This is a genomic window from Hymenobacter norwichensis DSM 15439, from assembly GCF_000420705.1.
Classification (GTDB): Bacteria; Bacteroidota; Bacteroidia; order Cytophagales; family Hymenobacteraceae; genus Hymenobacter; species Hymenobacter norwichensis.
This window is the reverse complement of record NZ_ATVL01000007.1, coordinates 1-57,671: the sequence shown is the minus strand read 5'-3', so window position 1 is coordinate 57,671 and position 57,671 is coordinate 1. Positions and strand designations below refer to the sequence as shown.

Here is a 57,671-nt window from a genome sequence, read left to right as displayed (position 1 = left end):
AACCAGGTGCTGTCGAAGGCCACCACCGTGCAGAACTACTACCGCGACATTGCAGTGTACGCCTACCCTACCCCTGTGGGCGCTACGACTACCGCCGCTAAACCACAGGTTACGAGCAGCATAGCAGGCACTAAGCCGGAATTATTGGCTGTACTAGGCAACAAGGAGGGCTTCAAAACTAGTGAGCCGGGCTGGATCCAGTATGCCTACGCGCAGCCATTTACCTGCCGCTCCATCCGCATCCGGTCAACGGGCTATAACTACCAGGTCAACCGCCTGCGGGTGGAAGCCAGCACCGACGGCCGCACCTTCCGGCCAGTTGTGCAACTGACGCCGCCCCGCAGCGGCTGGCAGGACAGCAGCGCCGTAACGCACGCCATTCAGGCCACTACGGCGCGGTTTTTCCGGTTTGTGTACGACCCGGCCGGCTCGGAACCAGGTGCCGAGGACCTCGACGCGGCCAAGTGGAAACAGTCGTTGAAGGTGACGGAAATTCGATTGTCGGGTGAGGCGCGCATCAATCAGTATGAAGGCAAAAACGGCGAAGTATGGCGCGTGAGTCCGCGCACCACCGCCCAGCAACTCCCCGATTCGCTGTGCGTGCCGCTTAACAAAGTCGTTAACCTGACCGGCAAGATGGATGCCAACGGCCGCCTGATCTGGACCGCACCACCCGGCAACTGGACGGTACTGCGCGTAGGACACGGCTCGACGGGCCAAATCAACACCACCGGCGGCGGGGCCCGCGGCCTGGAGTGCGACAAGTTCAACCCCGAGGCCGTGAAGCTGCAATTCGACAGCTGGTTTGGCGAAGCCATCCGCCAGGGCGGGCCGGAACTGGCTGGTCGGGTGCTGAAAATGTTCCATGTGGACAGCTGGGAGTGCGGCTCGCAGAACTGGTCGACCAACTTTGCCACCGAATTCCAGCAGCGCCGCGGCTATGATGTGCTGCCCTACCTTCCGGTGCTGGCCGGGGTGCCGCTGGAAAGCGCCGACGTATCGGAGCGGGTGCTGTTTGACGTACGCCAGACCATTGCCGAGTTGGTAAACGACAAGTTTTACGTGACGCTGAAAGAGCAGGCGCACGCCAAAGGCTGCACGTTTTCGGCCGAAGCCATTGCGCCCACGATGGTGAGCGACGGCCTGCTGCACTACCAGCACGCCGACGTGCCGATGGGCGAGTTCTGGCTGCGCAGCCCCACCCACGACAAACCCAACGACATGCTCGACGCCATTTCGGGCGCGCACATCTACGGCAAGAACATCGTGCAGGCCGAGGCGTTTACCGAGCTAAAACTGGCCTGGGACGAGCACCCCGGCATGCTGAAAGCCCTACAAGACCGCAACTACGCCCTGGGCGTCAACCGGATGGTGTACCACGTATTCGTGCACAACCCGTGGCTGAACCGCAAGCCGGGTATGACGCTGAGCGGCATCGGCCTGTTCTTCCAGCGCGACCAAACCTGGTGGAAACCCGGCCGCGCCTGGGTGGACTACGCCCGCCGCTGCCAGGCCCTCCTGCAACTCGGCCACCCCGTAACCGATGTGGCGGTTTTCACCGGCGAGGAAACTCCGCGCCGCGCCATTCTGCCCAACAAGCTAGTTCCCGACCTACCGGGCATTTTCGGGCCGCAAGCTGTGGCCGCTGAACAAAAGCGCCTCGCCAACAAGGGCCTGCCCATGCGTGAACAGCCGGAAAAAGTATCGGCTTCGGCCAACATGGAAACCGCCGCCATGCTCGTGGACCCACTGCATGGCTACACCTACGACTCGTTCAACAAGGATGCGCTGCTGCGCTTAGCGAAGGTGGAAAACGGCCGTATTGTACTGCCGGGCGGGGCTAGCTACGGCTTGCTGGTGGTGCCAGGGGCCCAAAAGATGAGCCCCGACAGCACAGCCATGTCCCCGGCCGTGGCCCAGCGCCTGCGGGAATTGGTAGAGGCCGGGGCCACCGTGCTGCTCAACCGCCGCCCAACTCACTCACCAGAGCTGCGCAACTACCCGGCTGCCGACCAGGCCACCCAGCAGCTTACGGCGCAATTGCCCGCCACGAATGGTCCTACGGCTTCCGCTGCCGTAGCGCCTCTGTCGTTTGGGCAAGGCCGGGTGGTGCAGGGGCCGTACACGGCGGAGTCGTTTGAGGCGCTGGGTTTGGCGCGCGACGTGGTGGCCAACACCGCCGGTGGCCAGCGTGCCAGCGGTATTGCCTGGACCCACCGCGCCGGCACCGGTTTCGATATCTACTTCATTTCCAATCAGCTCGACTCTGCCCGCACCATCGACTTATCGTTGCGATTGGCGGGGCGCAAGCCGGAGCTGTGGGATGCCGTGACTGGCGAAATACAACCGGCTCGCAAGTGGCTTACTGAAAACGGCCGGACGCGGCTACCACTGCATCTAGACCGCAATGGGTCGGTGTTCGTGGTGTTCCGGGAATTAGCCACGCAAACCACCGCTTCAGCCGGTTCCAACTGGACGACGGTGAAGCCGGTGCAAACTATAGCGGGGCCGTGGCAAGTCAGCTTCGACAGCAAGCAGCGCGGCCCGGCGCAACCCGTCACGTTCAACCAGCTCACCGACTGGAGTCAGCATTCCGACGAGACCATTCGCCACTATTCCGGCACCGCCGAATACACCCACGCCTTCCGCTGGAAGGGGAAGAAACGCCCCCAGCAGCGCGTGTGGCTGGAACTGGGCCAGGTGGCCAACCTAGCCGAAGTACAACTCAACGGCAAGCCCGTCGGTACCGCCTGGACTGCCCCATACCGTCTCGACATCACCGACGCCGTGCGCAAAGGCGACAACCAGCTCCGCATCCTCATGACTAATACCTGGGCCAACCGCCTTACCGGCGACCAAACCCTCCCCCCCGATCAGCGCCCCACTTGGACGCCCGCTCCCTCCCCCGCCGCCACTAAGCCCCTCCTGCCCGCTGGCTTGCTGGGCCCAGTGACCATCGGTGTTTCCACTGAATCAACACGCTCAAAATAGCCTTAATTAAGAACAGAACGTCATGCAGAGCGCAGCGAAGCATCTCGCGTGCTGACTCTTGATTACCACTCCAGCATCAGCACGCGAGATGCTTCGCTGCGCTCTGCATGACGTTCATATTCACTTACTACCATGACCTTTCCCACCTATAAGTTTCTTGCTGCGGGGCTGCTGTTTGGCGCCGCGGTTGGCCAGCCGGCCGCGGCTCAGCAGAAGGCCCTGACCAACACTTCCGCCAGCACCCACGCCAAGCTCAGCAGCGTGGACATGGGCGGCGCGACCTGGACCACCGGCTTCTGGGCCGAGCGGTTCGATGTGTGTCAGAAGTCCATGATTCCGACCATGTGGGAGCTTTACCACAGCGACCGAAACCACGCCTACAAGAACTTCGAAATTGCGGCTGGTCTGGCCAAAGGCGGGCACAAAGGTCCGCCCTTCCACGACGGCGACTTTTTCAAGTTGCTGGAAGCCTTGGCCGCTTCCTACGCCGTCACTCACGACCCCAAGCTCGATAAGCAGCTCGACGAAGCCATTGCCTTGATTGCCAAGGTGCAGCGAGCCGATGGCTACATCAGCACGCACAGCACCATTGCCGAGCTGAATAATCCGGGGCAGAAGGCGGCTTTTAAGGACCGGCTGAACTTCGAGACCTACAACCTGGGCCACCTGATGACGGCGGCCTGCGTACATTACCGCGCTACCGGCAAGACTTCTATGCTGGACCTGGCGAAGAAGTCCACAGATTACCTCTACAACTTCTACAAAAGGGCCTCACCGGAGCTGGCACGCAACGCCATTTGCCCCTCGCACTATATGGGCGTGGTGGAAATGTACCGCACCACCCGCGACCCGCGCTACCTGGAATTAGCCCAGAGCCTGATTAATATTCGGGGTTTGGCGGCCGACATCGGCACCGACGACAACCAAGACCGGGTTCCATTTCGGCAGATGCAGAAAGCCGGCGGCCACGCTGTGCGGGCCAATTACCTCTTCGCCGGGGCCGCTGACGTGTACGCCGAAACCGGCGACAAAACCCTGCTCACCACCCTCGACCGGATGTGGGACGACGTGACCCAGCACAAGATGTACGTGACGGGTGCCTGCGGAGCCCTCTACGACGGCGTATCACCGGACGGCACGGCCTACAAGCCCGATACGGTGCAGAAAATCCACCAGGCCTACGGCCGCGACTACCAACTACCCAACCACACGGCTCACGGCGAAACCTGCGCCAACATCGGCAACGTGCTCTGGAACTGGCGGATGCTGCAAGTAACCGCCGACGCCAAGTACGCCGACGTGCTGGAAACGTCCCTCTACAACAGCGTGTTGTCGGGCATCAGCCTGGACGGGCAACTCTTTCTGTACACCAACCCGCTGGCGTATTCGGCGGCGCTGCCGTTTTCGCAGCGGTGGTCGAAGGAGCGGGTGGACTATATCAGCCTCTCCAACTGCTGCCCGCCCAACGTGGTGCGCACCATTTCGGAGGTGAACAACTACCTCTACAGCGTTTCGGATAAGGGCTTGTGGCTGAACCTATACGGCGGCAACAACCTAAACACCAAGCTAAAAGACGGCTCCCCCGTCAAGCTCACCGAGGAAACCAACTACCCTTGGGACGGCGCCGTGAAACTGACACTGAGTGAAGCCCCGAAGAAGCCGTTTTCGTTGTTTCTGCGGGTGCCGGGCTGGTGCGAAGGCGCTACGCTGCTCGTGAACGGCAAGCCCGAATCGGTGACACTGAAGCCGGGCACATACGCCGAGGTGAACCGCCGCTGGAAAGCCGGCGACAAAGTGGAACTGAACCTGCCGATGCCCGCGCAACTCGTTGAAACCAACCCGCTGGTAGAGGAAAACCGCAACCAAGTGGCTGTGAAGCGCGGCCCTGTGGTGTATTGCCTCGAAGCCGCCGACCTGCCCGCCGGCAAACCCCTGAGCGGCCTGCTGATACCCGCCAGCACCACGTTCACCCCGCGCCACAACACCGTAGCCGGCTCCGATATCGTCTGGCTGGAAGGCCAGGGCGAATTCGTGGACAATTCGGCCTGGAAAGGCCAGCTCTACCACCCCATCAGCAAGCCCCAGCCCACGCCCGTCCCCTTCAAGCTCATCCCCTACTACGCCTGGGGCAACCGCGGCTTAGGTGACATGCAGGTGTGGCTGCCGGTGAGCCGGTAACTACCATTCTAAAAGATTAGAGCTAGCTAAAATACTAGTTCCCCTCAGATGAGGAGGGGCTGGGGGTGGTTGAAGAACTAGAAACCAGTGCTAGTAAATCGTTCAATGGGTTTTCAACCACCCCTAGCCCCTCCTCATCTGAGGAGGGGAACTAGTACTAGCCTTAGATATTAACTAGCGTTTTCATGAAAATAAAGGCTCTTTCTCTTCTCTCTCTGTTCATCTTCGCCCCACTCCTGCTGCGGGCCGAGGTCAAGTTGCCTTCCCTTTTCACCGATAACATGGTGTTCCAGCAGCAAGCCGAATGCGCCGTGTGGGGTTGGGCCAAGGCGGGCAGCACCGTAACAGTAGCACCAAGCTGGGGCAAGCAGAAATACACCGCCAAGGTGGACGCGGCGGGCAAGTGGCGGCTGAAGGTAAAAACCCCAACGGCCGGCGGGCCTTATGAGTTGACCATCAACGACGGTACGCCCGTGAAGCTAAAGAACGTGCTGGTAGGAGAAGTATGGCTGTGTGGCGGTCAATCGAACATGGAAATGCCCATGAAGGGATTCAAGGGCCAACCCATATTGGGTTCCAACGAGGCTATTCTGCGCTCGAAAAACGACCAACTCCGCCTTTACACCGTACCCCGCTCTTCAGTGACGGAGCCCCAGGAAAACAGCAAACCGTCGCCGTGGCGCCTGGCGGAACCGGAAGCCGTATCCAATTTCAGCGCCACTGGCTACTATTTCGGGCGGCTGCTTCAGGAGCAACTGCAAGTGCCGGTGGGGCTGATTCATTGCAGCTACAGCGGCTCCTACATCGAAGCGTGGATGGACGCCGAGAACCTGCGGCAGTTTGCCGGGGTGAAGATTCCGGTGAAAGGCGACACCATTAAGTTGGTCAGCCGCACCCCTACCACGCTGTACAATGGCATGCTGCATCCTATTGAGGGCTACGGTATTAAAGGCGCTATCTGGTACCAGGGCGAATCCAACTACGACCGGCCCGATGAGTATGCCAAGCTGTTTACCGCCATGGTGAAGCAGTGGCGCACGAAGTGGGGTATGGGCGACTTCCCGTTCTACTACGCCCAGATTGCGCCCTTCGATTACACCCGCACCTCCACCAACAAGGGCGGCAAGTACAACTCGGCTTTCATCCGCGATACGCAGCGCAAGTTGCAAGACCAGGTGCCCAACACCGCCATGGCCGTTATGCTGGACATCGGCGAGGAAACGTCCATTCACCCCATGCGCAAAGAGCCCGGCGGCACCCGCCTGGCGTTGCTGGCTTTGTCGCAAACCTACGGGCGGAAAGGCTTCGGCGCCCTAAGTCCGAACTATGAATCGATGACGGTGAAGGACAACTCGGCGGTGGTGCGCTTTAAAAACGCGCCGAACGGCATGACCAGCTTCGGGCAGGAGCTGACCGGCTTCGAAGTAGCCGGCGCCGACCAAAAGTTCTACCCCGCCAAAGCCACCATCAACGGCAGCAGCATCACCGTGTCGGCTGAGGTAGTTAAGGCACCCATAGCGGTGCGCTACGCCTTCCAGGACTTCACGCGGGCCACTCTGTTCAGCAACGAAGGCCTGCCGGTTTCGTCGTTCCGCACCGACGACTGGGCGCAATGAGTTTGTTCTATCGGGCGCCTCACCCCCCGGCCCCCTCTCCCGTGGAGAGGGGGAGCCTGACGATTCAAAACCTCGCCCCTTGGCCCCCTCTCCCGTGGAGAGGGGGCCAAGGGGCGAGGCCCTTCGTCTGCACGATCCTGGCACTCCTGCCCTTCCTCGCCACCGCCCAAAAGCCTACGGCAGAAAATCCCGAACTCACCACCAACAACATTACCTGGACTAGCCCGAGCAAAAACAGCGGCGAATCCATGCCGTGCGGGGGCGGTGATATTGGGCTGAACGTATGGAGCGAGGGCGGCGACGTGCTGTTCTACGTTGCCCGTAGCGGCACTTTCGATGAGAACAACAGCCTGTTGAAACTGGGCCGGGTGCGCTTGCGCCTGAGCCCGAACCCGTTTGAAGGCGGCACCTTCAGGCAGCAACTCAATCTGCAAACTGGCGACGTGACGCTAACCGGCACGGCTGGCAACCGTTCCACGCAGGTGCACATCTGGGTGGATGTGTTTCGGCCGGTGGTACACGTGGAAGTGAGCAGCCCCGAGAAGCTGACGGCTACGGCCAGCTACGAAAGCTGGCGATTTCAGGACCGGGTGCTGAAAGGCAAGGAAAACAACCAGAATTCCTACAAGTGGGCACCCCAGGGCGAAGTAAAAACCCGCCACGACAGCATCAGCTTCAGGGGCCAAACCGTCGAGTTTTTCCACCAGAACCGTCCGCAAACCGTCTTCGATGTGACCGTGCAGCAGCAGGGCTTGACAGCGGTAAAAGCGCAGCTATTCAACCCGTTGCAGAACCTGATTTTCGGTGGGGCACTGCAAGGACCGAACATGGTGCCGGCTGGTACCACCGACGGTCAATACCTGCGCACGCCCTACCGCGGCTGGGCGCTGAAAAGCCGCCAACCGGCCCGCTCCCACTCGTTCACGCTGGCGTTGCACACAACCGTCGCCCCGACGGTGGCGCAGTGGCAGCAGGAGCTACAACAGCCCCTGAAAGCTGCCCGGCAGAACCCGAAAGAGGACCGCACGCGCACCGTGGCGTGGTGGAGCGACTACTGGCAGCGCAGCTTCATTCACATTCAGCCGGGTAAAGCGGCGGCCAACGCACCCGAGTGGCAGGCGGGCCGCAACTACCAGTTGATGCGCTACATGCTGGGCTGCAACGCTTTCGGGCAGTATCCCACCAAGTTCAATGGCGGCCTGTTCACCTACGACCCGGCCCTCACCGACTCCACGCTGAAGTTTACGCCGGACTTCCGCAACTGGGGCGGCGGCACCCACACCGCCCAAAACCAGCGCCTCGTGTACTGGCCCCTGCTCAAAAGCGGCGACGCGGCCCTGCTCAAGCCCCAATTCGATTTCTACCTCCGCCTCCTGCGCAACGCCGAGCTACGCAGCCAGACCTACTGGAACCACCGCGGCGCCTGCTTCACCGAGCAGCTCGAAAACTTCGGCCTCCCCAATCCCGCTGAATACAACTGGAAACGCCCCGCCGACTACGACAAAGGCCTGGAGCACAACGCTTGGCTGGAATACGAGTGGGACACCGTGCTGGAATTCTGCCTGATGATGCTCGACGCCGAGCAGTACGCCAGCCAGGATGCCACGCCGTATTTACCCTTCATCGAGAGCTGCCTCACCTTCTTCGACCAGCACTACCAGTACCTCGCTCGCCAGCGCGGCGCCAAAGCCCTCGACGGCGAAGGCCACCTCGTCCTGTACCCTGGCTCGGGGGCCGAGACCTACAAGATGGCCTACAACTCCACCGCCACCATTGCCGGCCTGCGCACCGTGCTAACGCGCCTGCTGGCATTGCCCACCACCTACGGCACGCCCGAGCAGCGCCAGCAATGGACCGCCATGCTGGGCCGGATTCCGGAAATCAGCCTACGGGAAGTGGAAGGCCACCAGCTGCTGGCCCCGGCCAAACTGTGGGAACGGGTCAACAACACGGAGAGCCCGCAGCTCTACCCGGTGTTTCCGTGGGGAATCTACGGCATCGGGAAGCCCGACCTGGCTACGGCCGTCAACACCTACCGCTACGACCCTGACGTACAGAAATTCCGCAGCCACGTGGGCTGGAAGCAGCACAACATCTTCGCCGCCCGCCTCGGCCTGACGGAGGAAGCCGCCGAGCTAACAGTGAAGAAACTGCAAGACTCGGGCCGCCGCTTCCCTGCCTTCTGGGGCCCCGGCTACGACTGGACGCCCGACCACAACTGGGGCGGCTCCGGCATGATTGGCCTGCAAGAAATGCTGCTCCAAACCGACGGCCGCCGCATCTTCCTGCTCCCCGCCTGGCCCCGCGACTGGGACGTGCATTTCAAGCTCCACGCCCCCTACCAAACCACCATCGAAGCTGAAGTAAAAGACGGCAAAGCCCGGATTATCAGCGTCACGCCGGAGTCGAGGCGCAAGGATATTATGATGGATTGATACGGAACGAGTACGCTCTGAGTGCTGGCAGCAAGTCGCGGCTTTGCAGGCAATACTCTGGGTTTGGCAAATCAAATGGGTAGGCTTATTGGTTGTAGCGGTTCTTGTTTCAACAAACCGAGTATATGTCAACCAACGCCTTGTTCGCGCCATTCGCGCTGAAGTCCTTGCAATTGAAAAACCGCATCGTCATGGCTCCCATGACGCGCTCCTTCTCTCCCAACGGCGTGCCCGGCCCCGACGTAGCCGCCTATTACCGCCGCCGCGCCGAGGGCCAAGTGGGCCTGATTCTGTCGGAAGGCACGGTGGTAGAGCGCCCGGCCTCGTCCAACGACCCCAACATTCCGCATTTCTACGGCGAGCAGGCCCTGGCCGGCTGGCAGCACGTTATCAAGGAAGTACACGCCGGCGGCGGCAAAATGGGCCCGCAGCTCTGGCATATGGGCGTGATGAGCGAGCATGGTTCCGGCTGGAAACCGTCGGAAGCTTTCGAGGGGCCGTCGGGCCTGCTCAAGCCGGGCCAAGCTACCGGCAAGGCCATGACTGAAAACGACATCACCGACACCATTGCTGCTTTCGGGCAGGCGGCTGCCGATACCAAGCGCCTGGGCTTCGACTGCCTGGAACTGCACGGCGCCCACGGCTACCTGATCGACCAGTTTTTCTGGGCCGGCCTCAACCAGCGCACCGACAGCTACGGCGGCGACGAGCTAACCGCCCGCAGCCGCATTGCCGTGGAACTGGTACAGGAAGTGCGCCGCCAAGTGGGCGAAGACTTCGTCATCAGCCTACGCCTCTCGCAGTGGAAACAGCAGGATTACGACGCAAAACTGGCCCACTCGCCGCAGGAAATGGAGGCGTGGCTCCGGCCCCTGGCCGATGCCGGCGTGGATATTTTCCACTGCTCGCAGCGCCGTTTCTGGGAGCCCGAATTCGAGAACGAAGGCTCGGATTTGAACTTCGCGGGCTGGGTGAAAAAGCTTACCGGCAAAACCACCATTACCGTGGGCTCGGTGGGATTGTCGGGCGAATTCCTGGCTGGCTTCGCGGGTGAAGCCTCCGAGCCACGCTCCCTTGATGAACTGCTGCGCCGCCTCGACCGCAACGAGTTTGACCTCGTAGCCGTGGGCCGCCAGTTGATTGTGGACCCGAACTGGGTGGAGAAAATCCAGCAGGGCCGCTCCGACGAAATGAAGGGCTACAGCCGCGAGGCCCTGAGCACGTTGGTATAACCGCTTCCGGCAGTATTTTCCTGTCTGCTTTTCCAGTGACAATCCCAGCCACCTTGCACGAGGTGGCTGGGATTGTCAGTTTCCAAGGAACGTTGCGGCGCCATTGGGTCCACTTCGGCAATCTAGTGCCCGTTGAATACGATGTACAGCCCCACCATCACGACGGCCAGCGCGGCCCACAGCAGGCGCACCCGCGGCGTGGGTTTGGCCAGTACGCCGTAGTCCACGGCTTGGCGGGCGGCCTGGCCGGCGGGGTCGGTGAGGGAGACTAGCACGGCGGCCACGAACAGCGCGGCGAAGATGAGGAACGACAGCACCAGATAGTGCGGCCAGAAGCTATACTGGCTGGGCGGCAGCACCCACAAATACACCACGCCCACGCCTAAGCTAAACGCCGAACCTACCGACAGAATGCCGTTTACGGCCCGCTGGGTGGTACGCCGCCAGAACACCGTCAGCAGGAACACCACGGCCAGCGGCGGCGCAATGAACCCGAGCACCGCCTGAAATACGTCGAACAGGTTGAGGCCCTTCACTGAGTCGATGGCCAGGGCCACGAGCACGGCGAAGGCGCAACCCACCAGCACCGTCAGGCGGCCAACGCGCACTACGTCCTTTTCGGTGGCCTGGGGGTTGATATTGCGGGCGTACACGTCCATGGCAAACACGGTGCTCAGCGCGTTCAATGACGAGCTGATGGTGCCCACCAGCACTGCAATCAGCACCACGATAACCAAGCCCTTCATGCCGGCCGGAAACAGGGTGGTCACCATCGTCATGTAGGCTTGGTCGGGGCTGGCGAGGTTGGGGAACAGGATGTAGCACAGGATGCCAGTGAGAATGAACAGCGGCAACGACAGGATTTTCAGCCAGCCGATGAAGTTCACGCCCAGTTGCCCCTGCTCCAAACTCTTGGCCCCCAGCACCGACTGCACCATGGCTTGGTCGGTGCAGAAAAACGCCACCGCTGACACCGGATAACCCAGTAGGATGGCGTACCACGGATACTTGGGGTCGGAAGCAGGCTGCACAAGGTTCCAATAATGACTTGGTACGCTGTTCCAGAGCTTGCTCAGACCGCCTACTTTGTTCACCCCAATCACCGTCAGCGTGAGCGAAACCCCGATGAGCAGCAGCATCTGAAACACGTTCACCTTGGCAATGGCTTTCAGGCCGCCGGCAAACGTGAAGAAACCCGCAAATAGCACCAGCACAATCACCGACTGCCACATCGGAATGCCCAAAATCTGGCGCACCAGTACCCCACCCGAGAACAAGCCCAACGACAGCCACGAAATCAGAATCTTAATCAGGGCGTACCAGGCCAGGATATTCTGGGTGGAGTCGCCGAACTGCCGGCCCATGAAGCCGGGCATCGTGCTGACGTTGGCGGCCAAGTAACGCGGCGCAAACACCACCGCCAGCAGAAACAGGAATACAAAGGCGTACCACTCGAAATTCACCGCCACAATGCCCGTGCTGTACCCAATGCTGGCAAAGGCCAGCAGCATCGATGGCCCCACATTCGTGCCCCACATGTTGAACCCAATGCTGGCCCACCCCAACGACTTGTTCGCCAGAAACAACGATTCCTCGGTTTTCTCTCTCTTCGAGAAGCTGGCCCGGTAGCCGATGGCAAACAGGATAACGAGGTACGCCGCCACAATAGCGTAGTCCCAAATGGTAAGCCGGCCAAGTAGATTATTGCCCATGTGGTAGGGAAAGTGGGATTTTGGAGTAGGATTAGGGACAGGTAGCTAAACAGAAAATCAGAACGTCATACAGAGGCGCCGCCGAAGCATCTCGCCTGCTGACGCTAGAGCAGTAATCTCACCCACTCCAAGTGCACAAATCGATAGGTTTCCAATCTGGATTAAGCGTTGTAACCAAGGCTTCCTTCTTGGATCGGCTCCAGCCTTTTATTTCCTTCCCGCGGACAATAGCTTGCTGAGCATCAGGACATAGCTCAAAATACACCAGCAGATTGCACTGGTATCGACCAGTGAACTTACCTGCGTTTCCTAGCCCCTGGGAGTGCTCATACAGTCGGCGCTCCAAGTCATTTGTAACGCCGGTGTATAAGACGGTGCGCGCAGGGTTTGTCAGCAGGTAGACGCAGTAGCTCATGGAAGCGCAAGTAGTTTGCAGGAGTCAGCACGCGAGATGCTTCGCTGCGCTCTGCATGACGGCCTTTTAGGGCTTTCTTGTGTCTTTCTATATAATCTTACAGCCCGTTTTCCTTTAGAATATCCTGCACTTTCACTGGCTGGCCGGTTTGCAATGACCGGTCCATGGCTTGGAGCAGGGCGATGGTGCCGATGCCTTCGTGGATGTCGGGGTAGGCGGTGAAGTTCTGGTTGATGGAATCGGCGAAGTAGTCGAGGTAGTTTTGGTACTCGCCGGCGTGGTGGCTCTTGCCCTCGAAACGGAAGTAGTGCTTGAGCTTGTGCTCCCAGGTGATGAGGCGCTCCTCCCCTGTTTTATCCGTAATAGCGTAGCGCAGGTCCATGTAGTCGCCTTGGCTGGCGCCCTCGGTGCCGCGCAGGATGCAGCTCATTTCCGAGTCGCGCTGCACGGGCTGCACGGGGCCGGTGTAGCAGCCGCTCACGCGAGCCACGCGGCCGTCGGTGGCCTTGAAGATGAAGTGCATGGTGTCGGGGTTCTTGAGGCCGCCTTCGCGCCCGTTGGAGCTAAGCACGCCGTAGCCCATTACTTCCTCTATGTTGGGCAGGTACCACCGAACGAAATCCACGGGGTGGCTGAGGCCGCCGTAGAGCCACTTGAAGCTATCCTGCAACGACCAGCCTTTGGCCAGAAACCAGCGGTGGTCGGCGTGGTAGTAGCTCTCGATGCTGATTAGCTCCCCAATCAGGCCGGCTTCGTAGTCGGCGCGCTGGCGCTTCATCGGCTCGAAAAACCGGGAGCTTTGGCCCACAAACACCTTTTTGCCCGATTGCTCGGCCAGCGCCAACAGCTCGTTGGCTTTGGACAGGTCGTCAATAAACGGCTTGGTGCAGACCACGTGCTTACCGGCGCGCAACGCCTGCGCCACATGCTCGGCGTGCAGGTGGTCGGGCGTGTAGATGGCAATGGCATCGATTTCCGGGTCGTCGAGCATGTGCTGGTACTGCGCCGTGACCTGCCCCATAAACTGAAACTCATCGACCCGCTGGCGGCACAATTCCTCGTTTCGGTCGCAAATCGTTTTGAGCGTCCAGTTGGAGCTATTCAGCGCGGCCGACATGGTGCTACGGCCTTCGCCCAGGCCCAATATTCCTAGGTTCAACATAAGGGGTGCTTTACTTGGTTTATTGTTGATGAATCGTCATGCAGAGCGCAGCGAAGCATCTCGCGTGCTGATGTATAATTACCACTGCAACGTCAGCACGCGAGATGCTTCGCTACGCTCTGCATGACGGTCTTTTTTGTCTATTTACTTTTTGATGGGCACCAGCTGCTTCACTGGCGCAATGGGCTTCAGGAACACCCAGGCCTCGCCGGGCTTGGTGCCGGGCAGGCCGGTTTGGTACTGCTTCATCAGCGCGTTCCAGTCGTCTACGCGCGGGTTGTGCAGGGTCGTGCGCGGGTTCAGCTCGTCTAGGCTAGCGCCTTTCGGGATGCTGATAACCAGCATCAGCTGCCGGCCCTGGCGGAATACTAGGAGCTGCTGAAAGCTAGCATTGCAGAAGCCGGTGGCTACTTCCGGCCACTGCTCGAACTGGGTGGCGTGATACTGCATGTACTCCTGCTGCTTGGTTTTGTCGTCCACTAGGTTGCAGGTCAGCAGGATGTTGTCCCACTGCTTGGCCGTGGTTTTATCGGGGCATCGCTGCCGGTCGAATTGGTAGAATGGCGCGTCGTAGAGCTTGACGGTACTGCCCGCGTAAATAGCCGCGAGGTTCTTGTGCAGCGCTTGAATATTCTTTGACTTACCGTAAGCCACCAGATGGTTTTGCCAGCGGTACACCCCAGTGGCCGGCACCTGATACTTGCGGCACAGCGCCACCAAGTTTTCCGCTGCCAGCGGCGCTTTACCAGCACCGATAATCTCCACTATCGACGCTTTTTCACCCGCCTGTCCCTGAGCGCTTAGTCCGTGAAACAGCACCAGCAGCAGGGTCACCAGCAAACGAGTGGATGCACGAGGTAGCGCCTTCATTACACGGCCTGATAAGTCACCACGTACTCGCGGCCTTTTTCCAGCTGCAACTCATACTGGTTGTTGCCTTTCACCTGGATTTTCGCGCCTTTGCAGCTGGGTTTGGTCTTGCTAGCGAAACGTAGCGTGCCAGTGCCAACGGCGCCCTTTACTTTCAGCTGCTTAGGCGTGGCGCGCACCGAAATATCGCCCTGCGGCGTTGGTACGGCGCCTTCCATCCATTGCAGGCCGCCGAGGTTGGGCACCACTTCGTAGGTGGCATAGCCGGCCGACAGGGGCTTCACGCCGAGGTAATACTTGCCCAGCAAGTAAATCGGGCTGGCGCCCCAGGCGTGGCAGAGGCTCTTGCCGAAAGGCCGGCCGTACATGCTCAGGTGTTCGGTGCCCTTCTTAGCCGGGTCGTATTCTTCCCAGAACGACGTGGCGCCTTCGTTGAGCATGCCGCCCCAGTAGCTCTTCATTTCCTTGAGCACGTACGGCTGCTCACCTAGCGCGCAGAGAGCTTCCAACTCATAGAAACGCATGTAGGGCGTGGTAATTTTGGCCACCTGGGGGTTCAGCAGCACCGATTTCTTCACCTGCTGCTCCTGCTCGTTGTTGAGGTAGTCGAAGAAGATGGCGAACATATTGGCGTAGCGCGTCACGTTGTCGGTGGGCTGGCCGTTCACGCGGCTGTGCACTAGCGCGCCTTTGCTCTGATTCCAGTAGGTAGCGAAGATTTTGGCTTTGAGGTCGGTGGCGAGCTGCTGGTATTTCTGGGCGCCGGCTTGGTCGTTCACGAGGTTGGCGCACAAGGCCATGCTTTCCAGGCTGCGGCACAACAACAGCTGCTCGAAGCTCACTTCGCCTTTCTTACTTAGCCCGTCGGCCCAGTCGATAAACACCCAGTCGCCGGCCAAGCCTTCCATCAGGCCGTCTTTGTTGCGGCGCGAGAGGCAGTAGTCCATCAGGCTTTGCATGCGCGGGTAAAGCTGGGTCACTACGGTTTTGTCGCCGGTGTACTGGTAGGCGTCGTAGATGCCGATAAACCAGTAAAACGTGTAGTCCATGATGGTGTTGACGTGGCTGGTCACGGGGTCTTTGCCACGCAGCGCGAAGGTGGTCCGGTTCACCGCCGGCGTGTCGAAGTACAGGTAGTAGTTCATCAGGTAGCTCTGGTAAGCGTCGCCCGACCATACCCACCGGTCGCGCTTAATACCGTCGATGAAAAACTCCCGTGTCGTCAACTGCATAGTATAAGCCGCCACGTCCCAAATCTTGTTCAGCTGGTCGTCGGAGCACCGAAACCGGCCCCGTTCCACCACCGGCGCGTACTCGTACAGCATCGACACCGAATCCAGGGTCACGCCGGCCTCGGGCTGGATGTTCACGAACCGAAACGCCTTCGACAGCGAAGTCAGCTTCTCCCCTTTCTGCGGCTGGTTCACGTCCAGGCGCTCCAGCGTTTCGCAGCCCTCGGTGCTCAGCGCCTCTTCCTTGGATTCGCCGAAGTACAACGTGGTTTGCCCCTTGCCTTTCAGCCCGTGCAGCCGCACGTACCCGAAGGTTTCGCGCCCGAAATCCACTAACATGCCGCCGCCCGCAGTACGCGTGACGCTGGCCGCGCGTTGGGGCTCGGTCTTGAGCTTGAAGGTGGAAGGCAGCGCCTGCGCCTCATTGAAGTTCCAGCTACCAGCCGTCAGCCACGTCGTGCCCGACTGGTCCGACACCTTACCCGAGGCGTCAATCCACTCTTTATCCTCGTAAGTCACCAGCCAGCTCCCATCCGTCCCGATGGTTTTGCCGCGCACGAACACCGTCGGTACGTTGGCCTGGTTGTAGACTTTGATGTTGAGCCGGTGCTTGCCCGCTGGCACCGTTAGGCGTGTAGGCGAGCCCGACAGCAGCTTGCCGTCGAGCTTCACGTTGTACTGGCCCTCGGCGCGCAACTCCACTTCCTCGGCCGCTTTCAACTCGAAATCCTGGTGAAAATCGATGAGCGGATAGTGGCTATCCAGCCGCCAGAACGGCGGAAAGAACGTGCCCCGCTCGGTACGGCGGTTCTGCATCTGGTTGCTCAGCCAGATTTCATAGTCGCCGGGGTACCAAATCCAGGTGGCCTTGGAGGCTTGCTGGGCCTGAACGGTATTGACCGTGAGCAGTGCCAGCACGGCGGCAGCTGTTGTGGTGAAGCGCTTGAGGAAGTGGGTTTCTAGCATCAGGTGGGGTGATGGTTTTCTATAGAAGAACGTCATGCAGAAAACAAGCCCGTCATGCAGAGCATGTGGCGCATCAAGCCAGGGACGAAGCATCTCGCTCGAATCGTTGGTTTAGCTCTGCAACGTCAGCACGCGAGATGCTTCGGCTCCGCCTCTGCATGACGGTCTTGTTTCGTGAGGTTTTACTTTTTCTTGTCTTCGGCAGGTATGGTTCCAGTGCGCAAGGCTCGGTACTTTGGCTCTAGGCCGGCGGCTTGCTTGATGGCGTCGGATAGCATCGGGCCGTTGTTTTTCCAGACGTTGCCGGGTCCGTTGGCATTGGCGAGGAACTTCTCGGTGGGGCACCAATTGTCCTGCACCGTAATGTTGGACGAACCCTCATCTAGGTAGAGGTAGAACCAGTGGTCGGGGTCGTGCACGTAGGGCGCGTGGGCAATATCCTCCACCCGGTTTTCGGTGATGGTGGTGCCGGGCTGCGCCGACAGCGTATAGACGCCGGCCACGTCGTAGGTGTGCTGAGCGTAGTGGTGGATATAGTTGGCTGTCACGCGGTTGTCGCGCATGGCGTTGGCCGTTTTGGTCCAGCCCCAGCCCACGCTGATGCCGGTGTAGGGCACCTCACTGATTTCGTTGTGGCGGATGGTGGTCTGGCGCACGAAGCCGGCGGCAATGCCCACGGCGCCCCAGTCCTCGTTGCCGCAGTCGGTCAGCAGGTTGTTTTCCAGCAACTCGTTAGTGCAGATTTCCCGTTCGTCTTTGGGGTTGTAGGGCAGGTGGGTTTCCACGCTTTCGTCGGAGAATTTGCCTAACTGAATGCCATTGCCGGCCACGTCACGGAAGGTGCAACCTACCACCACGTCGTCGTGGGTGCCGCTCTGGTAGTCGAGGGCAGTAAAGCCGGTGTGCAGAAAGCGGCAGCTTTCGAAGCGCGTGTGGTGCGCGCCCGCCACCTGCACGGCAGCCGGTGGGCGGCCAATCCAGGCCTGGTTTTCGAGGCCGGCTTTGTCGGGCGTGCCGGGCTTGGCCAGCGAGTAGCCATCGAGCAGATACATACCGGCTTGCAACGGCACGTGGCCCTGCTGCGAAGGCCGCAGCCAGGTGGTGTAGGCGAAGGTCAGGCCCTTGAATTGGACGTGGCTTACCGGCTGATCGAGGGTGCCTTCTAGGCGCAGCACCGTTTCCAGCGCCGGTGCCACCACCTGCGCCGTGCTCAGGTTTTCGCCGGGGCGCGGCCAGTACAGCACCTGCCCGCGGGCGGCATCATAGTACCACTCGCCGGGCTGGTCGAGCAGTTCGGGGGCATTGGTGAGGTAGAAGGCCGAGCTGCCGTTTTTGCCGTCGATGATGGGCCGCGGCCACGGGTGCTCGAACTGAATCCGGCTTTCGGGCTCCTGAAACGTCACGCGGGCTTTGTCACTCTGCACCGTTATCGTTTTGATGCGCAGCACGTTCACGGCCCACATCTGGTGCAGTACCATCTCGGCCCGGCCCGGCTGCCGTAGTCCGCTTAGGGCCGCTGTTGGAATGAAGGTGTCGCGCTTGTCGGTGTCCCAGGTGAGCAGGCGGGGCAGGTTGTCGTTGTTGGGCGTGCGGGCACGCGTGGCTTTGCGGCCGTTCACCCAGAGCTGCCGAAAGTCCAGCGGTTGGCCGCCTACTTTCGGTGCGTCGGCCACCCAAACCTGGCCACGTGCCGCCTTCGGCAGCCCGGCCAGTGTGGTAGTCGGCTTGCGCCAACCCGCCACGGGCACTCCTCCACTGAGCACGGGTTGCTCGCCGGGGGCCGCTTCTACTATCGTGGGGCTTTCGGCCGTGCCGGAATCTTCGGGGCGAAAAAACCACGGTTCCGTTAGTCGGTATTCGCCCCCCCGAACCCAGATGTGCACGCCCTTCTGCACCGAGGCATCGTGCAAGCGGCGCAGGTCGCGGGCTTGCCGTAGCGCCATGTTCAGCGTGGCCAGTGGCTTGTCGGCGGTACCAGGGTTGCGGTCCGAGCCATTCGGTGCCACCCAGATGTCAGCCGCCTGCGTACTGGCTGCCAGCAGATTGAGGACTATGAATAAGGTTTTCCGGAAGATACCGTCTGTCATGCTGAGCTTGTTGAAGCATCTCTACTGCTTCGTTGGATTACCAATCAATCGTCAGCGGTAGAGATGCTTCGACAAGCTCAGCATGACCGCCAACCATATTTTTACTCGCTCCCCTTCTATTGAGGCCCCGAACTAGACTATCTAGCTCTAGTTTTTTGCTTCTCCTGTAGAGGTGGCTGGTGCGGTTTTGTTGAACAGGGCCTGCAATGCCTCGAAGCTGTGGATAGCGTTGGCGGGCAGCAGCTCTCCTTTCGGGCCGAACACTTTCTGGGCTTCTTCCTTCTCTATTGTCACCTTCGACTCGTCTAGCTTGCCGCTGGCATCTTCGGCGGCGGAGAGGTTTAGGCGCTGGTGCTGGGCCAGGAACTTGTACATAGCTTGGCGCTTGTTGGCACCGTAGTCGTGGCCTTCCTTGGGGAAATGCGCGTTCTGCACGAGGTCGGTTTTGCCGTAGTAGCCGTAGAGCTTTTGGAGGTAAGGATAGGCTACTTCGGGGGTTTGGGCGGTCCAGTCGCCGCCGTCGGTGATGGCGAGTTGGGGGCGCGGGGCGGCCATAGCGGCCAGTTCGGCGTTGTTGGTGCCGCCGCCGCACAGGTGTACCGGCTGGCCACTTTCGCAGGGGCAGCCCCCGCTGTGGTAAGTGGAGAGCATCACCACCGGCACGCTCACTTTGATACGGTCATCGAGGGCCGTGAGCAGCATAGTTTGGCTGCCGCCGCCCGAGCCGCCGGTGATGGCCACGCGGCTGGGGTCCGCATTTTTCAACGATAACAGATAGTCAAGGGCCCGCTCGCCGTTCAGAGCCTGCACCGACATGGCGAGGCTGCGACGGTGGTCTTCGCCTTTGAATTGCAACAGCGACTCGCCCCAGGCAAACAAATCGTAGCTGTACACCATAGCTCCCATCCGGGCCAGCGTGGCGCAGCGCTTTTGCGCATCGGCCCGGTAGCGCCCGTCGCCAAAGTGCCCGTCGGGGCTGATGATGACGGGCACTTTGCCTTTCACTTTCAGGGGCTTGTACACCGAGCCAGTCATGTAGAGGCCCGGCAGAGTTTCCAGCGCCACGTTTTCTACGGTGTAGCCGTCGAACTGCCGCTTGTTGGTGATGATGGGCTTGCTGGCGGGCTTGGTTGGCATGGGCGAGAGTTGGAGCGCTTGCCACATGCAGCTGCGCAACTCGGCTTTGCGCTTTTCCCAGGTGGCGGCATCGTGGTACTGGCTGGCGAGGTAAGCCAGTTGCGCGGCGCCTTCCTCGGGCGTTTTCAGGTGGTACTGGAAGGTCTTGAGCTTGTAGGCTTTGTCGCCGGTTTTGGTGACTTGCAGATCGAACGGCGCTAACACGTTTTTCAACGTTTCTTCCACATCCGGCCGGAAACGCCACTCGGCATACGTCACCCATTTGTCCTTCACCATCGCCGCATCGGGCCTGATTTTCACGCCGTAGCGCTGCTGAATCTGGTCGAGCACCGTTTGCAGCGGCTCCCGGTATTGGTCGTCCGAGTTCTGGGCCACGGCGGCCGTGGTCAACAGCAGGAAAGCAAGAAGGATGCGGAGGGTTCGGAGCATGGGTGGAGTAGTGCTTAAAACGAAATGTAGCCCGTCATGCAGAGGCGCAGCCGAAGCATCTCGCGTGGTATCGTTGGGTTAGTAATCCAGACGTCAGCACGCGAGATGATTCGCTACGCTCTGCATGACGGGCTTTTTTAAGATTGACGGGCTTCTTGACACGCTGTTAGTCCTGCGTAATCTCGGCTGTGGCGGATGGGGCTTTGTAGCCTTTCAGGGCGGGCCACTGGCCGTTTTCAATCTTCACCAGCTTTACCTTTTTCAGGTCCAGCACGGCGTGCTTGATGCTCTTGCGGCGCCAAGTGTACACGAAATGCACCTTGCCGTCCTTGGTTTGAATCACCGAGGGGTAGGAATACTGGCTGATGGGCGAGTCTTGCAGGATAGCCGCCGCGTACCACTCCTTGCCGTCCTTGGAAATCGAGACGTTCAGCGGGGTGCGCGGGCCTTTGGCCAGGGTGCCGGGCGGTAGCACGTGGTTGTACACCAGCAGTTGGCGGCCGTCCTGCAAGGTCACGGCGTCGGTGCCGGAGTTGTTGCCGGGTAGGGTGGTTTTGGCCAGCGGCGTCCAGGTCTTGCCTTGGTCCGACGACCACGACTCCAGAATGGCCCGGTCGCGGCTGCGGCAGAGCAGTTGCAGGCGGCCGTCTTTGTGGGTGAGGATGCTGGGCTGAATGGCGCCTTTGGTGTCGCCGTTGGCAATCGGCCCGATCATGCTCCAGGTTTTGCCGAAGTCGGTGGTGGCTTCCAGGTGTACGCGCCACCCGTCGTTGCCCTCGGTGCTGGTGGGGCTGAGCAGGGTGCCATTCGAGAGCAGCACCGGCTTGTTCTTCACCGGCCCGATGTAGCCCTCCGGCAAGGCCTGCGCCGCCGACCACGTCCGGCCGTTGTCCTTGGAGGTGCGCATCCACCCTTTCCAGTCCGAGGGCTTCGGACCGATCTTGTAGAACAGCAGCAGTTCGCCGCCGGGCACCTGGTAAAGCACCGGGTTCCAGGTAGGGTAGCGCAGGGTTTCGTTTACCACGCCGTTGGCTACTTCCACCGGCGCCGTCCACTTGCCGTTTTCCATCCGGCTCACCCAGATGCCTACGTCGGGGTTACGCTCCTTGGTGCCCCCAAACCACGAGGCCACCAGGCCGGCTGGCGTTTCGGCAAGGGTAGCGGCGTGGCTCTCCGGGAAGGGCATCTTCTCCAGAATGAACTCGTTGGTGGTGACGGCACGCTGCCAGGGGTTGGGCTGAGTTTTGGCAGCTGGGGTCTGCGCTACCGAGCAGCTGGCAGTTAGGCAAGTAGCGAGTAAGAAGGCGAGGGTATGTTTCATTGGTAAATCGTCTGTCATGCAGAGGCGGAGCCGAAGCATCTCGCGTGCTGACGTTGGAACAGTATTGTCATGCTGAGTGCAGCCGAAGCATCTCTACCGCTTCGGCTGCACACGTCAGGGGTTAGTTTGGCGGTAGAGATGCTTCGGCAAGCTCAGCATGACGTTCTTTTTGTTTTGATTCAGTTTCTATTTCACTTCAAAGGCGTAGTCCCCGGAGCCAACCTCAAACACGGCCCGGTCGCCATCCTGGCGCACGAACTTCACGCCCGTGGCAGATGCCGCTTTTTTACCGCCTTCCTGCACGTCTTTCGCATTTTTGGCGGGGATATAGACCAGCGCTTTGGTGTTGCCGGGCACGGTGATGTTCCAGGTGAAGCGCTTGAGCTCCTGTTTCCAGCTGCTTTTTACCAGGCCGCGCACCGAGCGGTACGAGGCCTGCACCGACGTGAGGCCGGTGGTGGGCGTGGGCTTCATTTCCAGGCGCTGGAAGCCGGGGGAATCGGGGGCGGACTTGATGCCGGCCAGGTTTTCGTAGTACCAAATCAGCAGGTCGCCGAGCAGCATCACGTGGTTTTGGGAGTTCATGGCGGGGTCGGCGGTGTTGCCGTTCCACAGCTCCCAGATGGTGGTGGCGCCGTTGGCGGCCATGTAGCCCCAGCTCGGATAGTCGCGGTTGGTGGCGAGGCGCAGGGCAACATCGGGGCGACCGTGCTCGGTGAGGCCGCGCATCAGCCACTGCGTGCCAATAACGCCGGTGCTGATGTGGCCCTTGTTTTCCACCAGAATCTTGTCGGCAATGTTCTGGAATACTTTGCCCTGGTCTTCCTCGGGTACCATGCCGTAGGCCAGCGGCAGCAGGTTGGCCGTGACGGTGCCGTTGCTGTACTGGCAGGTTTCCTTGTTCAGAAATTTCTGGTTGAAGGCGGTTTTCAGGTCGGCGGCCAGCTTGGCAAACTCCTGCGCGTCCTGCGGCTTATCGAGCACCTTCGCGAAGCCCTGCATCAAGCCCAGCATGTGGTAGTAGGTGCTGCTGGCAATGAGTACGCCGTCGGTGTTGCGGGCAGGGTCCTTGGAGTGAATCAGCTCTTTGGACTCGGGTGGCACGCACCAGTCGCCGTACTTGTCTTTGGTGATGAGGCCGTTTTCCGAGTAGTTCTGACGCATGTAGGTCAGCCAGCGCTTCATGGAATCGTAGTGGCGGGTGAGCGGGGCGGCGTCGCCGTACTGCCGGTAGAGCATGTCGGCGATGGTGAGGTAGGTGCCGGGCCAGGTCACGTTGTCGCCGTAGTAGCGCCAGAACGCGGGGGCCACGTCGGGGATGCTACCGTCGGCTTTTTGGGCCTGCTCGATGTCGGTGAGCCACTTGGCGTATAGGCGCGAGTTGTCGAACACGAAACTCTCGCCGTAGGCCCCGGTAGTCCGGTCGCCGAGCCAGGGCTGCCGCTCGTTGCGCTGCGGGCAGTCGATGGGCATGCCTTTGTAGTTGCCGCGGATGCCCCAGTAGGCGTTCTTATATACTTGGTTGATGGTGGCGTCGGAGGTGGTGAACTCGCCTGTGGCGGCAATGTCGTCGTACACGATGCGGCCGTCGAAATCGGCTACGGTGGGCGCGGCGCCGGGCCAGTTGCTGATTTCCGCGTAGCGGAAGCCGTGGAAAACGAAGGTTGGCTCCCAGGTTTCGCGGCCGCCTCCTTTGAGCGTGTACACGTCGGTTACGCGGGCGTCGCGCAGGTTGGCCACGTACAGTTCGCCGCTCTTCTGCAAGGTTTCGGCGAAGCGCAAGGTCACCTTCTGGCCTTTCGGACCGCTGGTGCGCAGCCGCAGCCAGCCCACCATGTTCTGGCCCATGTCCAGAATGTACTTGCCGCCAGCCAACGGTTTGATGGACACCGGCTTGATGGTTTCCATCACCTTCATGTTCTCGTTCATCTGCGCCTCAAACGCGCCGCCGGGCTCCTGCACCAGCTCGGCCTTCCCCCACTTCTTGGCGTCGAAACCGGCGGTGCTCCAACCGGGCATTTCCTTGGTGGCGTCGTATTCTTCACCGTCGTACTCGTTGTTGGTGCGGATAGGGCCGTCGGCGGTGCCCTGCCAGGTATCGTCGGTTTTGATGACGTCGCGGGTGCCGTCAGCGTAGGTTACTTCCAGTTGCATGAGCAGCTTGGGGTAACCGAAGGTCTTGATTTTGTAGGGCTTGTAGTTCTGGCGCATGGCGTAGAACCGGCCGTTGCCGAGCACGGTACCCAGCGCGTTGGGGCCCTGCTTGAGCAGCGGCGTCACGTCGTAGGTGTTGTACTTCACGCCCTTGGTGTAGTCGGTGGGGCCGGGCGCCAGCACTTGGTCCCCTACCCGCTGTCCGTTCACATACAGTTCGTACAGCCCCAGCCCGATGATGTAGGCCGTGGCTTGCTTGATGGGCTTTTCGGTTTTGAATTCCTTGCGGAAGTAGCGCGCCGACAGCCGGGCGTGGCTCTCCTCTTTGTCCCAGGCAAACGCCCGGTCGAAACCAATCCAGCGGCCTTTCCAGTCCAGGTAGTTCAGCAAGCCCACGCTCCACCGGGCCGGCGTGCTCCAGGCGGTTTCACCCTGGTTGGTCCAGGTGCGTACTTTCCAGTAGCACTGCGCCCGGCTCCGCAGCGGCGCGCCCGCATACGCCACGTGCACCGACTGCCCGGAATTCACCTTGCCCGAGTTCCACAGGTCGCCTTCGTCGGCGGCCAGCTTCTCCGGCGTGGAGGCCACCAGCACCTGGTAGGCGGTTTGTTCTAGGTTACGCTCCGGGCTGCCAACCTCCCAGCTTAGGCGCGGCGCAATTACGTCGATGCCTTCGGGGTTGGTGAGCAGTTCACAACGCAGGCGCTGGAGTTGCACGGCGGCAGGCCGGGGTTCCCGGAAGGCCGTGAGTAGCAAGATCGTACAAAGAAAGGCGAGCAGGCGGTTTGCGTTCATGGGGCAGGGCCTCACCCCCGGTTCCCGCCGTTTTCAGGAGCAGGAATGCCTACCGATTGGCAAGCGTGGGACGCGGGGTTGTGCAGAGCACTTTTGGCGTCCCATAGTTCACCAATTTTTCAACCAGTTCATTCTACGATCTTAGCAAGATGCTTTAGGATTTGGGCATGGTGGGGTGAGTTGATAACACTATGGATATAATTATATGTAATCACCCCAAAAGCGACTATACTTTTCATTTTTAAAGTAGTCTAATCTGTCCAGCTTCTGCCTAGCTAATTCTACAGTAACCTTGTTGAATAACTTTGAATACTCCGTTCTAATAATCGACTCTTCGAAACATAAATCAAGTCGACCAGCAGCTTCTAACTTCAACAATGCTGATTGTATATAATTACCACCTTCCGCATTTGCAAAAACAGACGCAACAATTGCTGGCGTACGATTATCAATTAATTTATGAACAAGTGCTATATCAACACCCACATTTAACTTGTCGATCATCTTAATTCTATCATCAATTAATTTATTATAACGCTGCTCTATATTAAATATTTCTATATCTTCAATTGAGTTATTTGAGTCAAAATTCTGAATTGGTTTTACTATCGATTGAGCCTTACTATTCTTAAGTAAACTAGAAAATTCTTTACTAAACTCTGAGATTATTTCTTCATCATCAATACAAACTATATTCTCCTTGTTATACCTACGAGCTTTGACTGTCCAATTATAAGAACCAGTTATTACTCTTTTGTCGTCTATTATACAGAATTTATGATGCATAATATAGTTAAATTTTAGGTCATTTGAGAACATGACACTATCACCTAACTTTTTAAGCTGACCTAACATTAAATTTATATCGTCGTTAAACAATATTATTTTCACTTCTACATTTTCTATGTTTTTTTTGTTTATCAAAAGCTTTAAGAGTGCTGGATCAGTAAACCAGGCTATTGCCGCATTAATGGACACTTTAGCATCTTTAATCTCCTGGTATAAAAATGGAAAAATTTCGCGGTTCAACTTAAAAATAACACCCATCACCTTGATTAAACATTATTTTTTTACCACTCTCTGGTCGCTATCAACTCTTCTATATCAGCCTCAAAACCATAAGCCTTTGCCACGAAGGCAAAATCCTCGGCAATAGCCTCTCTTGCACCTGTTTCTATCTCACTATCAGCATCAAAAAATTCCTCCTGCAAGTCGTTGAATTTGTCGGTGGCAGCGTGAGTCAACTCGTACAATTCATTCAACGACTTAGGTTGTTCTTGCTCGATTTTGAAGCACAGGCCTACCAAGATGGCTTTGCCCTTGTCTACTAGCTTACTTGGGAAATACGAGTCTTCATACATTTCTTTCAGGAAAGAATAGCTTCTAACCAATTCGTTTTTAAGGTCTTCTTGCTTTTTGGCCATCTTGATATTTGTAAAATTTATAACGGTGCTCAAGTAACGAGTTTCTATCCTCTTCATACAAACAGCGGGTAGCAAACCTCATTGGCTTGCTACCCGCTGCTACATCCTAACGCTTCTCTCCTACCGTTTCCCAACGGCCGCAGGTGTCGCCTGTTGGCCGGTGAAGTCGAAGTAGAGGGTGATTTCCTTGGCGTACGAGGGGTCTTTGCTGTAGTCGTAGTACATGTTGGTTTTGCCCATCGGGCCCATGTTCTCGGCTTTCTGCGACTTGGTGCCGATGGGCGTGATGCCGTGCATGAAGGAGATGCTGCCGCTCGGGAAAGCCGGGGCCGTGTTGTAGGGCGTGGCCGAGAAGCGCGGCGTGAACAGGCGCAGGTACACGTCTTCCTGGTCGCAGACTACCGTGAAGGGCTGGCCGGTGGTTTGGAGCGTGAGCCAGTAGAAATTGGAGTAGTAGCCCTTGAACTCGGGGTACTCGGGGCCGCGGGTGCCTTCCATTTCGCCGGTGCTGGTGTCGTTGTAGCCTTTGGTCCAGACGCCGAGGTTAGTGCCCTTTATCCGGTCTTTCCACACGCGGTAGGGGCCGTCGCCGCGCCACTGGGCGCCGCGTACCTCTTTCTCGGGGTAGGTGAAGCTCAGGCCAGCCAGCGCGAAATCGTAGTCTTTGGGGAAGTACTTGGCACTCATGCGCACCCAGCCCGAGGGGTACACCGTCCACTGCAACGACTGGTAGCGGCTCTTCTTAGCGAACTTGGCCTCGATAACCACGTTCTGACCGTCCTGGCGCTGGGTCAGGCCTTCAAACATAGTTTCGCCTTCGGCCAGCACAGGGCCGTTGGTGAGCGGAATCACGCCTTTGGCATTGCGCACGGAGCGCAACACCCCCGATTTACGGCCGAACGTCAGCTCCACGCCGTTGGCGGATACGGTGTACAGCGAGTCGGTTTCGGTGAGGCGGGCGGCGCTGGGGCCATCCACTCGAATCAGCTGTTTCGCTACGGCTTCGGGGCGGGCAATGGGCCAGCTCCAGGTGTAGATTTCGCGGCCGGCGGGGTCCTGGGCCGTGATGTAGAGCACGTCGTGCTGCTGCCAATCGGTGGGCAGATCGAGCTTGAGGGTGCCGTAGGTGCCATTCGGCGTTACGGATGGAGCCGTTACGGTGCCGGTTTTGGTAACGGGCGCGGCTTTGCTGCCTGGGCCGGGCAGCTGCGCCAGCTTCCAGGTGAACTTGCACTGGTTGAGGTTGGTGTAGTGGAAGCGGTTCTGCACCCGGAACGAGCCATCGAAGGCCGGCGTGATTTCGCGGCGCTCGAAGAACACGGGGCTCCACACTTCCTTGATGGTGAAGTAGCTTCCCTCCTTCTCGCGGTACGGCCCCAGGATGCCGTCGGCGCCGTGGTTGCCGTCGGTGTCGAGAATGCCGCCCTTGTCAGTGCGGACTACGCCGGCGTCGGAGAAGTCCCAGAGGAAACCGCCCGCCGAGCGGGGATGCGCCCACATTTGCTCCCAATAGTCTTCGAGGCCGGCGCCGTGGCCGCCGTCGTAGAGGCCGTGCAGAAACTCGGTGGGGAACACCACGTTGTGGCCCTGCAAGTGGGTGCCGTTGCCGTAGTCGTAGTTGATGTAGTGCTGGGTGTCGGTGCCGCGGAACACCTGCCAGGCATGAATGACCGGGCGCTTTTGCAGGTCCATCCGGTCGAGCACGGGGTCGAGGTCGAAATTGTGGCCGCCTTCGTTGCCGTTCACCCACACCACAATACTCGGGTGAGTTTCGTCTTTCACCACCATTTCCTCGGTGAGCTTGGTGCCAGTGGGCGTGTCGTAGTTGGCGTGCCAGCCGGCCACTTCGTCGAGCACCATGAGGCCCAACGAATCACAGGCAGCCAGAAAATGGTCGTCGGGCGGGTAGTGCGACATGCGCACGGCGTTCATGTTCATGTCCTTCATCAGGTTCACGTCCAGAATGCTGAGCGCCTTGCTGGTGGTGCGGCCTGAGGTCGGCCAGAACGAGTGGCGGTTGACACCCTTGAACTTGACTTTAGCGCCGTTGACGTAGATACCGTCCCGCTCGCGCAACTCCACCGTCCGGAACCCAATGCGCTTATCCACGGTGTGTACCGGCTGCCCGCCCTTGCGCAGCGTGAAAGCCACGCGGTATAGGTTTGGACTTTCGGGAGTCCAAAGCTTGGCTTGGCTGAGCGTGGTTTGCAGACGCGTGGCCGCGCCGCCCGCCGCTACGGCTGCCCGGAACTCGGCACCGGCTTTCTGCCCATCGAGGGTGTAGAGCTGGCCGACCACTTCATCGGCGGCGTTGCCCTGGGTGTACACATCGGCCTTGAAACTGCCGTCGGCCTTAGCGTCTACGGCTACGCGGTTGATGTGCGTGGCGGGCAGCGCCTCCAAGAACACCGGCCGGAAGATGCCGCCAAACAGCCAGAAGTCGCCGCGCCGCTCGGCATCGTTCACCGATTCGTTGGCGGAGTGCTTAGAAACGGTGGCTTCGAGTAGGTTGGTTTTGCCGGGCTTCAGCAGCTTGGTAATGTCGTACTTGAAGCGGTAGTAGGAACCCTGGTGCATCGGCCCGGCGGATTGCCCGTTGATTTTCACCTCGGTATCCGACATCGAGCCGTCGAACACTAGGTTTATCGTCTTGCCGTCCCAGGTTTTGGGCACCTTGAATTCGTACTTGTAGAGGCCCTTCTCCTTGCCGCGGTCCGGGTCTTTGTCGTGGCCGTAGTTGTACTTGCCGAAGCCTTGCAGCTCCCAGTTCGAGGGGACCGGAATGGTGGTCCACTTGCCGGAATTGCGCCCGGCGGTGCAGTAGAACTTCCACTTCTTGGTGTGGTCCTTATCGGTGCCCGACAGGAATTGGGTTTCCGTTTGCTGGGCGTGAAGGCTAAGCGGCAGTGGAAGGAGGGCAAGGAGGGCGAGTAGGAGACGTTTGGGCATATTGTGCTGGTGTGGGGCCTCACCCCCCGGCCCCCTCTCCGAAAAGGAAAGGGGGAGCCTGACGACTTACGGCTTTGGGTAGGTGCTAATGTTACTTACAGATTGGCTTTAATAGCCTTTAGGATTTCTTCGATTTCGTTGATGGCTTGTTCATTAGGGAAGCGTAGAATTCGGTAGCCTAGCTCAATTAGCAAGGCTGAGCGGCCTTTGTCGTATTCTGCTTGGTCTGGTTCTATGTGTCCAGCGCCGTCTAGTTCTACAATAAGTTTGTGCGAAAGGCAGACAAAGTCTGCGATGTAGCGGTCGATACAGTGCTGGCGTCGAAATTTCACGCCGAGTTGACTGTTCCGCAGCCGTTGCCACAGTAGGTCTTCGGCTGGTGTGGGCTCGTGGCGCATTCCTCGGGCACGCCCACCCAAATTCAGCTTTCCATATTGCTTTTTATCAGCAGTGAAGACTTTGTCTTGAGGTAGGTAAGGCTCAGTAGGCTCCATCTGATCAGAAAATTAACAAGCTAAGAAGCGTAACCACGCCGCCGTGGCTCCCCCTCTCCTTTTCGGAGAGGGGGCCGGGGGGTGAGGCCCCACGTCAGGGCGTCACTACTCCCTCACTCGTTTTCAACGATTTCAAATAGAACGTAGCCAGCGGCTCCGACTCGCCGGCTTTGAGCAGGTCGTAGGTCTGGTCGGCGGGGGTGTCAGGCGTGGGGAAGTGGCGGGCCGGGCCGGTCCGCAGCATCACCCGCTCGAAGGAAGCTACCGGCGCGTAAAAGATGAACGTGCTAGTTTTGCCACCATTCACCGCCACGGTGCAGGTGCGGTTGGGCGCGTCCAGGGTCACGCGCAGGTCGAGTTGCTGGCCGGCGGTGTACTTGGTGACGCCCTTGAAGCGGGCCCCAGCTTTGTAGCTAAACGTGCCGGTGGAGTCGAAGGAAAGCTGCACGGCGGGCTGGCCTTTGGCATCCTGAAACTCGATTTGCAGCAGGCCGTGGTCGTTCTGGCCGGGTATCACCGACAGCTCGGCTACCAACTGCTTGCTTTCAGGAATCACCCGCTCGGCCTTGCCATAGTCGAACCGGTCGGAGTCTTTGAACACGAGGCCTTTGGAGCCGTCGGGTAGCTTGCCGATTTCCACGGGGGCCTGCACCAAGCTGTAGGTGTTCCACTGGTCTAGCTCCTGGCCGGCCGGCAGTTGGGCGAATACGTCGTTGGCGTGGCTGGTGGCAGTGGCGCGCACAGGCACGGGCACCGAGGCCACCCACAAATCCTCCTTGTTCACGCTGTAACTCACCCACAGCTTTTTGTCGGGCGGCGTGCCGTCGCCTTCCTGGATGCCACGCACGTACTGCGGGCCGTAGCTTTTGTAGTTGCCGCCGTAGCGCATAGGCGTAATTTCGCCGTGTACCAACCACAAATCGGTGTAATCGAGGCCGTTCTGGCTGGTGGAAATAGCCAGCGGCCAACGAAATTCCGAAGGATTATATACCGTGGCGTAGCGCCCATCGGAAGTGCGCTGCCCCCAAATTTTAGCGTTGCTATTTACGAAGTGCGGCGCCCGAATCACGGGGTTGGGCCAGGATTTGCCACCGTCGGGGCTGATGCTGGTGAGGGCGTGCTTCCAGAGGCCCACCACGCGGTTGTCGGGCAGATGGTAGTAGCTGAAGGCTTTGTATTCCTTTTTGAGCGGAATCAACGGGTCGTCCCGGTCCTGCTCCTCCACCATCTGCTGCATCATCAGCGGCGAGGCCAAAATTTCCTCACAGGCCGCTACAAAGCCCTTGTCTTTGCTCTTGGTATAGAACGGATACGTGGACTTCGACTTGTCCCAAGTCTTGTTGTTTCGCAGAAAGTAAATCGGGCCGAACTTGCCGTTGGGCAGCACCTCGCGCACCACCCGCCCGATGCCTTGGCCGTCGTTGGGGTCGTCTTTGGCGTCGAGGGCAATGCCGTAGTAGCCGAGCGTCAGTAGGCGGTTTTTCTTGGACACGTAGAAGCCCACCCGCTGGTGCATCACCGCTTCCAGGTTCTTGGCCACTTTGCCGGGCTGGTCAGGCTTCGTGAAGCCGTCTGGCACCTTGTAGGGCGGGAAAATCACCGTGGGGTTAGTCCAGGTGTAGCCGTCCTTGCTGGTCAGCAGCAGCGTGCGGCCCGGCGGAATATGCTCACCCGCCGGGTTGCTGAGGTACTGATAGTAGAACTGCCCATTCCAGTAGGCCAGCATGGGCGCGTGGTTGTAGGTCCACCCCTCCCCGTTCGAAGCATCTGGGTGCTCCCGGTTGGCCCGTAGCACCTGCCGGGCGTGCGTACCAATGGCGGGCCGCAGCTGGCCGTGGTGGTAGTCCACGTTGCTGAGCGTGGTGCCGGTGTAGCGGATGGTTTCCTGGCCGCGGGCAGTAATACTGCCCAGCACAGCCAACGCAGTAGCCGCAAAAGGTGCTATGTGCTTACTCATGAGTTCCGCTCGTTGAGGTTGCGGCAGCACCCGCCGGGGCGCTACGCAACAGGTTCTTCAATGTCTTGGCCGGCACCGTGAACACCGTGCCGTGCTTGTGCCCCTGCGGCACGCTGGTCTGCGCCGATACATCGGTAAACGACTTGAAATCAGAGGTCTTCATCACGCCGTAGCGCTTTTCCTTGTAGGCGTCGTAGTAGATCAGCCACTCCTTATGGGGCAGCGCCAGCACGCTGGGGCCTTCGGTGAAGTTGCCGGTAAACGGCTCCGACACGTTCGGAAACGGCCCAAGCGCCGTCGGCCCGAAGGCCACTTTGATGTTGCGGTTGGGACGGGTATTGTCCTTCACTACCAGCACGTAATCCTGGGGCCCACGCGGCACCACTACCGCATCAATCGAGCTGAAACCGGGGTCGATGAACAGCTTGGCCGGCGTGAAGGTCTGGAAATCCTGGGTGGTGGTGTAGTAGAGCCGGTGGTTGTTGTCCTCGTCCTCAATGCCCCGCGGAAAGCGGAACGGAATCGTGCTGGCCCACACAATGAGGTACTGCTTAGTGGGCGCATCGTAGAAGATTTCCGGCGCCCACACGTTCACGGTGGTCGGCTCCTGGCTCATCACATCAATAAAGCGCTGCTCCGACCAATGCACCAAATCCTTGGAACTGGCGTAGCCGAAGCCCTTGTCGCCCTTCCAGCCGCAGGTCCACACGAGGTGGTAAGTGCCATCCGGGCCGCGAGAAATGCTAGGGTCGCGCATGAGCTTGCTCGGCCCGACCTGCGGGGCCAGGAAGATGCGGTTCAGGTCCGTCCACTTGTAGCCGTCGTTGCTGTAGAGCAGGCGCAGCCCCTCATTGGCCGGCTCATGGAACGACGTGAACATGTACACGTCCTTCGAGCACGAGGCGAGCAGCGCGGCACCAAGCAGCAGCGGTAGGAAGCGGATGGGTTTGGGTTTGAACATGGATTAAATATTCCAGAACGTCATTCCGAGCTTGCGAGGAATCTCGCGTGCTGATGTTGCTAAGGTATGTGTCATGCAGATGCATCTCGCGTGCTGATGTCTGCTTACCGACTCGACATCAGCACGCGAGATGCTTCGGCTCTGCCTCTGCATGACGTTCTTTCGTTTTACGGTTTCATCTACTACTAGCTACACTGCATCCAGCACCAGCACCCAGTCGTTGCCGTCCTTCTGCTCGCCGGGCGGGTTGAAATCCTGGGTGCCTTTGTTAGGGAAAGTGCCAATGGCGGTGGTTTTGCCGTCGCGGGGGCTGAACCAGGAGGCCTTCACTTTAGTGCCGCTGATTTTACCCATGTTCACCTTCATGTTGCGCCCGTTGTAGGTGTACACGAAAGCATAGTTCTTGCCCCGCGTGCCGAACAACCGGTTGTACTTCTCCCCCACTTCCCCGGCAATCAAACTCTGGTCTGGCACCCGCTCAAAGAAGGAGCGCGACAACATCAGCTGCTTCAGATACTGCATCTGCGCGGCGCCAGGCGCGTTGATGGCCGACGACCACAGCTCCGACGAACCGTAGGCACTGCCTTTATCGAAGGAGCTGTGCATCTGCATCACCGAATTCTGCCCGTAGGTGTAACCAAACGCCCCCGCAAACACCGACCAGTAGCCATAACGGCGCACATCGGCGTCGTTCCAGCGGGGCTGGGTGATGTCGTGCAAACCTTGCGGGATGCCCTCGTAGGATGGTTCACCGTCGATGCTGGGCTTGATGGGCGTCAGCTTGTTGTCTACCAGCTGGTAACGCCAGTTGTCTTCGCCGTAGAGCTTTTTCTCGTTGCGGGAGGTATCCTGCTCGTAGCGCCGGTGGCCCGACTGGTACATGTTGAAATCCAGCCACTTGGCCTTATGGAACCAGTCAGAGGACTGCGTACGGCCGCGCGGGTGGTACGTGACGAGGTGGTTGGGGTCCTTGGCTTTGAGGGTGCTGCCGATGGTGTTCCACACTTGCAGAGAATCGGAGCCGGCAATGTCGCCGCCGTTCAGCCAGATGATATTTGGGCGGTTTTTGTACCGCTCGGCCAGGAACGTGGCGTAAGTTTTGGCTTGCTGCTGATTCACCTTGCCGGCCTTCACGTTAGTACCCCACACCGGCACTAGGCCCATGTAGAGGCCCTTTTTGGCGGCCAAATCCACGATGTAGTCTACATGGTCCCAGAAGTCGTACTGGGCGGCGTCGGTGGGCGTGCTGCCGGGCGTGAGCAGCGGTTGCGCCACGTTGCCGCGCACCAGCGCCGAGTCGCCGTACACGTTTACGCTGGGTACTTGGTGCAGCACCATTACCTGAATGACATTGAAGCCTTTTTTGCGCCGGTCTTCGAGGTAGGTTTCCGCTTCCTCCCGCTTCAACTTATTGAACAGCAGCCAACCTGTATCACCTAGCCAGAAAAACGGCTTGCCGCTACCCGTCATCAGGTAGCGGCCATTGGCCGACACTTTGAGCGGGCCAGTAGACTCCGCGGCCGGTGCCCAAGCCACAAGCGACAATAATAAGGGGAAGAGGAAATTGCGGGGCTTTATAGGCATTTGCTTGACTGTATTGCTCTTGTATAGTTGAAAAGGAACGTCATGCTGAGCTTGTCGAAGCATCTCTACTGCCAAAGTATATGATTGCTTCTGCGGTAGAGATGCTTCGACAAGCTCAGCATGACGGGCTTTCGGAATGGTTCATTTACGACTTGGTTTTGCCAGCGGCGGGGCGCACGTTCTGCAGCGGCACCACACTGTTGAGGTATTCTTCGATGTTGGCGTAGCCGTCTTTGTCACGGTCCTGGGTGGCATCGGCGGCGTTTTTAGGGTTTAGGTTGTGTGCCTTTTCCCACGCATCGGGCATGCCGTCGTTGTCGGCGTCGGCGTAGGGCTTACCGGCGTACGTTGGGTAGCCTCCTACCTGGGCGGGGTCCGTGATAATGCCTTGCTTGTAGGAATCGGCGGGCAGGCGACGCTTGATGTATGGGCTTTGCGGAGTGGGTTGGGCGTTTTTGGCGTAGGTGATTTTGCCGGTGCGCACGTCCTCCACGATGCGCGCATCCACGGCGTCGCGCTTGGGCAGGGTGCAGCCGGCGTTGGCCAGCACGTACTGGTAGGCCTCCTGAGCCGACAACACGGTGCCCATGTTAGGCAGCGTGAACGGCTTCTCGGCTTTAATTGCGGCTACTACCTTATCGGCTTCGGGCACGCCTTCGATTTGTACGCCGCCAGCCCAGTTATCCTGCGTTACTTTGGCGTTGCCATCTACCACGTTGCCGGCCACGTAGGCCTTGCCGAACAGGTTCTTCGCATCCTTATCACGGCCCGATTCAGGCTTGAGAATCCGGTAGCTGATGGGCTGGCTGGTAGGCGTGATGGGGCCGGGCTTGTAGTAGTTATTCACGAAGTTGTACTCCGATTTATTGTCGCCCCCATCAGCCGAGCGGTTCCACCAGTTGAACACCACGTTGTTGGCGAAGTTGAAGTCACCGTACATACCCACCGAGGGGTTACGGGCAATGTTGTTGGCCCACAGATTGCGGGTAAATAGGCTATTAAGCCCACCAATGGTGCTACCAAAAGCGTGGTTATAGGTATCCAGACCTTCCGAGAAGATGGAGTTCTGAATGGTCACGTTCACCGTCGGAAGCTTATCGGCTTTGCCGGTCTCAGGGTTGTGGTAGACGTGCCGGTAGATGGACATGTTCTCATCCAGCCCCCAACTCGCCGACACGTGGTCGATGATGATGTTGCCCACCGGGTTGCCGCCCAGGCCGTCGTCGCGGCGGGCTACGTCGGTGGCCCCGCGCCGGAAGCGCAGGTAGCGCACTACCACATCGTGGGTGTTAATCCAGATGGATTCACCAGCTACGCATATACCGTCGCCGGGGGCGGTTTGGCCTGCAATAGTCACGTAGGGCGCCCGGATGATGATGGGGCTTTGCAGCTTGATGATACCCGCCACATTAAACACAATGATGCGCGCTCCGCCCTGTTCCAGCGCCTCACGTAAGGTGCCGGGGCCACTGTCGGCCAGGCTTTTCACTACGTACACCTTACCGCCCTGCCCGCCAAACACGTGCGCCCCGCCGCCTTCCGCTCCCGGAAACGCTAGCCGGCTCGACTGCGGCAAATCCGACGGCTTGGCTGCCCAAGGCGCGTAGGGCTTGCCGGCCTTGGCTTCGGCTTCAATTATGGGCAGAGCTTTCTTCCAGGCTTCGTCCGAACGTTTCTCGGCTTCCGCCAAAGCGGCATCGGCCTTGGCCTGCACTTCCGGCGGAATCTTGGGGTATTGCGCCAGCGCGGGCCGGGCTGCGGCAGAAGCAAGAACGGAGAGGAAGAGAAGGCGCTTGTTCATGTATGGTCGATACGTTTAATTACTTGTCATGCAGAGCCTAGCGAAGCATCTCGCCTGCTAATGCTAAGCTGGTAATCTTGAGTCAGCACGCGAGATGCTTCGCTACGCTCTGCATGACGTTCTATTTTACCGGTCTAGTACCCTGGGTTCTGCTGGAAGTCGGCTTTGTTGGTCACGGCGTCGATGTCGCTCTGCGGAATGGGGCGAAGCGCGTGGAAACCCTGGATGCTAGGGCGGGCGTCGGGATTGTAGAGGCGGACCCTGTCTACCAGTTTGCCGGTGCGCTTGAGGTCCAGCCAGCGCACTTGCTCGCCGGCCAGTTCGCGGGCCCGCTCATCCAGCACGAAATCGAGGGTCATCTGGCTGGCGGTTACTTGCATGGCGGTGGTGCGGCCGGGCAGCGCGGCACGGGTACGCACTTGGTTCACATAGTAAGCTGCCGAATCGGGGCGGTTGAGGCGCACCTGAGCTTCGGCCCCAATGAGCATAATGTCGCCGAGGCGCAGCATGAAGGCGTCGCGCGAGCTTTCCGTAACGGTGGCAGTGGCACGAGTAGGGTCGTCGAACTTGCGCAGCGAAGGATAGTAGCGCCGCTCCCCTTTCAACGAGCCATCGGTGTTGTAGAGGTCATCGATATCGTACGTTCTATAGCGGTAGCGACGGCTGTACTGCTGCTGGAAGTTGTCGATACTGCGCTTGCTGGTGAATACGGCCGTGTCGCCAACAGCAAACTTAGGCTGGTTCAGGAACGGTGCCAGAGCGGCATTCTGGGCTACTTCGGCGGCATTCCAACGCGGAATGTTGGTGGCGCTGTTGGCAATCCAGGCTTGCTTGAACGAACCTAAGTAGCGCGCGTCATTCTGCTCGTTGTAGAGGTCGAGCAGGAAGCGGGTGGGCATGTAGCGCACACCGGGTAGGCCGTTGGCTACGTCGCGCACCATGCCGGGCTGGTCGTCGTATTTCATCAGGAACCACTGGTGGCCGGTGTGGCTACCCGCGTTGAAGGTCAGGTTGGTGGAGTAGTTCACCGCCCACAGCACCTCGGAGTTGCGCTGGTTGTTGATGTCCCAGAGGCTGGCGTAGTTGGTTACCAGCCGGATGCCCTGCCCAGTGTACTGCGTCGTCACTTTGCGGGCGTAACTAGCCGCCTTCTGGTACTGCCCACCCGACAAATACGCCTTGGCCGCAAAAGCCTCCGCAGCGGGCCGCGTGATACGGCCGTAATCGTTGGCCGTGACGGGGGCCGGATAGGTAGCCAGCGTCACGGGTAGGTTGGGCACGGCGAAGGTCAGGTCCTCGAATATCAGGGCGTACACGTCCTGCACCGAGGCGCGGGTGGCGGTGGTAACTACGCCCTCGGTGGGCTCCAGACGCAGCGGTACCGGCCCAAAGCTTTCCACCAAATGGTAGTAGTACCAAGCGCGCATGAAGCGCAGCTCGGCCTCGGCGGAAGCACGCCGCGCCGACGACAGCCCGGCCGTATTAATGTACTTCAGGGCTTGGTTGACAAGGTTGATACCAGCGTAGCAGGGCGTCCAGAGGTTGTTTTTCACCCACACGTTGTCGGTGTTTAGGCCCTGGTAGTTCATCAGGGGCGGCTGCGGAGTCGTGTTACTGGCGGCCGTCTGACTATTGCTCTGCGCATTGGTCCAAATATCGGTGCCCATTTCCAGCAGCGCGTAGCCTGATTCCTTGCCGTAGATGGTGCGGTTATAGGTGTAGGCGCCATTGATGGCGGTTTCAAAGCCTTCGGGCGTGGTAAACACGGCTTCGGCGGTGGCGCCACTGGGGTTGTACTCCTCAAGGGTTTCCTCGCAGGCTGTGGCAGCCAGGGTTAGCAGGGCCAGCGCAAGGGGGCGGATGATTTTATGCATGACAGTCTGATCGAATTAGAAGCCTACATTGATGCCTACCACGTAGGCACGGTTCAGCGGCCGGTCAATTACACCTTCGCCCTCGGGGTCGAAGTCGTCGATGTTGCTGAGCGTGTAGAGGTTGCGGCCCGACACGTACACCCGCACGTTGTCGATTTTGGCCTTACCCACCACGCTCTTTGGCAGGGTGTAGCCCAAGGTCACGTTGCGGACTTTAGCCCAGGACGCCTCGCGTTCCGTGAGCGTGGTGATGTAGCTCAGCGTGCGGGTGGCGTGCGGCCGGGGGTATTCGTTGGTCGGGTTTTCCGGCGTCCAATAGTCTACCATGGCGCCGTTTACGTTGCCGGTGCGGGTGTACTTGGCGTAGTAATCGGAGCTGATCCACTGGCCCACGCGGGCCACCAGCAACACGTTCAGGTCGAAGGCTTTGTAGCGCAGGTCGTTGCTCAAGCCACCGGTCCACTTCGGCACCCGTGAACCAATAACCTGCCGGTCGGCGGCGGTAATGCGGCCGTCGGGCACACCATCGGGGCCGGAAATATCAGCCACCTTAATGTCGCCGGGGATGAATTGGCCGGGTGTGCCGTAAGAGGTGGCTTCGGCTTCCTCCCCCAACTGCCAAATTCCGATTTTCTTGTAGTCGTAGTACACCTGCGCCGGCTGGCCCACAATGAGGGAGTTGCGGTAGTCGTCGGCAATAACGTTGCCGTTGGGCAGCTCCACAATGGTTTCCTTGTTGCGGGCGTAGGTCAGGGTGGTTGACCACGTCAGGTTTTCCCCACGCAGGTTCTGCGAGGTCAACGCCACTTCCACGCCCCGGTTGCGGGTGCGCCCGATGTTGCGGTTCACCGTTGCTACACCCGTGAAGGCCGGCAAATTGTAGGGAAAAATCAGATCGTTGGTTTTGGCGTCGTAGTAATCCACACTACCCGTCAGGCGGTTATCCAGCACTCCAAAGTCCACCCCGAAGTCGGTGGTAGTGGTTCGTTCCCAACCCAGGCCCCGGTTGCCGATAAGAGCCGAAATCGTGTAAGTAGGGGAAGCGTTGGTGTCGCCGTAGGAAAACTGGGTGTTGGTCAGCGAGTTCTGGGTGCCGTACGGGTTGATACCGTCGTTGCCCGACACGCCGTAGCTGCCGCGCAGCTTCAACTCGGTCAGGAACTTTAGGTCTTGCATAAACGACTCCTCGATGATGCGCCAGCCCAAACCAACCGAAGGAAACGCGCTCCACTTGTTACCGGTAGCGAGCTTCGAGGAACCATCGTAGCGGCCGGTGGCCGTGAGCAGGTAGCGGCCTTTCCAGCTGTAGTTGATGCGGCCGGCGAAGGAAACCAGGTCGTTGCGCTGGTAGCCCGAGCCCAGGAATACGTTCTGGTTGGCTGCGCCCAGGTTATAGAACGACTGCGAAGGCAACACCTGGTTCTGGCCGCCCGCGAAGCTGTTGGTATTAATGAACACCAAATGGCTGGCCACGCCGGTGGCAGTCAACGAATGGTCGCCGATGTCCTTGCGGTAGGTCAGCACGTTTTCCCAGTTCAGGTTGCGGCTCTGGGTGTTGGTAATGGACGACTGGGAACGGTTGCCGGCCCCATCAATGGTGTTGATGCCGTAGAAGTTGCCGGCCTCGGCGGTGGCGTAGTTGGCCCCGAAGGTGGAGCGCAAACTTAACCCCTCGAACGGCGTTATTTCCACGTAGGCGGACGCGCTGAGGCGGTTGGTTTTGGTGTTGCGGTCATACACGCCGGGCTGCTCGTCGGCCAGCGGGTTGATTTGGGTGCTGCCCAGCAGCCGGAAGTTCAGCCGGCCCTCGTCGTCGTAGACGCGGCCCAGCGGCACGGCCTGGGAGGCCAGGTTGAACGGGTCGCGGCGGATGTCGTTGTTGATGTAGGCCAGCTGAGACTGCACGCCCACTTTCAGCCACTTGTTCACCGTTTGGTCGATGTTGGCGCGGGTGGTATAGCGCTTGAACCGGTCCATCTTCAGCAACCCTTTCTCGTCGTAATACCCCAGCGAGAAGTACACTTTGGTGTTCTCCGAGCCACCCGAAAGACCCACCTGGTAGTTCTGCTGCATACCGGTATGCAGCAGTTGGTCGGGCCAGTTGACGTACTCGCCGTTGGCAATAGCCTCGCGCTGCGCCGGGTTGAAAGCCACCGCGTCATCGGCGGGCGAGTTCCAGGTGCCCGCGGCGCGGAAGGCTTCGCGGCGGAAATCAATCCACTGCGGGCCACTCATAAATTCGCCGTAGCCCGCCACTTTCGTGATGCCAGTGTAGGCGTTGAAGTTGATTTTGGGCTTGCCGGTGCTGCCGCGTTTGGTGGTGATGATGATAACGCCGTTGGCGCCGCGTGAGCCGTAAATGGCCGTCGAGGAAGCATCTTTCAGCACCTCCACGCTTTGCACGTCGTTCGGGTCGATGTCGGCGGCATTCACGTTCTGCACCCCATCCACAATGTAGAGCACGTTGTTGGACGAGCCGGGGTTGGCAATGGAGCGGTTGCCGCGGATCCGGATGGAAGCACCCTGCCCCGCGTAGCCATTGGCCCGGCTGATATCGGCCCCCGGAATCTTGCCCTGCAAGGCCTCGGTGATGGTGGTAACCGGCAGCTTGGTTACCTCCTCCCCTTTCACCGACGTCACGGCCCCGGTCAGGTCGCGCTTGCGCACGGTACCATAACCGATTACCACTACGTCGTCGAGTTCGGCGGAAGCGGGAGCCAGTTTCACTTCCAGTTTAGCTTGGTCGGGTTTCACCAGCAGCTCCTGGTTTTTGTAGCCGATATAGGACAGTACCAGCGTAACGTCCTGTTTATCGGGAATTTGCAGCGTAAAACGGCCTTCTACATCAGTAGAAGCGCCGTTAGTGGTGCCTTTCACCAACACAGTTACGCCAGGTAGCGCCTCGGCTTTGTCACTGCCGAGCACCTGGCCCGTAATCGTGCGCGTTTGGGCCTGTGCGGCACCCGCGCACAAAGCCGAAATAGCCAGAATCGGTAAGAAGGGTTTCATAGAAGGTGTGGGACTTAAAGAGCGTGGTAATCGGGGGTGAGTCAGCCTGGGTTAGCCAGGCAGCACCGCATGTTTTGCCGAGTTGAGCACGGCATCGGGCACAAGGCCTTTCACGTCGCCGCAGAAGTGCACCTCAATGCCCAGCTCGGCCAGCGCCGCCGCCTTGATGCGGCAGGCCTGGTGGGCTTTGGCTTCGTAGGGCGCGTAAACCACCTGAATGTGGTTGGCTTTGTGGCGGGCCATCATCTGGTTGCGGCTCACACCGCGCAGTACGGCGTGCATAATGGGCCACTCGGGGGTGGTTTCCTGCCAGCGGCGCTGGGTTTCAGCGGCTGGCAAAGCCACGGCTTCGCCCACGCCTAAGTCGCAGTGCAGCTTGCCGTCCATCACGTACACCCGGCTCCAAACCAAAGAACCGGGCCGACTCACACCCTTGAGGCTGCCGCCACCCAACCGGAAATACATGGGAGGCTGCCGCTCACTGCTGGCGCCTTCGTAGCCGCCCACAAAGTGCGCCGGCGGGGCTGCTCCGGAAATCAGGAACACCCACACAAATTCTTCACCCGCACCCGTGTCGTAGGCTTGACCCCAGCGCAAGTCGTGCAAGGTGGTTTCGCCTTGCAGGCCTAGTTCGTTCCAGAGACGGTAGGTTAGTAGAGCATCGAGGCCAGCGCATTCGTCCACTTCGTTGAAGTGCGGCAACGCTTGGCCGGCGTACAATTCTTCACCGGTTTTCGAGTAGACCGGCGGCCGGTCGGTGTTGTTGAGCAGGCCTTCCACCAGGTCACTGGCCACCGTTAGGTCCTTGAGGCCCTGCTGGTACTGGATGCCGATGGTGTCGCAGCCGAAATCGGCCGAGATGCGCACGGCGGCAATGTACATTTTGCACTGCTCCAGCGTCTGGTTCTTGGTGAGCTGGGTGGCTTCGTTAGTGCCCCAGTTGAATTTCATGCCGCGGGCCAGCAGCCAGTCAAACACTTGCTGGGCTTCGGCGGCAGTTACGTCGCGCATGGCGGCGTAGAGGCTGGCTTGGCTGAGGCGCTCCTTAAAGATGCCCGTAGCGTGCAGCAGCTCGTCGGGCACAATGGCGTTGTACATACCCATGCAGCCCTCGTCGAACACGCCCATGATGGCCTTGTTCTGCTGGAAACGTTTGCCAAACGCCCGACCCGTTTGCTCGTCGGTGGCTGGCAGCGTGGCGGCGCCGAAGCTCTTGACGTGGCTGTAGTCTTGGGTGACGCGGCCCTCGGCCAGCCACTGTTGCAGACCGGCTTCAAAGAAGGCATCGGTGAAATCTTCGCTCCAAAGCGTGCTATACGCCACGCCGGCTTTGGTTAGGCAGCCGTTTAAGTTCAGCATGCCCACCAGGCCAGGCCATTGCCCGCTCCAGTTGGCTACGGTCAGAATTGGGCCTTTGTGCGTAGTGAGGCCAGCCAGTACGTGGTGCGAATATTGCCACACGCTTTCGGCCACGATGAGCGGCTGGTGGGGGTCGAGGGTGCGAAACACCTCAATGCCCATCTTCTGCGAGTCAAGGAAGCCGTGCTGCTTTTCGGAGTCGTAAGGGTGGGCGCGCTTTACGCTCCAGCCCTGCCGAGCTAGTGCGGCGCTCAACTGCTCTTCCATGGCCTGCTGTGCGGGCCAGCAGTTTTGGTTGGCGGCGAGGCGCAAATCCCCGCTGGCGAGTAACAATACTTCTTTGGTCGTGTCGGTAGCCACTGCTTGCTGCTGGTTAGAGGTACACGGAAAAGCGGGCCTGGCCTGCTTCCTCTGGCGTTGTGAGCCCCCGCTCGGTACAGCTAGAAGCTGAAGGCTTTGGGCGGAAAAATGCCAGAGGATATTCCTAAAGCAAATATGCCAGCGGATTAAGCCAGGTATCTATTTGTTATTGCCTACTTAGTATAGGATGTTAGCATTCCCCCGCGCAAAGCTTTGCGGGCCTTGACATGACCGTATCGCAATATTTTGCCACTTATATTCTAACTCATCTTGGATTCGTCCGAAATTTCCAACTTGGCCAGTAGACTACAGGAGAGTGCAATCGATAGCACAATCTAAATTGCTAGTCACTTCCAGAGATAAGCCTACTTGTTTTCTTCTTTCGGCAATAGGCCATTAGGATAAGATCATATAGTTGTTGTGCATTTTATCCCTACTATTCCCTTGCACCAGACGGGTACAGGTAAACCAACTCGGTGGCTGATTACCAGAATAATCTGGGGTTAGCTTGTAAGTAACTAAGGCACGTTTTCAGGCGGAAAACGGTATATTAGTAGATACTGGTCAGGGTATTTCGGTGCTCCTGTTCAGCTTTCTGCTCCTTCCTTTTCCAATTCCCACTCTCACTCCTTCCCACATGAAAGCCCAGTTTCACAAAGTCCCGGTAAACACCCAGAGTTCATTCAGCATCCGCCACGACCGGAAGCCCAACTTCGGCACCGTTTGGCACTACCACCCGGAGCTGGAACTGCATTATGTGATTAAGGGTGAAGGGGTGCGCCTGGTGGGCGACAACATCAACAACTTCTCGTCGGGCGAGATTATCCTGCTCGGTGCCAACCTACCGCACACCTGGCGCTGCAACGAGCAATACTTCCAAAACGACCCCGACATGGAAGTGGAAGCCATTGTGATTCAGTTTCTGCCCGAGTGCCTGGGCCGCTATCTGCTGGGGTTGCCCGAGGCGTATCTGATTCCTAAACTGTTCGAGAAAGCTAAAAGCGGCCTCATTATAGAAGGGGAAGCTAAAGCCCGCTTGGCTCCGCTGATGCAAGCCGCCGTGCACGCCACCGACCTGGACCGCATCATCATCTTCTTGTCCATCCTGAAAATAATTTCCGAAACGCAGGAAGTGCAAACCATTGCCGCCGAGCACCACGCCTTCAAGCAGTCCAACGAGTCGGACGTGCAGCGGATCAACAAGGTGTGCAACTACACGCTTTCCAACTACAAAAAGGAAATTACGCTCGACGAAATTGCATCCATCAGCAACCTGAGCGTGACGTCGTTCTGCCGCTACTTCAAGCTAATTACCAAGAAAACCTACTACGATTTCCTGATTGAAATCCGCATCAGCCAGGCATGTCGGCTGCTCATCGAGGACAAGCTCCCGACCGAGGTTATCTGCTTTGAATGCGGCTTCAACAACGTGTCGAACTTCTACCGGCACTTCAAGAAAATCACCAAAATGACGCCGCTGGAGTACAAGCGCAAGTACCTGCACAGCTACAAAGAGCTGGTTGCAGCATAGGCTATCCAGCAAGTCTAGCGCACAAAAAAGCCGAAGGGCGGGCAGAACTGGTTCCGCCCGCCCTTCGGCTTTTTTTGGTGTTATGCGTGATTAGGCTAGCGCCAGTTCCAGGTGGTGGCTCAGTTTGGTGTAGTCGCCGCTGAGGGTTTCTACGGCTTGGCGGATGGAGCTGGAGAAGGTGCCCACTTGGCGGCGCGTGAAGGTGGAAATATCCATGCCGCGCTGCTTGAGCGAGTATTTGGCCACGATGGGGTACACGTTGTGCATCACGTCCATGTTCTCGATGAAGAACTGCTGCACCTGCTGCACTTCGTTGGCTAGCTGTGGGTTATCGTAGTTTTCGCACAGCCACACAATCAGCTCCGGAAAGAAATTGCCCTGAATGCAGGAAAGACCAGCGGCACCAGCACGCAACGATTCCACGGCGTGGCCCATGTAGGCATCGTAGAGGCCGAAAGGATAGCCTTGCGCGGCAGCTATTTTGTCTTGCACCTGTTTGATATCCAGGCAAGTATCCTTGTGGTAGGTTACGCGGCCGGTGCCCACAAACTGCCCCAGCTGCTCCGCCGACAGCAGCCGCTTGTACGGTACTGGGCACTCGTAGAAGCCCAGCGGAATGCCCGGCGTCCAGTCGATGAGGCGCATCACCCGCTCGTTGAACACAGCATCCGACTCCTGCTCAGTAGCCAGCAGCCCCGTAATTACGATGACGGCCTCGGTGCCCGCTTCGTGTACACGTTTCACGAAATCAGCCTGTTCGTTGAGCGTACCGGCGAAGGTGCCAGTAGCTACTACGGGCACAGCCCCGCCCACCACATCTACCACGTGCCGAATGGTTTGCAGCCGCTCCTCGGCGCTTAGCTCGAACATTTCGCTGGACAGGCAATTAGCAAACAGCCCTGCCGCGCCAGCCTTCAAGTACAATTCCGTCAGGCGCGTGAGGGCCGGGTAATCAATCTGCCCATCGTTCTGAAAGGGCATGAGCATCACGGGGATAAATCCCTTGGGCGAATTTTTCATTGGGCTTGGCGAGGTAGTTGTGTGGTAGTAGGCCACGGGGGCCTCGGAGTTGGATAGGATGTCTTAATGAACTATTTGCTGCACCTCGTCGTGGGGGGCGCCCACGGCCACGCGGCTGCGGCGCAGCTTGGTGAGCAGCAAGCCCAGCAGGAAGATGGTGAGCGTGCCCACCACGATAATCATGCTCTTGTGCAGCGGGTTACGCAGCAGGGCCAGGTTGTCGGGGAGGTTGGCGGAGAAGGTCATCCAGAGAATGACCACCACCCCAATGATGGTAGCGGTGAGGGCCTCGTGGTTGCTGGTTTGGCGGCTGATAACGGCCAGCAGAAACAAGCCCAGCATGCCCGCAGCAAAGATGCCCGACAGCTCCCACCACACGTCGAGCACGCTCTTGATGCCAATCATGGCAATGCCGGTGCCCATGCCCAGCAAACCCACCACCACCGTGCCTAAGTGCAACGCGCGCATCATTTGGCGGCCGGTGAGTTTGGTGTTCCAATACCGCTCGTAGATGTCGGCGGTGAAGACGGTGGCCGAGGCGTTCATGCCCGAGCTAATCGTGCTCATGGCCGCGGAGAGAATGGCCGACACGATGAGCCCCACAAAACCCGTTGGGATTTTGGTTACCATGAAGTGGGGCATCACCTTGTCGCCGTAATCGGAAGGCAGGAGTTGGGAGGCAGTTTGGCTAATTTGGGCGGCGGTGGCCGTGAGGGGCAGCCGCTCGGCGGCCACCTTCAGCTTCACGGCCTCAATCAGCTCGGGGTGCACCTGATAGTAGGCAAACAGCGCCGAACCGATAATAAAGAACAGCAGCGACGCGGGCAGATACAGCCACACGCACAGCCAAATCGACTTGGTAGCCTGCTTGGCCGACGTAGCCGTGTGGTACCGCTGCACGTAGTTTTGGTCGACGCCGAAATTGTTGAGGTTGATGAAGAAGCCGTACAGCAATACCACCCAGAAGGTGGATTGGGTGAAGTCGGGCGCGAAACCACCGAGGCTGAACTTGCCGTCCTGCTGCCCGATTTCCACCACTTTAGCCACCCCGCCGGGCATGTTCTCGATAATCAGATACAGAATCAGCAGCGCCCCAAACGTTTTGATAACGCCCTGCACCACCTCAGTCCAGATAACGGCTTCAATACCGCCCAGCACGGTGTAAATGATGATGCACACGCCGGTAACCAGCATAATCATCTCCATCGAGAAGCCGGTGAGGGCCTGCAACGTGAGGGCAATACCGAAGAAGATGGAACCGATGCGGGCGAGCTGCGTCAGCAAGAAGCACACCACTGCGTAGGTGCGCGCCCAACTCCCGAAACGCTTTTCCAGGTGCGTGTAGGCCGATATTTCGCCGGTACTACGGTAAAATGGTACAAAGTATTTGGCCGCCACCCACGCGGCCAGCGGCATGGAAATACTGAACACAAAGGCGTTCCAGTTGGTCCCGAAGGCCTTGCCGGGCACACCTAGGAAGGTGTTGCTACTCAGAAACGTGGCGTAGATGGATAGGCCAATGGCCCAGCCCGGAATGGTCCCCGACGCACTGGAATACTGCTCCGGATTCTTGTTTTTGCGGGCAAAGTACACGCCCACGGCAATCATGGCTACCAAGTAGAGGGCGATAATGGCAAGGTCAAGGAGTCGCAAATTGTTCATGGAGCAAACTTCACTGAAATGCCGCGAATCTTCGCCTACACCGGTAAGTTGAGTATGTACAAATTTACCTTCGGCCAGCCCCGCGTCCGTATATGATTTTCCCCTCCTATTGTAGCATCTTGACTTAGGTTGTATTCTGGTTGACTGATTACAACACACTCACAACGAAACGGTCATGCAGAGGCGGAGCCGAAGCATCTCGCATGGTGTCGTTGGAGAGCTAACTCAATGATTCGAGCAAGATGCTTCGGCTCCGCCTCTGCATGACAGGTAGTTTGGCAACGTCAGCAGGCGAGATGCTTCGTCCCTGGCTTGATGCGCCTCATGCTCTGCATGACGGACTTTTTCAGGCAAGCTTACACCCTACTGTACCTCCAGGCCCGACACGCTAAGGCCGGCGGCGTCTACGGCGGTGAGCTTCACGGTGTAGCTGCCGGCGTTGATCATGGAGCCGGTGGAGCTGGCTAGGTAGTTCCATTTGCCGGGCTTGGAGGGCACTAGTTCCACGGTTTCTTCCTTGAGCACAGTGCCATCGGCTAGGGCCACGCTGAGTTTGCCGGTTAGGGGCTTGGTGAGTTGGTTGGCGTAGCGCACGGTCAGCGAATAGGTATCGGCCACGCCCACCTGAATCGTCCATTCCACTGCGCCACCCGCGGCTTCCTTGAAGGTGATGCTCTCCTTGGTATTGACGGTTTCGCGCACCATACCGGGCCCAGACGTCCGGGCGGTGGCGGGCTTGTAACCCGTTATAGCTTTGAGGTCGTAGGCCGGCTCGATGGTGCTGGCCCGGTTAACGGCCACGATGTAGGGCCGCGTGTTCGGGGTACTGCTGTTTGGGCCGAGGGCTACGGTAGAACCCGCCGCGAACCGCTGGCGGTACACCCGGTACTGGCGGCCACCGGCTTCGTTGGTTTCGAGGGTGGTTTTGGTGTCCTCGTACTGCTTGAGCCAGGTAGGCGGCGTGGCCTTGGCATCAAGTGCGATATACACATCGGCAGCGGTGCTGACCTGGAAGGTGCCGCGAGACTGGCTAGCCGCCGTGGCAGCCGTTTTGAGTTGGGCACGCAGCCACTCGGCTCCGTACAGCGCCGAAGGCATGTTGCTGAACGCCACCGGCGAATCAGTATAAGGTTGGTTGCCGGTATCGAGCCAGGTTTGCGCGGTCCACTGACCGGCAGCAGCGGCAGTGGTGCCTTGCAGGTTGCTGATTACTGACGGTGACGCCGGGGCATGCTTGGCGTTAGCATCGGTGCTGGCAATGGCAATGGCCGAAATCAAGGCTTGGCCGGAGGCTACGCGGGGGAATGTTATTTCCAGCTGGCCGCCGGTTACGCGGGCTTTCACCGTCTTTTTCAGGGCTTTGTCGTGGCCCACTTCCTTCCAGATGTCCAAGTCTTTAAGCACGGTTTCGCCGTTGATGGCTACGTCGAACAGGCGCCAGCCGGTGCAGTCGAGGCCGCCGCCGGTACCCAGCCAGGGCTCCGTGAAATACAGCTCCACTTGGTAGTCGCCATCGGGCACCGGGAAAGTGTAGCGCAGTTTCTCGCGGCCGTAGCGGAAGTCCTGGAACAGCGGCCAGTCGGTGGTGCCTTGGATGGGGTCGAAGGTGCGGCGCTGGCTGGCGAAGAACGACGAAACACCCGGAAACTCCCGCGTCCACGACTCGGAACCCCAGGTGGTGGGGCTGGTGCGGGGCTGGTCGGGGAGCCACTGGCTGCCGTGGCGGTCCACGTAGGCCGGACCGCCGCAGTTCACGCGGTAGAGGTAGTTGAGGACCGGCTGCGGTGCGATAATGGGTTGGGCACCGGCCAGTAGCTGCTCGAAACCAGGCGCTTTAGGCAAATGGTGCAGCACGATGTAGTCTTTCGCCACCGCTTTGCCGCCCACGTAGCCCACGGCGTAAAGCACGTTGTATTGGATATCGGCTTTGTCCCACTGGAAATGAGTGCCGATGCCGGCGCGGGTTTTGCGACCCAATGACGTAGCATTCACGTCATTAAAAAGCTCCACTTCGTCGCAGTTCGAGTATACCGCAATGCTGTCTTTGAGGCCGGGTTTCAGCCACCGGTCGGGCCAGGTGTGAGAGGCCAGGTACACCATCGGCTCCCGGTCCTTGGGCGCGTAGTTGGCCCGAAACATATAAAATGCGTCCGTCGGCTCCTCCCAGGGCGTGAGCAGGCCCTTGTAGTTCACGGGGCCGATTCGGTCAAGCTCGCGCTGGCCTTCCCCGCCCTGCACCCGTCCGGGGTTGTCATGCGAAGTCAGCAGCCAGAAGAAGTGCCCAGCGGTTTTGTCCTTAGCCGATTCCGCCAGTTTCACTTTCAGTTCCATAAGCTGGGTGAACCGGTCCTCACTGAATGGGCCGCTGTTGAAAACGGGCGGGCCTTCGGAGTGCAAATCGAGGGTGCGCCAAGCGCCGTACTCGCCGATGAGCACCTGCCGTTCCACGTCGGCGCCGTAGGTGTTGGGGTCGCCGCCGTAGGTGCCGGTCCAGTTCTGGGGCACGTCCCAGTCGGTCCCCTTGCCGCCGTTGCAGGTCGTGACTTTGCGCTGCCGCGAAGCCGTGGGGTCGAGCTGGCGGATAAGGGCAGTACACTCCTTGGCGAAGTCTTCGGGCAGGGTGCTCTCGTTTTCCAGCCCCCACAGCACCACCGACGGGCTGTTGCGCCGCTCCTTGATCCAATCGACCAGCAGCGTCTTGAAGTTCTGGCGAAACTGCGGCGTGTCGTACCAGACGTGGGCTGCCAACTGGGGCCACCATAGCCAGCCCAGCGAGTCCCAGTTGGCTTGATAGCGCAGGTTGTGGGGCTGGTGAGCGTCGCGGAAGGCGTTGAAGCCCGCCGCTTTCATCTGCTCCACCCGCGTGCGAACCTGCTCCGGCGAAAATGCGTGGCTCTGGCCCAACAGATGCTCATACTCAGCAATGCCGTTGATAAACACCGGCTTGCCGTTCAGCAGGAACTGCTTCTGCCCTGCCGCGGCTACTGTGCCAATTGGCCAGCTGATCCACCGAATACCGTAGGGCGTTTCCAGCTCATCAAGCAGCTTGCTACCAGCCTGCACACGGGTTACGAGGCGGTATAAGTAGGGGTCTTGCAGGGACCATAAATGCGGCTGTTTGAGCTGCGGCAGTTGCTGGCGTAGCTCCGCCGTTTCACCGGCCGCCAGCTTGCGCTTCGTCTTGGTTTCGGCCATTACCTTACCCTGCTTGTCAAGCAGTTGGTTCAGCACCGTCAGGGTCTGGGCTTTGCGGCCGTAGTTCTTCACTTCCGTAGTCACCAACAGCTGTGCCGCCTGCGCCGTGAGCGTAGAATCAGCCCAGATGTGCACCCCAAACGGCTCAATGCGCACCGGATTAGTCACTACCAGCTGCACTGGCCGGAAGATGCCCAGCGGCTGCGAGCCTTCCGAAAAACCCCGTTCCTCGGAACAGCCCCCGCACACCCACGGCAAATCCTGGATCCCAGCCGGGTGGTCGGCGCGCACGGCTAATAGATTAGGTTGGCCATCAAGACGAATGGCGTCAGTGACGTCCAGCGTGAAGGTGGTGCGGCCGCCAGCGTGCTGGCCCACGGATTTGCCGTTCAGCCACACGGTAGCGTAGGAGCCTACTCCTTCAAAGAAAAGAAAGTAGCGCTGCCCGTTTTTCGGAGGCGTTACGCTGAAGGTTTTGCGGTACCAGGCGTAGCCGTGCAAGTTGCCGTGGCGCTGGCGACGGTAGCCCTCGTAGGCGTCCCAGTTATGAGGCACAGCCACGGTTTTCCAGGTTCGGTCGTTGAAATTCGCTTGCTCGAAGCCGGAGTGCGCCTGCTGGTTTTTCTCGTCCACGGCTGTGCGCCAGTTGTCCAGCAGCGGGATTTCGGTGCGGAGCGAAGGTTGAGCATAGGCAGCAACTGCCGCAAATACGATGAGGAACAGGAAAAATAGACGAGGCAACATATAGTGCTAGAACTTAAACTAGAGCTAAAAACTAGTTCCCCTCCTCAATTGAGCAGGGGTTAGGGGTGGTTGATACGCTGGGCGGTTTTATAAACTAATGCTACTGAATGTTCAACGATTGTCAACCACCCCTAGCCCCTCCTCAGCTGAGGAGGGGAACTAGTTTTTAGCTCTAGTTTAGCTTTAGGTCACCTGTCAGCTTATACACCTTCCCCTTTTTCGTGGTGAAGCGCAGCTCTTTCCCGCCGTACTTCACCACGCATTCCTGCCCGGCTTCCGACTGGATTTCCACTTGCTGCAACTTGCCTTGCTGCCACTTCAAACTCACCACGAAGCCACCGCGGGCGCGCAGGCCGCGCACCTCGCCGGTGGGCCAAGCAGTGGGCAGGGCGGGCAGCAGGTCGAGGTAGCCGGCGTGGCTTTGCAGCAGCATTTCGCCCATGCCAGCCGCCCCACCAAAATTGCCGTCAATCTGGAAGGGCGGGTGGGCATCGAACAGGTTGCGGTAGACCCCGCCTTGCTCGGAGCCGGTGGCGTTGTCGGCGGGTGAAAGGAGCTTTTCGAGGATGCGCAGAGCATGGTCTCCGTCTTTGAAGCGGGCCCACAGGTTCACTTTCCAGGCGAGGCTCCAGCCGGTGCCTTCGTCGCCGCGCTGGGTGAGGGAGGTACGGGCGGCCTGCATTAGTTGAGGGTCGTTCCAAGTGATGTCGGTGCCGGGGAACACGCCCCAGAGGTGCGACACGTGGCGGTGCGTGTCGGCGGGGTCGTCTTTGTCTTCCAGCCACTCCTGCAATTGCCCGTGCTTCCCGATTTGGTTGGGGGCTAATTGGCTGGCTTTTTCCTGGAGTGTCTGCCGAAAGTCTGCATCAGTGCCAAGCACTTGCGCGGCGGCGGCCGTGTTGCGGAATAGCTCCCGAATCAGCTGGTGGTCCATGGTGGGGCCGGCAACCAAGCCGCCGTGCTCGGGCGAGTTGGAAGGCGTGCTGATCAGCCAGTTGGTGCGCGGGTCCTTCACCAGAAAATCCACGAAGAAAGTGGCAGCCTGCTTCATGATGGGGTATTGCTGGCGCAGAAAATCCCGGTCGTGGGTGAACTGGTACCGCTCCCAAATGTGCTGGCTTAGCCAGGCTCCACCCGTCACCCAGATGCCATGGTTGGACGCGTTGATGGGCGCCGTACCCCGCCAGATATCGGTGTTGTGGTGCAGCACCCAGCCGCGGGCGTTGTAGTGCTCCTTGGCCGTGACCTGCCCCGCCTGCGCCGCCTCATTGATAAGCTGGTACAGCGGCGCCGCGCAAGCCGAAAGATTCAGCAGGTCGGCGGGCCAGTAATTCATTTCTAGGTTGATGTTGGTGGTGTACTTACTGCCCCACGACGGCGTCAACGACTCGTTCCAGAGCCCCTGCAAGTTGGCCGCCGGACCACCCTGCCTTGACGACGAAATCATCAGATACCGCCCGTACTGCTGGTAAAGCGCCAGCAATGCTGGGTCGGCAGTGGGACTGAACTGCTTGATCCGCTCGTCGGTGGGCAGCCGCTCATTCGGCGTGTGGCCCAGGTCAACGGAGTAGGTATTGAACAAGGCTTGGTAGTCGCGCACGTGCTCTTTTTCCAGCGCCTCATACGACTTGCCACTCACGTTACGCAGCGCCTGCGCCGCCAGCTTTTCAGGGTCAGCCGATACGTCCTGGTAGTTCTTGAAATTGGTAGCGGCCGTTAAGTAGAGCGTCGCCTCATCGGCCCCCACTATCTGGATTTGGTTGTCGGTGACGGTTACTTTGCCGCCTTTAGTTTTCACCCGCAGGTAGCTCACGCCCCGCAGCACCCCGTCGCGCACCTGCACGGCCAGAGCCAGCGTGTGGTCGTCGAGGCGGTAGATTTTCTGGTTTTTGTGGGGGCTTTGCAGGCGGGCGTTCAGGCTGATTCGGCCATTTTCACCAGCACTTAACCGGCTCACTATAGCGTTGCGCGGGGCACTAGCAAAGTACTCGCGAATAAAGGCTACCCCATTCTGCTTGTAGTGGGTTAAGGCCATGGCGCTGCTAATGTCCAATTGGCGCTGGTAGTAGGTCACCGCACCCGTTTGCGCGAAATCCAACAACACGTCGCCAAACGGCTGGTACGATGCCTGGTAGCTCGGGAACAGCGGCGGCTTATCGTCTTGCACCCAGAACTGCCACGCTGGGTTCAGCGGCACCCCGGTAGCGGGGTCGGCGCCCTCGGAATACACTACAAATACCGGCTGCTTTTCCTTCACCCCAATCAGGCCGCCCTTGTCGTAGTAGTTGATAACCTGAATGGCCAGTTCGTTGCGGCCGGGGCGCAGCACGGCGGCTGGCACTTGGTAGCGGCGCTTCTTGCTGATGCCTTCGTCGGTGCCTACTTGCTGGCCGTTCACGAAGGTTACGTCTGCGTCGCGGATGCGGCCTAGGCTGAGCGTGAGGGTTTTGCCAGCCCAAGCAGCGGGCAGCTCGAAAGTCGTTTTAAACCAGACTACCCCATCCATTCCCTCCAAGCCCAATCCGGCGCTTTCCCAACCGTTGGGCATGTTCAGCGTGAGCGGCTTCCAAGTATTGCTAGCCACCGTAGCCTGGGCAACTGTAACGGCCTGCGCCTGCCGGAGCCAAGCGGCCTGCTCCGCTTTGTAGGTTTCTTCGTGGTCTTGCTGACCCATGAAATGCTGCGCTGCTAACGCTTCGGCCTCGGCTTGCTTGCCGGCCGCTAGCAACTGCCGAATCTGGGGCAGGTACTGCGCCGCACCGGGGCGGGCGTATGCTCGCGGCCGGCCGGTCCAGAGCGTCCCTTCGTTGAACTGAATCCGCTCCTGCTCTACTCCTCCAAACACCATAGCCCCCAGCCGGCCGTTGCCCAGCGGCAGCGCATCAGTCCACTTCTCGGCGGGCTTGGTGTACCAGAGCCGTAGCGATTGGTCCTGCCCCACGCAGGTGCCGGCAGTGAGCCAGCTTACCAGAAGTAACAGAATGAGGCGTGGGTGGAGCATGAAATTGAACAGGAAAAAGGAATTATAGGAACGTCATGCAGAACGCAGTGAAGCATCTCGCGTGCTGATGCAGGATTAGCAACTTGACGTCAGCACGCGAGATGCTTCACTGCGTTCTGCATGACGTTCTGTTGTAAACTCAAGCTAGTTCACTACCACCTTCTCCTTCACTTCAGACTCCTGGCTTACTGGGGCTTTCACGTACTTGAAGTTGTTGTTCTGGAGCACGATGTTGCGGGTTTTGGGGCCTTTCAGCTTCAGGAAATTCTCGGTGCCGGCGGCGGGGAAGGTGTTATAGATGAAGGCGTCTTCGGTGTTGGTTAGCTCCACGAGCGGCGTGGCGGCAGACGGCATGGTGCTGCGGAGTCCGTCGAGGCGGAGCTGCTGCACGTTTTCGGCGCGCACGGCGGGGCCAATTTGCGGGTTCACCTGCACGTTATGGAAGGCAATGTTGCGCGCTTCCTTCACTGTGAAGCCCTGTTTGGCGTCGATGTTGATATTACTGAAGGTCACGTTTTCGATGGGCATTTCGGCGAGGCCGTTGAGGTAGCCGGCCTGGTTGCCTTCGGCGGTGATGTTGCTGAAGTGGATGTTGCGGAAGCGCGGCGTGCGCTCCGAAACGGGTTCTTCCTTGGTTTTGGCATACTGCATGTCCAGCACAATCACCTGTTCGCGGATGTTCTTCATCACCACGTTGTCCACCCGAATGTCCTCCACTACCCCACCCCGCCCGCGGGCCGTTTTGATGCGGATGCCCCGGTCGGTGCCGTCGAAGATGCAGTTGGAAATCGTGATTTTCTTCACCCCGCCCGACATCTCACTGCCAATCACCACCCCGCCGTGCCCACTGAGCATGGTGCAGTTGGTGATGGTGTAGTTTTCGGCCGGCACGTTCATTTTGCGCCCCGCCTTGTCCTTACCCGACTTAATAGTAATGCAGTCGTCGCCGACGCTGATGTGGCAGTTGCTGATGTGCACGTTGTTGCAAGACTCCGGGTTGATGCCGTCGGTGTTTGGCGACTTCGGGTTGTTGATGGTGACACCCATGATGGTCACATTCTCGCAAAATTCGGGGTTCACTGTCCAGAATGGGGAGTTGCGGATGGTAATGCCTTCGATGCGGACGTTTTTGCAATACATCGGCTGGATGAAAGGTGGGCGCATGAAGCCACGCTCAATCACGCCGGGCTCGTCGGGCTTTAGTATGTCTTTGTTGAGACGGAAGAACTCCTGCTGCCACTTGGAATCCTGACTCGCCCGCGACTTGCCTTCCGCAAAATCCCACCACTTTTTTCCTTGCCCATCAATGATGCCCCGGCCCTTGATAGTGATGTTCTCGGCCTTGTACGCGTAAAACAGCGGCGAGAAGCTGGTGATGTCGATGCCCTCGTAGCGGGAAGCTACCATAGGCAAGTAGTCGTCGAAATTATCGCTGAAGTACAGCACCGCGCCGGCTTCAATGTCGATAGTGATGTTGCTTTTCAGATGAATTGGGCCGGTGCGGTACTTGCCTGCTGGAAAGTACACCGTGCCTCCACCGGCCTTGCTGGCCGCTGCTATTGCCTTTTTGATGGCCTCAGTGGCGAGCTTCGTGCTGTCGTTGCGGGCGCCGTATTTGAGCACGTTGTAATACTGCTGAGCGCGTACCGTAGTAGTGCTAAGCAGTAGTAACAGGGCGAGTAACAGGGAATTAAGCTTCATGAGCAACAGGTTATTACCAAATAATCAGAACGATAAGCTCCACTCCTCAGATGAGGAGGGGATGTGGCTGCGAAGCAGACGCTGGGGTGGTTGAGGTCGTTGCTGATGTTGTTTACAATGAATAAGAATCGTTGAGGCGGATTACCTAACGGCGCGGACGCCCGTCAACCACCCCAGCGGCGAGTGTACTCGCCGCATCCCCTCCTCATCTGAGGAGGGGAGCTTGATGTTCTTACAGCTTCGCCATTACGCGTTTCAACTCGTCGGCGTGCCCGATTTCCTTGCCGTCGGCGAAGATGCGCAGGCCCTGGCCTTTATTGTATTTGGTGCCGGTTTTGTCCCAGAGCACCGTGAGCATGCGGCCGTGGTAGCGCACTTGGTCGAGGCAGAAATAGTCCCACTTGCTGGCGGGCACGAGGGGGAATACCTCTACCACGTTGTCGGGGCGGGGCTTGAGGCCGACTAGGCCGGTGATGATGAGGTCGGCGAAACCGGAGTGGTTGTAGTAGCTGCTGCGCGGGTTGTCGCCTTTCAGCCACTCGCCATTCTTTTCGTCTTGGTACTCTCCGAGGTAGGGTTCCCCATTCTTCTGGTGCGAGGCGGCGTATTTGCGCAGCTCGTCGTAGTAGATTTGGGCGCTCATGCCGTCCTGGTTTTTGTACTGCGTGAGCAGGTTGGCGAGGCCTTTCAGGGTTTGGGTGGTGGCGAAGGGCCACACCGCGCCGTCCCACTCGCAGCCGTGACCCGAGCCGTGGGTACGGAAACCGGGCGCGCGCCGCTCAGCTGTGGTGATACCCCAGGGAGCCTTGAAACCGCCTTCATCGGTGAGCTGGGTCCACTGGTTGGCGTACTTGGGCTCGTCGGGGGGCAGGGAGAAGTACCACGGAATGTAGCCCAATTCCTCGCGCCACTCGCAAAGGCCGCCTTTCTCGTACTGCACCTTGTAGAAAGCGGATTTATCGTCCCAGAGCGTGGTGTTTACCAGCTTGCGGAGCTGCTCGGCTTTCTGGGCGTATTTGCGTTCTAGCGTGTCGTTTTTGGTGAGTTTTGCCATGGCCGCCAGCGCCTTGGCGTTGCCGTACATGTAGCTGTTGATGGTGGGGCGCACGTTCTTTTCCTTGCGCCCACCGCTAATGGATTCCTCCATGGCGTCCTTCACGTCGTATTGCCAGAACATGCCATTAGGCAGCATCCGCTCCTTTTCCCACAGCCGGTAATCGGCGGTGAGAGCGGGCAGCACTTCCTGCACGAAGGCCTTGTCGGTCTGCACCTTGTACAGCTCATACACGGCATCTTCCAACCAGCCACTGAAGCCGTGCAGCCGCGGGGCCGTCCGTTTGGAGTCCACGTAAAGCCAGAATTTGGTGTACTGGTTCACGTACTGCGGGTCGTGGAGCCAGCGGCCTTCGTTGAGGTGGTGGCCCAGCGCGCTGCTGATGGTGTTATGGGTGCCGGCGTGCTTCATCGGGGTGATAAACTCCGTAAACACGTAGCCATCAGGCGTTTGCTTGAGGTGCTTGCGCATGGTCCACCATCGGTAGTAGTAGATCTGCTGCAACACCGAATCGGGGCACTCGAACAGCGGCACCTGCGCCGCCATCCAGTCGGCGGTCTGCGCGTTGGGCACCAGGTTGATAACGTCCTCCTTGTCCAGCGCGTTGAAGCGGGCCACGCTGGCACGCAGGCCATCGGTGGTAAGTACCGGGCGCGCGGATGTGGTTTGGGTGGTTGACTTCGTGGAGTTACAGCTAGCGCCGCCAAGTAGTCCGAGGGAAAGTAAAAGTGCTGTGGTGCGTGAGAGCATATGCTACTTTCTAGTGCGTTTTACTCTAAGATTAGAGGCTAACTCCCCTCCTTTTTCAAGGAGGGGTGCCCGGAGGGCGGGGTGGTTTGCTGGAATTAGAAAGCTAGAGCTAGTTGTCGTTCTAACGGTTTTACCACCCCGCCCTCCGGGCACCCCTCCTTGAAAAAAGGAGGGAAACTAGTCACTAGCTCTAGTTTTCAATACTGAATTATTCATTCTATTTCTATTTCTATTACTGAAATAACCAGTCGATTTCCTTGGTTTGCTCGCCGTTGCTGCCGAGGCCCGCATTGTAGGCTGGTAGCGGCTGGCTGGCATCCACGAAGCCCAGAATCAGGCAGGCACCGCGGCTTAGGTTGAGGGTGTGGGTACCCGCTTTAAAGGAATAGACGTGCACATTCACAGGCGGCTGCCCGGCCACCACCAAACCGTTGGCAATCTTGACGTCGGCCTGACCATAGTCGTTGGCGCTGGCGTCGATTTCCAATTGCGGCGCGGGCAGGTAGCGC

General features: G+C 59.1%; 33 protein-coding genes (1 of these 33 running past the window's edge). 6 read left to right on the top strand and 27 right to left on the bottom strand.

Annotated features, from left to right (window positions below; genetic code table 11):
* The 5 genes from G536_RS26580 to G536_RS0106420 form a co-directional block, all read left to right on the top strand.
* Window positions 1-2,991: the 3' portion of a glycosyl hydrolase gene (locus tag G536_RS26580; protein WP_022822767.1), read on the top strand. Its footprint begins 480 nt before the window's first position; the window shows 2,991 of its 3,471 coding nt (coding positions 481-3,471); the start codon falls outside the window, past its left edge; its stop codon occupies window positions 2,989-2,991.
* A gap of 132 nt (window positions 2,992-3,123) precedes the next feature.
* On the top strand, window positions 3,124-5,169 hold the full coding sequence (locus G536_RS0106435; RefSeq protein WP_022822766.1) for an aceric acid hydrolase: 2,046 nt from the start codon (window positions 3,124-3,126) through the stop codon (window positions 5,167-5,169).
* A gap of 185 nt (window positions 5,170-5,354) precedes the next feature.
* Window positions 5,355-6,785: a sialate O-acetylesterase gene (locus G536_RS0106430; protein ID WP_022822765.1), complete on the top strand. Its 1,431-nt coding sequence runs from the start codon at window positions 5,355-5,357 to the stop codon at window positions 6,783-6,785.
* Window positions 6,782-9,220: a DUF5703 domain-containing protein gene (locus G536_RS26575; protein WP_022822764.1), complete on the top strand. Its 2,439-nt coding sequence runs from the start codon at window positions 6,782-6,784 to the stop codon at window positions 9,218-9,220. The genes G536_RS0106430 and G536_RS26575 overlap by 4 nt, the downstream gene beginning before the upstream one ends.
* 125 nt (window positions 9,221-9,345) lie before the next feature.
* Window positions 9,346-10,452, top strand: coding sequence for an NADH:flavin oxidoreductase (locus tag G536_RS0106420; RefSeq protein WP_022822763.1), 1,107 nt, complete (start codon window positions 9,346-9,348; stop codon window positions 10,450-10,452).
* Window positions 10,453-10,574: 122 nt separating this feature from the next.
* Here the strand turns inward: G536_RS0106420 and G536_RS0106415 are convergent, their stop codons facing one another.
* From G536_RS0106415 to G536_RS26545, 20 genes are all read right to left on the bottom strand, one after another.
* A complete protein-coding gene (locus G536_RS0106415) occupies window positions 10,575-12,164 on the bottom strand; it encodes a sodium:solute symporter family transporter (protein ID WP_022822762.1) in 1,590 nt (529 codons plus the stop codon).
* Between the two features lie 118 nt (window positions 12,165-12,282).
* Window positions 12,283-12,579, bottom strand: coding sequence for a GIY-YIG nuclease family protein (locus tag G536_RS0106410; RefSeq protein ID WP_022822761.1), 297 nt, complete (start codon window positions 12,577-12,579; stop codon window positions 12,283-12,285).
* Window positions 12,580-12,676: 97 nt separating this feature from the next.
* On the bottom strand, window positions 12,677-13,741 hold the full coding sequence (locus G536_RS0106405) for a Gfo/Idh/MocA family protein (RefSeq protein ID WP_022822760.1): 1,065 nt from the start codon (window positions 13,739-13,741) through the stop codon (window positions 12,677-12,679).
* 144 nt (window positions 13,742-13,885) lie between these two features.
* On the bottom strand, window positions 13,886-14,611 hold the full coding sequence (locus G536_RS26570; RefSeq protein ID WP_051166877.1) for an L-rhamnose mutarotase: 726 nt from the start codon (window positions 14,609-14,611) through the stop codon (window positions 13,886-13,888).
* The gene (locus tag G536_RS0106395; protein WP_022822758.1) at window positions 14,611-16,809 is read right to left on the bottom strand and encodes an alpha-L-rhamnosidase-related protein; all 2,199 of its coding nucleotides are present in this window, start codon (window positions 16,807-16,809) and stop codon (window positions 14,611-14,613) included. The genes G536_RS26570 and G536_RS0106395 overlap by 1 nt, the downstream gene beginning before the upstream one ends.
* A gap of 182 nt (window positions 16,810-16,991) precedes the next feature.
* Window positions 16,992-18,896, bottom strand: coding sequence for a right-handed parallel beta-helix repeat-containing protein (locus G536_RS26565; protein WP_022822757.1), 1,905 nt, complete (start codon window positions 18,894-18,896; stop codon window positions 16,992-16,994).
* 147 nt (window positions 18,897-19,043) lie between these two features.
* Window positions 19,044-20,462, bottom strand: a complete 1,419-nt coding sequence (locus G536_RS26560) for an alpha/beta hydrolase family protein (RefSeq protein WP_022822756.1) — start codon at window positions 20,460-20,462, stop codon at window positions 19,044-19,046.
* A 166-nt stretch (window positions 20,463-20,628) separates the two neighbouring features.
* Window positions 20,629-21,783: a sialidase family protein gene (locus G536_RS0106380; RefSeq protein ID WP_026879897.1), complete on the bottom strand. Its 1,155-nt coding sequence runs from the start codon at window positions 21,781-21,783 to the stop codon at window positions 20,629-20,631.
* Between the two features lie 186 nt (window positions 21,784-21,969).
* A complete protein-coding gene (locus G536_RS0106375) occupies window positions 21,970-24,732 on the bottom strand; it encodes an alpha-L-rhamnosidase (RefSeq protein WP_026879896.1) in 2,763 nt (920 codons plus the stop codon).
* Between the two features lie 201 nt (window positions 24,733-24,933).
* On the bottom strand, window positions 24,934-25,779 hold the full coding sequence (locus G536_RS30415) for a phospholipase D-like domain-containing protein (RefSeq protein WP_022822755.1): 846 nt from the start codon (window positions 25,777-25,779) through the stop codon (window positions 24,934-24,936).
* A 23-nt stretch (window positions 25,780-25,802) separates the two neighbouring features.
* Window positions 25,803-26,156, bottom strand: a complete 354-nt coding sequence (locus G536_RS0106365; protein WP_033369808.1) for a DUF5713 family protein — start codon at window positions 26,154-26,156, stop codon at window positions 25,803-25,805.
* A 120-nt stretch (window positions 26,157-26,276) separates the two neighbouring features.
* Window positions 26,277-29,105 carry a glycoside hydrolase family 2 protein gene (locus tag G536_RS0106360; protein WP_022822753.1) on the bottom strand — a complete coding sequence of 943 codons (2,829 nt, stop codon included), beginning with the start codon at window positions 29,103-29,105 and terminating at the stop codon, window positions 26,277-26,279.
* Between the two features lie 95 nt (window positions 29,106-29,200).
* Window positions 29,201-29,599 (bottom strand): endonuclease domain-containing protein, encoded by a 399-nt coding sequence (locus tag G536_RS0106355; protein WP_022822752.1) that lies wholly within the window; start codon window positions 29,597-29,599, stop codon window positions 29,201-29,203.
* Window positions 29,600-29,693: 94 nt separating this feature from the next.
* Window positions 29,694-31,556, bottom strand: a complete 1,863-nt coding sequence (locus tag G536_RS0106350; RefSeq protein ID WP_022822751.1) for a sialidase/neuraminidase family protein — start codon at window positions 31,554-31,556, stop codon at window positions 29,694-29,696.
* On the bottom strand, window positions 31,549-32,517 hold the full coding sequence (locus G536_RS26550) for a glycoside hydrolase family 43 protein (protein ID WP_022822750.1): 969 nt from the start codon (window positions 32,515-32,517) through the stop codon (window positions 31,549-31,551). Before G536_RS26550 ends, G536_RS0106350 begins: the two co-directional genes overlap by 8 nt.
* A 189-nt stretch (window positions 32,518-32,706) precedes the next feature.
* A complete protein-coding gene (locus G536_RS0106340) occupies window positions 32,707-34,053 on the bottom strand; it encodes a glycoside hydrolase family 140 protein (protein WP_245575764.1) in 1,347 nt (448 codons plus the stop codon).
* Window positions 34,054-34,246: 193 nt separating this feature from the next.
* A complete protein-coding gene (locus tag G536_RS0106335) occupies window positions 34,247-35,902 on the bottom strand; it encodes a pectate lyase family protein (RefSeq protein WP_022822748.1) in 1,656 nt (551 codons plus the stop codon).
* A gap of 134 nt (window positions 35,903-36,036) precedes the next feature.
* Window positions 36,037-37,776, bottom strand: a complete 1,740-nt coding sequence (locus G536_RS0106330; RefSeq protein WP_022822747.1) for a RagB/SusD family nutrient uptake outer membrane protein — start codon at window positions 37,774-37,776, stop codon at window positions 36,037-36,039.
* A gap of 15 nt (window positions 37,777-37,791) precedes the next feature.
* Window positions 37,792-40,785 (bottom strand): SusC/RagA family TonB-linked outer membrane protein, encoded by a 2,994-nt coding sequence (locus G536_RS0106325; protein ID WP_022822746.1) that lies wholly within the window; start codon window positions 40,783-40,785, stop codon window positions 37,792-37,794.
* Between the two features lie 51 nt (window positions 40,786-40,836).
* Window positions 40,837-42,504: a fucose isomerase gene (locus tag G536_RS26545; protein ID WP_022822745.1), complete on the bottom strand. Its 1,668-nt coding sequence runs from the start codon at window positions 42,502-42,504 to the stop codon at window positions 40,837-40,839.
* Window positions 42,505-43,141: 637 nt separating this feature from the next.
* On the opposite strand from G536_RS26545, the gene G536_RS0106315 reads away from it, so the two are divergent.
* The gene (locus tag G536_RS0106315) at window positions 43,142-44,035 is read left to right on the top strand and encodes an AraC family transcriptional regulator (protein WP_022822744.1); all 894 of its coding nucleotides are present in this window, start codon (window positions 43,142-43,144) and stop codon (window positions 44,033-44,035) included.
* A 90-nt stretch (window positions 44,036-44,125) separates the two neighbouring features.
* Here the strand turns inward: G536_RS0106315 and G536_RS0106310 are convergent, their stop codons facing one another.
* The 7 genes from G536_RS0106310 to G536_RS32465 form a co-directional block, all read right to left on the bottom strand.
* Window positions 44,126-45,055, bottom strand: a complete 930-nt coding sequence (locus tag G536_RS0106310; protein WP_022822743.1) for a dihydrodipicolinate synthase family protein — start codon at window positions 45,053-45,055, stop codon at window positions 44,126-44,128.
* Window positions 45,056-45,118: 63 nt separating this feature from the next.
* Window positions 45,119-46,717: a sodium:solute symporter family protein gene (locus tag G536_RS0106305; RefSeq protein ID WP_022822742.1), complete on the bottom strand. Its 1,599-nt coding sequence runs from the start codon at window positions 46,715-46,717 to the stop codon at window positions 45,119-45,121.
* Between the two features lie 363 nt (window positions 46,718-47,080).
* Window positions 47,081-50,656 (bottom strand): malectin domain-containing carbohydrate-binding protein, encoded by a 3,576-nt coding sequence (locus G536_RS0106300; RefSeq protein ID WP_022822741.1) that lies wholly within the window; start codon window positions 50,654-50,656, stop codon window positions 47,081-47,083.
* Window positions 50,657-50,828: 172 nt separating this feature from the next.
* Window positions 50,829-53,657, bottom strand: coding sequence for a glycoside hydrolase family 95 protein (locus tag G536_RS0106295; RefSeq protein ID WP_022822740.1), 2,829 nt, complete (start codon window positions 53,655-53,657; stop codon window positions 50,829-50,831).
* A 144-nt stretch (window positions 53,658-53,801) separates the two neighbouring features.
* The gene (locus tag G536_RS0106290; protein WP_022822739.1) at window positions 53,802-55,358 is read right to left on the bottom strand and encodes a glycoside hydrolase family 28 protein; all 1,557 of its coding nucleotides are present in this window, start codon (window positions 55,356-55,358) and stop codon (window positions 53,802-53,804) included.
* A 232-nt stretch (window positions 55,359-55,590) separates the two neighbouring features.
* A complete protein-coding gene (locus G536_RS0106285; RefSeq protein WP_026879891.1) occupies window positions 55,591-57,162 on the bottom strand; it encodes an MGH1-like glycoside hydrolase domain-containing protein in 1,572 nt (523 codons plus the stop codon).
* Between the two features lie 232 nt (window positions 57,163-57,394).
* A partial coding sequence (locus tag G536_RS32465; RefSeq protein WP_033369742.1) for a hypothetical protein occupies window positions 57,395-57,671 on the bottom strand: 277 nt, incomplete at its 5' end.

Coding starts and splice junctions, on each gene's coding strand:
- G536_RS0106310 (WP_022822743.1), bottom strand. CDS start 45,055: ATGAAAAATTCGCCCAAGGGATTTATCCCCGTGATGCTCATGCCCTTT.
- G536_RS26550 (WP_022822750.1), bottom strand. CDS start 32,517: ATGTTCAAACCCAAACCCATCCGCTTCCTACCGCTGCTGCTTGGTGCC.
- G536_RS26560 (WP_022822756.1), bottom strand. CDS start 20,462: ATGCTCCGAACCCTCCGCATCCTTCTTGCTTTCCTGCTGTTGACCACG.
- G536_RS0106410 (WP_022822761.1), bottom strand. CDS start 12,579: ATGAGCTACTGCGTCTACCTGCTGACAAACCCTGCGCGCACCGTCTTA.
- G536_RS26575 (WP_022822764.1), top strand. CDS start 6,782: ATGAGTTTGTTCTATCGGGCGCCTCACCCCCCGGCCCCCTCTCCCGTG.
- G536_RS0106420 (WP_022822763.1), top strand. CDS start 9,346: ATGTCAACCAACGCCTTGTTCGCGCCATTCGCGCTGAAGTCCTTGCAA.
- G536_RS0106355 (WP_022822752.1), bottom strand. CDS start 29,599: ATGGAGCCTACTGAGCCTTACCTACCTCAAGACAAAGTCTTCACTGCT.
- G536_RS0106365 (WP_033369808.1), bottom strand. CDS start 26,156: ATGGCCAAAAAGCAAGAAGACCTTAAAAACGAATTGGTTAGAAGCTAT.
- G536_RS0106330 (WP_022822747.1), bottom strand. CDS start 37,776: ATGCATAAAATCATCCGCCCCCTTGCGCTGGCCCTGCTAACCCTGGCT.
- G536_RS0106290 (WP_022822739.1), bottom strand. CDS start 55,358: ATGAAGCTTAATTCCCTGTTACTCGCCCTGTTACTACTGCTTAGCACT.
- G536_RS0106305 (WP_022822742.1), bottom strand. CDS start 46,717: ATGAACAATTTGCGACTCCTTGACCTTGCCATTATCGCCCTCTACTTG.
- G536_RS0106335 (WP_022822748.1), bottom strand. CDS start 35,902: ATGAACAAGCGCCTTCTCTTCCTCTCCGTTCTTGCTTCTGCCGCAGCC.
- G536_RS0106300 (WP_022822741.1), bottom strand. CDS start 50,656: ATGTTGCCTCGTCTATTTTTCCTGTTCCTCATCGTATTTGCGGCAGTT.
- G536_RS0106415 (WP_022822762.1), bottom strand. CDS start 12,164: ATGGGCAATAATCTACTTGGCCGGCTTACCATTTGGGACTACGCTATT.
- G536_RS0106325 (WP_022822746.1), bottom strand. CDS start 40,785: ATGAAACCCTTCTTACCGATTCTGGCTATTTCGGCTTTGTGCGCGGGT.
- G536_RS0106380 (WP_026879897.1), bottom strand. CDS start 21,783: ATGAAACATACCCTCGCCTTCTTACTCGCTACTTGCCTAACTGCCAGC.
- G536_RS26570 (WP_051166877.1), bottom strand. CDS start 14,611: ATGAAGGCGCTACCTCGTGCATCCACTCGTTTGCTGGTGACCCTGCTG.
- G536_RS30415 (WP_022822755.1), bottom strand. CDS start 25,779: ATGGGTGTTATTTTTAAGTTGAACCGCGAAATTTTTCCATTTTTATAC.
- G536_RS0106395 (WP_022822758.1), bottom strand. CDS start 16,809: ATGCTAGAAACCCACTTCCTCAAGCGCTTCACCACAACAGCTGCCGCC.
- G536_RS26565 (WP_022822757.1), bottom strand. CDS start 18,896: ATGACAGACGGTATCTTCCGGAAAACCTTATTCATAGTCCTCAATCTG.
- G536_RS0106285 (WP_026879891.1), bottom strand. CDS start 57,162: ATGCTCTCACGCACCACAGCACTTTTACTTTCCCTCGGACTACTTGGC.
- G536_RS0106315 (WP_022822744.1), top strand. CDS start 43,142: ATGAAAGCCCAGTTTCACAAAGTCCCGGTAAACACCCAGAGTTCATTC.
- G536_RS0106375 (WP_026879896.1), bottom strand. CDS start 24,732: ATGAACGCAAACCGCCTGCTCGCCTTTCTTTGTACGATCTTGCTACTC.
- G536_RS0106350 (WP_022822751.1), bottom strand. CDS start 31,556: ATGAGTAAGCACATAGCACCTTTTGCGGCTACTGCGTTGGCTGTGCTG.
- G536_RS0106435 (WP_022822766.1), top strand. CDS start 3,124: ATGACCTTTCCCACCTATAAGTTTCTTGCTGCGGGGCTGCTGTTTGGC.
- G536_RS0106360 (WP_022822753.1), bottom strand. CDS start 29,105: ATGCCCAAACGTCTCCTACTCGCCCTCCTTGCCCTCCTTCCACTGCCG.
- G536_RS0106295 (WP_022822740.1), bottom strand. CDS start 53,657: ATGCTCCACCCACGCCTCATTCTGTTACTTCTGGTAAGCTGGCTCACT.
- G536_RS0106430 (WP_022822765.1), top strand. CDS start 5,355: ATGAAAATAAAGGCTCTTTCTCTTCTCTCTCTGTTCATCTTCGCCCCA.
- G536_RS0106405 (WP_022822760.1), bottom strand. CDS start 13,741: ATGTTGAACCTAGGAATATTGGGCCTGGGCGAAGGCCGTAGCACCATG.